This is a genomic window from Nocardia yamanashiensis NBRC 100130, from assembly GCF_001613325.1.
GTDB lineage: Bacteria > Actinomycetota > Actinomycetes > Mycobacteriales > Mycobacteriaceae > Nocardia > Nocardia yamanashiensis.
In genome coordinates, this window is the sequence record NZ_BDCD01000007.1 from 283,941 (window position 1) to 336,809 (window position 52,869).

Sequence of the window (52,869 nt, forward strand, 5' to 3'; positions counted from 1 at the left end):
GGCCACCGGCTACGAGGTGTTCTCCGATCCGGAGAGCTACAAACCCGGAACCGTGGTGGGCCGCAACGGTTTCGACCTCGGCGTCTTCTACAACACCGAGGAGCTCAAGGCGTACTACAGCACCTCGGTGGCCGGAATCCCGAACCGCTTCATCATGATCGGCCCCTACTCCTGGACCGGCACGGCCTTCCACTATTTCGTCGAGAACGCTATGCGGCACATCGCCGCCGTCATCGACGAGACCCGCCGCCGCGGGGCGACCGTGGTGGAGGTCCGCCCGCAAGCCCAGGAACGGTTCCACCGCGAGATGCTGCGCAGCGGCCGGAATCTGGCGTACTACCTGGAAACCCGCTGCGAGGGCTCCAACAGCTACTTCGTCAATTCGCAGGGCAAGTCGCCCTACATCCGCCCCTGGTCGCTGCTGAAGACCTATCGCAAGGCGGTCCGCTTCGATCGCGACGACTACGCCTACCGCTATCCCGTCGAGATCCGCGCCGATTCAGACGAGTCCGTGTTCGAGCAGGCTGCGGCCACAGTCGATGATCGTGCGGCGGGCGGGGCGCGCCTGCCAGTCCAATAGTTCGTGGGCTTTGGCGGTGCTGTGCCGGTTCTTCCGGCCCAGCGCCGGGGCCAGTTCGCGCAGGGCGGGAATGCGGCGGGCGGCCAGGCGGATCAGGAAGTCCGGGGCGGGGCGGGTGGATACGCTGTCGGCGGCCGGGCCGAGTTCGGCGCGCAGGGTCTGGGCGATATCGCGCATCCAGAGGAATTCGCCGGTGCCCAGGAAGCGCTCTCCGGCCGCCGCCGGGGATTCCAGGGCGCGAATGTGCAGGTCGGCCAGGTCGCGGACGTCCACGACCTCCAGGCCGATGCGCGGCACCCAGGGCATGGTGCCGTCGAGCATGCGGGCGATGATCGAGACCGAGCCGACGGCGTCGCCGGAGAGCACCGGGCCGAAGACCGCGCCGGGCAGCACGGTGGTGAGTTCCGGTGCGCCGGGGGTGGTTTCGGCGAATCGCCAGGCGGCTCGTTCGGCGAGGGTCTTGGCACGGCGGTAGGGAATCAGGTTCGGATCGTCCGGATCGGTCCACAGGGTCTCGTCGCTGACGTCCTCGACGGAGTAGGAGGAATGGCTGGCGGCGTTGGCGGCGGAGGTCATCACCACACGGCGGACGCCGGCGCGGGTCGCGGCGGACAGCACCCGGCCGGAGCCGCCGCGGGCGACCTCGAGCAGGCGTCGCGGGTCCTGGTCGTCGGCCAGACTCATCTGCGCCGCGACATGCATCACCTGGTCGACGCCGGCCATGGCAGAGTCCCAGCCGTCATCGGAAAGCAGGTCGGCACGGGCGAATTCGAGGCGGTCGGTATCTCCGGCGATGGGCTGGACGGCGGCGCGCACCCGGTCCGCCTTCGCCGGGTCGCGGACCACGGCGCGGACCTGATAGCCGCGGGCCAGCAGCTGAGCCACGCACCAGCCGCCGACGAACCCGGTGGCGCCGGTGACGAGTACCCGGTCGGGCATGAGCGCGTCCTTTCCGTACGGCCGAGTTCGCCTGCTAGTCGGGTTCTTTCACCTGGTCGGGGGTCTTGTCGGTGCGCAGGCCCTTCCAGCTCGGCATGCGCAGCCGGGCGCCGGAGTATTCGCGGTACTCGACATCGCCGACCAGGATGGGCTCCACCCAGTGCCAGCCGCCCGCCCGCGCTTCGGGCGGGGGTTGCGCGAAAGGGCAGGCGGGGATGGCGATCTCGTCGAGGGCGGCGCGGATCACGCGCCGGGCGGCGTGGGTGAACCCGGTGCCCGCCAAACCGATGAAGACGAACCGGCCGCTCGCGTCGTGGGCGCCGAGGACCAGCGAGCCGAAGGTGGTGGCGAAGCCGCCCGCGCCCGGGGTCCAGCCCGCCACCACCACTTCGGTGCGATGGCGCAGCGGGGTTTTCACCCACCAGCCCGAGCGGCGGCCGGGCAGGTACACCGAATCCAATCGCTTGGAGACGATCCCTTCCAGACGATGCTCCCCCGCCACTTTCAGCAACTCCCCGGCATCCACTCCGACCCAGTGCGGCGGGGCGGACAGCGGGGTTTCGAAGGGCAGTTCGGCCAGTACCGCACGGCGCTCGGCGTACGGTTCGCCGACCAGCTCCCGCGTCCCGATCGCGAGCACGTCGAAGGCGAACATCCGCACCGGCACCTCGGCGATCAACTGCTCACCGGGCCGCGCCACGTGCATCCGCCGCTGCAACCGCCCGAAGGACGGCGCGCCATCCGGATCCTGCGCGACGATCTCGCCGTCGAGTATCAGGGTTTCCTTGCCCGCCAAGGCTTTCAGGCCAGCGACCAGCTCGGGATAGTTGGCGCTGACGTCATTGGCGTTGCGGCTGTAGAGCGAGCACTCCCCGTCCTCGCACGCCGCGATCACCCGCACCCCGTCCCATTTCATCTCCACCGCCCACTCCGGCCCGCCCGGCGGCGCACCGCCGACGGCCAGCATGGGCGCGGGCACCGGGCGGCGCGGCGCTGCCACGGTGAGCTACTTCCCCCGCCGACATCCGGGCAATAGGGACATGCCCGAGAGTTTGCCAGTTGGTAGCCATTAATCCGTTCGCGCCACGCCGCCCGGCGGCTATCGCGTCTACTTGGCCGAAATACCCTGCTGTCGAATCGCGTCCAGGACCTCGCCGTAGGTCAGCGAGGAATTGACCGTAATGGTCTCGGAAGCGTTGTCGCGGTTGACATTGGTCACCGAGTCCATCCCGTACAGCGCCCGCTCGGCCAGGTCGGCCTCGCTCGCGTAGTTCGGGAGTTCGTAGGTGTAGGTGCCCATGACGGGTGCCTCCTCGTATAGAGATGCCGATACCTTTCCGCCATAGACCGGAAGCGGCGAGCCCAAACCCGACGCGCCGTCCCGGGGTTTGACGTCACGAGCAGCGGGAATCGCCTCGATATGTTCATCATCATCGGGCTCATCGCTCTCATCGGCGCCGTAGCCGTGGGGGTGGCCGGCATTCAGGCCAATGCCGGGGACAGCCATACGCTCACCAATGGGTTCACGGTCTTCGACCACACCTATTCCGGTTCGGCGGGACTGTTGTTCGCCTACGGGATCCTGGTCGGTGCGGTGGGGACCTGCGGGCTCATCATGCTGCTCGCCGGCACCTGGACCTCGTCCCGGCGCGGCGTCGCGGCCCGGCGCGAACTGCGGCAGTCCAAGAAGGAGATGGCCGCGGCGCGTAAGGAACTCGCCAAACCGCTCCCCGAACCGCCGGCCGCGGGGAAGCAAGCGCCGAAACCCGCTGCGCCGGCCCAGAAACCGACCTGGTCGTTCAACAGATTCATGCATCGACCGGGCGGGTCGGCACCCAAGGCCGAAACCGTCGCCAAGTAGCCGAACAGCTCCACACGCAAGGAATTAGAAATGATCATTCTTGGTCTGATCCTGATAGTCGCCGGGTGGCTGCTCGGCATCCCGCTGCTGACCACCCTCGGCATCATCGCACTGGTGGTCGGTCTGATCCTCATGCTGCTCGGGCAGGTAGGCCGTCCGGTCGGTGGCCGGCGCTGGTATTACTAGCGCCCCCGGCGGCATGACGCGCACGACCGCCGCGGAGCCCATCCGCTAGCGTCGAAGCCATGACGGTGACGGTGCTGGTTCCGGATGACCACGGCTACGCGGCGGTCGAGCGCCTCGAAGGCGCGCGAGCGGTGCGTTTCAAACTGGGAGACCCGCTGCCCGCAGGGGCCGACGAGGCCGAGGTACTCGTACCCGGTTTCCTCGTCGGCCCCGAAGCTGTCCGCATGACCTGGGAGCTGCCGAAACTGCGCCTGGTACAGCTGCTCACCGCCGGCGCCGAAGCCTGGGTGGGCAAGCTGCCCGAGGGGGTGCAGCTGGCGATCGCGCGCGGCGCGCACGGGGCCAGCACCGCCGAATGGGCGATCACCGGACTGCTGTCGATGTACCGGGAGTTCCCCGGCTTCGCGGACGCGCAGCGCGAGCACCGCTGGACCCAGCATCAGACGGATACGTTGCACGGCAAGCGGATTCTGATCGTGGGTGCGGGCAATCTGGCCGACGAACTGCGCCGCATGCTCGCCCCGTTCGACACCACGGTGGCCCTGGTCGGCAGTCACGCCCGCGACGGCGTGCACGGGGTGGACGAATTGCCGCGATTGCTACCGGATTTCGATGCCGTGGTGCTCATGGTGCCGGTGACTTCCAAGACGATCGGCATGGTGGACGCCGAGTTCCTGTCCCGGATGGCCGATGGCGCGATCCTGGTCAATGCCGCGCGCGGGCCCGTGGTCCGCACCGATGATCTGCTGGCGGAACTGCGAAACCGCCGCCTGCGCGCCGTTCTCGACGTCACCGACCCCGAACCGCTGCCCGCCGGGCATCCGCTCTGGGACGCTCCCGGGCTGTTGCTGACGCCCCATGTGGGCGGTAGCAGTCGCGGCAGTATGCAACGCGGCTGGGCCATCGCCGTCGAAGGCATCGAGGATTATCTGGCCGGAAAACCGCCCCGCAATCTCGTCCACGACGAGTACTGACCGCCGCTACAGCGTGTCCTTACCGATCGGCCGGTTGAGCAATTTCCACTCCCGCTCCCACCGCGCATTGCGCCGCGCGTCGAGCACCGTCCCGGTCAGCCACACCGAAGCCGCAGCGGCACACCAGCTCTCGACGAGTATGGCCAGGCCCGTCCCGACTCCCTCGGCCGCCGCCGACCCGGGCCGTGACGGTGCGGCGGCGGGCTTCCCGTCCCGCCCGATCCACAGCGAAACCGTGCTGCCCACCGCCTGTGGCCCCGGTACGTCGACGGTGCCCGATCCGGTCTTGCCCGCCGAATCCCATTGCACCGCAGCGGTATAGCGCTCTTGATGCGCCCCGTACCGATCCGATTCGTGCAACCGCTGCGCATCGGCGGTCAGCGTCGCCGATACCCAGGTCTTCCCCGCGTCCTCCGCCGCGATCCGATCGGCGGCCCCCGTATAACTCACCGTCCCGATAGCCCCGGCCATCGGCACCGCGGCGACCACCACGAGCACGGCGAACGCTCGAACCAGAATCTCGAGCCGATCCGACAATCGCATCAGCGGATTCGTATTCCAAGGCCGCACCTGCCACAGGCGCGACGGCAATGAAGGTGGCATCGACACCTGGACCACCTCTCTCCGCGGCGTCCGCCTTACCGATTACATCGGTAGCAGTACCCAGGTTGATACGCCTTGAACCCGCCGAACGTCAAGGTCAGAGCACGGTCAGTCCGGATCGCAGCTGCTTTCGGCGGGTGGCAGGGCGCCCTCGGCGAGGTAGGCGTTGACCCAGGCGTCGATGCACCGGTTCGCGATGTTGCCGAACAATCCGTGTACGACCGTATCGCGGAGAGTGAGTAGCCGGGATGCGGTGAGGGCCTGGTGCATGCTCACGGCGCCGGCATAGGTCGTGCGCGTATCGCCGTCGGCCTGGATGATCAACGCGGGCACCGCATTGGCCACCGCGGTGGCGGGCTCGCGGGGGGAAGGCCAGAAGGCACAGGGATTGATGTTGCCGAACAACGGCCCGAATATCGGTTGGGCAGCCCGGCTTTGCTCGATGCCGCGCCAGTATTCGGCCGGATCGCGCGGAGCCGGCGCGTCGCCGCAGGTGATGGCCGTCAGAGCGGAGAGGTCGTGTGGCTGGGCGGTGAGGATGAGTGCCAGTTGCTGCCTCACCCGCGGGTCCGGTTCCACTGATGCCCCGTTCGCGCCGTCGACGAGTTGACGGACCTGCGTGGCGAGGTCCGGATAGCGGCGATAGTCGCCGAGGGCCATGAACAGCATGACGGGCAGGGTGTGGTCGTCGATCAGGAACGGGCCGAAGGGAATCGGCGTCCGCGCGGCACGCTGGAGCAGCCCCTCGACGAGAGCGCGAACCGCCTCGCGGGTGGTCCCGAGTCCGTATTCGGCGTCGTGGGCGGCGGCCCATTCGGCCCAGCGGCCGAACGCCGCTTCATTCGGTTCGCCGCGGTCGGCTTGCAGCGCGATCGCGCCGTAGGCCCGGGGGTCGAGCGCGCTGTCGAGGACCATCCGGTCGATGTGCCCGGGGAAGAGCTGGGCGTATACCGCGCCGAGATAGGTGCCGTAGGACAGGCCGAGATAGCTGATGTCGGGCTCGCCCAGCGCCGCGCGCACGATATCCATATCGCGCGCCGTATTCCGGGTCGAGATATGCGGCAACAGATCTCGGTGCCGCGTCCAGCAGCGGGCGGCGAGTTCGGCCTGCCGCGCAACGGATCTCGCGTAGCTGACCACGTCGGCACCGGCCGCTTCCACGCCGAACCCCACGGGCCATCCGCAGTCGATTCCCGAGGATCGGCCGACGCCGCGTGGATCCATGCCGATCAGGTCGTAACCGGCACGCACCGGTGCGGTCATGGCGCTGCGCAGCGCCCGGGGGAACTCGAGTCCGGGTTCACCGGGCCCACCGGGATTCGTCAGCAGCACGCCCCGCCGCCGCTCCAGCGAGGTGGCGGGCACTCGCGAGATCGCTACCGTAATCGTGCGACCACCGGGATCGCCGTAGTCGAGCGGCACCGTGACATCGGCACACTCGGCGAGATCTGGTGCGCCGCAATCCTTCCAGTCCAGCCGCTGACTGTAGAACCGTTCGAGTCCGACCGGTAGGTCGGCGAGAGCCGGGGTCGAGGTGATGGTCACCCCAACGAGCAGCGCTGTGACGGCGACCAGTACGGCTCCGCGGACATGCCGCCGTCTCATGGGAATACTCCTCCGCCTGTAGTTCTTCGGCTCAGCCGACCGTATTCCGACCGTTCATTCCGGGGCATCCAGGACGTCCCCGAAATCCGCGGACTGCGGTCGATCGTGAGAATGACGCTCCATCCGGGTTCGCCCCGAGCCGATGGCCTGGTGCACGGTGACGAAGAACAGCACGAAACCGATGGTCAGCAGAATGTGACCGCCGCCGGCCAGGTGCGACAACAGCTTGTACTCGCCGTATCCAAGGACGGTCCGGGCGCCGATGACGGTCATGCAGGCGACGACCCAGAGCACGCCGATGTTGTAGACGGAAAAGAACCAGCGGTAGGCGCGGGTGTTCGACAGCGCGAGTTGATGTTCGAGCGTCAGGACGATCAGGAAGAACAGTGTCCCCAACGCCAGCAGGTGAGTGTGGACCACGGCGAGTTCGGTCTTACCGGTGAACTGGTGCGCCTTGGTGAGCTCCCGGTAGAGCAGGCCCGAAGGCAGTCCCAGCGCGGTGTAGCCGACAGCGGCCCAGTAGAGCTGTTTCATCGAGTCCTCGTTCTGAAATATGTTGCGGACGTGTGGATATCAGGCGAGTTGCGCGGCAGGCGCCGTTGCCGCGACCGCCGAACTGCCGGTCTCGCGGAGAATGAGCAGACCCGTGACCGCGATCAGCGCGGAGGTCAGGCCGTGGACGCCGAACGCGGTAGCCGCGGAGCCGTGGTGAGCCAGGACGTTGATCATGTCGCCGAGCGGGGCGACGGCAGTCATCAGCAGCACCCAGCCCAGGGCGCGGCGCTGACCGGTCACCAGCAGGATGCCCGAGCCCAGGCCCATCGCGAGTTCCCGGCAGCCCTTCACGACGAGGAAGCCGCCGCCGTCGCCGGCCGGCCATGTCGGCAGGCCGAAGCCCGGAGCGGCTGTCGCGGGGGCCAGGATGAAGGACACCGCGAGGTAGAAGGTGAACAGGACGGTGGCGGCGGCCAGGACTGTATTGAGCTTCGGGTGCGACATGATCGATCTCTCGTGAGGGTCGGGCGGTGAACTGTTGTCCGGCAAGGCATCCGGCCCTGCCGCGGGGTGATGCCCGGCCGATCGCGCTCTGACGCGAGCCGGCCGGGCAGTGAATCTTGTTGTCAGCGATCGGTGTTCACAGCGACAGCGTGTCGCCGGGTCCCAGTTCCAAGGTGGGATGGAAGATCATCGGTCGCGCGGTGAGGTCGAGTTCTTCCTGCATTCGCCCGGCCAGCTCCCGCCATTCCGGAGTGCCGAGGGCGGCGCCCAGGGCGGCGCCGCTGTCCCAGTCCCCCACGTTGACGAAAACCGCCTCGGCCGCCTGCCCGGCCGCCTGGAACATCCGGGTGCGGCGAAATCCGGGTGCGGCCGCCATGTATTCGGCACTGTCGCGCCAGCGCCGCAGGAACACGTCGCGTTGCGCGGCGGGTACCGACATCGTGTTGATCACCGTGACCGGAGCGTCGGAGTCGGGGACGACCGGGTTGCTGAAAGCTGTCATATTGTCACGTTAAGTGACAATCTATTTCTATGTCAATCCTGTTATGTGACAGTCTTCTTCGGTTGCTAAAGTGAGGTCATGGTGAACCGTCCGCTGAACTCACGTGGGGTATTCCTGTTGTCGCAGTTGGGCCATCACGTGGCATACCGCTTCACAGAGCGGCTGGCACGGCTGGATTTGGAGCCGTCGCATTTCGCGGTCCTGAGCCACCTGGCCGACACCGACGGCCGCAGTCAGCAGGAGCTCGCGGATCTACTGCGCGTCCACCGCAACGCGATGGTCGGCCTGGTCGACGAACTCGAGCAGCGCGCACTGGTGACTCGGCGCCCGCATCCCGTCGACCGGCGCGCGCATGCGGTCCACCTAACCGATCACGCGCGCGAGGCGCTCGAAACGATCCAATCCGAGGCCGACGCACTGGAATCGGAGATCCTCGGACCGCTCGACGAGGCCGAGCGATCGGCGCTCATTCCGCTCCTGCACCGCATCGCCGCACACGCCGATCTCCCCGCCGGAATCCATCCCGGCCTGCAACGCCGACGCCGTGCACGCCGAGAACCGCAGTGAGCCAGGCTTACCGAAGGGATCTCGGCCTGCGCTGCGGGTGATCCCTCGCTCGCCAGGGCGGCCCGGACGCGCGGGATGCGTCCGGGCCGCGGTCGGCTCGCGGCAGGAGAACGCGGGGCGGGTGCGACGCCGGCGGGTCGTGCCGATCGCGACCGGAGGGTGTGGCTCGGGTCGGGCGATCGTGGGGGTGCAGGAACTCCCGCCGGCGTGCCCCGGAGCGCACCGCGTGGTGGCCGGGCCGATACCGGCATCTGCGGGTATGCCGGTATCGGGAGTTTGCCGGGCCGGTCCGGGGCGCGTCTACCGGCTGCGCGGGTCCGGCATGGGTTGTCCAGGTCCCGGCACAACTTGTCGGTCGGTCCGGCGTGGAAGTGCGTCGATCGCCGCCGGTGCGCGGCGATAATCGGCGGATGGGCGCACCGGCTGACACACCACAGGAATTCCCGTCCGCGGCGGCGACCAACGAACCGGCGCCGCGGACGGGTAGCTTCCGGTTCTGGTTCGCCACCCGCCGCTGGGAGTGGTCGCCGGAGGTGTACCGCATGCACGGTTACGCCCCCGGCGAGATCGAGCCGACCACCGAACTGCTGCTCGCGCACAAACATCCGGACGATCGTGAGCAGGTCGCCGAGGCGATCGCCCGCTCGGTCGAGCACGGGCAGCCGTTCTCGAGCCGGCACCGGTTCATCGATGTCACCGGCGGCGAGCATCAGGTGATGGTGGTCGCCGACGCCATCGTCGACGACGACGGCCGCACGGTCGGCACCTCGGGGTTCTATATCGACCTTTCCGACACCCTCGCCGCCGCCGAACAGGACACGCTCAACGAACTGCTGCCCGGCATGATCGAAGCGCGCGCGGTGATCGAACAGGCCAAAGGCGTGCTGATGCGCTTGTACCGCATCAACGACGAGCAGGCCTTCCGGGTGCTGCGGTGGCGTTCGCAGGAAACCAACGTCAAACTCCGTGCCCTGGCGGAACAACTCGTCGCCGAGTTGCCGATGGTGCCCCCGCCGCCGCCGGAGATCGTGGCCAACTTCGACCACATCCTGCTGACCCTGCACGAACGCGTCCCGGGCGATCAGGGTTCGAGCACGTAGCGGCCGCGCGTCCCGCCTTTGGCCATGGCCCGGTGCGCGTCGGCGGCCTCGCTCAACGGCAGCACCGCGTGCACGCGGGTGGGCAGCCGTCCGGCTGCGGCCTGGGTAAGCAGCTGTCCCAGGCGCGGACCGTCGGACTGGACCATCAGGATGTTCACGGTGATGCCGCGCTCGGGTTCGGGCGTCAGGTTCGGCCGGACGCCGACGAACGAGCCGCCGTCACGGACCGGGGACAAGCTCCACGCCTGCTGAGACGTGGTGTCCACGACCGCATCCCAGCCCGCTTCGGCTGCGGTGCGGAAGTCGGCGCCGAGCGAGCGGACGAACTGCTCGTCCTCGGCGCGGGCCAGTCCGGTCACCTGCCAGCCGCGGCCGGGGGCGAGCGCGATCACGTTCGCGCCGATCGCGCCGGCCGCGCCCGTCACCAGCAATCGATTGCCCTCGGCGGGCGCGTCGCCGAGCAGGTCGAGGATCTGCGCGGCACTCAATCCGCTGAGCGGCACCGTCGATGCCGCGGCGAGGCCGAGTTCATCGGGCACCACGGCCAATTCGGCGGCGGGCACCACGAGTTGTTCCGCGTAGGTGCCGAAGTCGCGGTCGAAGCCGAGGACGACACCGGCGACCCGGGTTCCGACGGCCAGGTCCACGCCCGGCCCGGCGGCGGCGACGGTGCCGGCGAAATCCCAGCCCAGCCCGGTGTGGGAGGGCTGGTTGATCATGCCCATCTGGTGGAAGAAGCCGCTCGCGACGCCGAGGTCGGTGGGGTTGACCGGTGCGGCCGCGACCGCGACCCGGACCTCACCGGGTCCGGGCTCGACCACCGGCACCTCGATGATCTCGATGGAATCGGGTCCGCTCGCGTTCCGGACCACCGCGGCCCGGAAGGTGCTGGGGTTGTTCATGTTTCGTGCCTCCATCAGTTCGTTTCCGATGGGTTGAACACTGCGCCTCAGGCTTTGGAAGGAACTTGGAGCGAACTTGGAGCAGCGCCGGCGCGGGCTCGCGCGTCGGCGGACCAGGCGGGTGCGTTCCATATCCCGGCGATAGCGGCGGCCCGGGCGAAATGCCCGGCGGCCGCGTCGGCGCGGCCCAGGAAGAGCGCGAGTTCACCGAGCGTGTGGGCGACCGGGCGCAGGGCCAGCGATACGCTCTCCGCGCCCGCTGGTGGACCGTCCCGGTGCGGGAGCAGCTCCGAATAGCACTGCTCGGCGGCGCCGCGGTCGTTCGAGGCGAGCGCCGCCAGCGCGCGCAGGGTGGTCAGGAAGGTGAAGAAGAAGTCGCGACGGATGGGGGCCTGCGCGGTACCGCTCCGGTCCGCCTCCGCGCTGCGGCCCGCCGCATGCAGGGCGAGGGTGAGCAGATCCTCGGCCATCGGACCGAGTACCGCGTGCAGCGCGCGCACCTCGTCCAAGTGCTCCCCCAGCGTGCCGTCGTTGATCCAGATCGCCGCCAGCGCAAGCCGCAGGAAGCCCGCGGCGTGCACCGATCCGGCACGCTCCATGCGCTCGGTGGCATCGATGTACCGGCGCTCGGCCTCGGCGAACTCGCCTTCGATGAGTTGCAGTGTGGCCAGCGAGATCTCGGTGGCGCCGAGCGCTTCGGGCATCCGGTAGGCGCGGGCGAGCTCGTGCGCCTCCTCGGTGACGCGGCGCATGGTCGCCGGATCGTTGGCGGCGGCCGCCTGCGCGGCCTGTTCGAGCAACCCGGTCACGCGATAGACGGGCAGATCGTGCTCGACGCCGATCCGCACCAGTTCACGCGAGTACTCCGCCTGCCCGGATTCGCGCGCCAGGACCAGCAGCGCCGCGGCCCGCAGCCACGGCGACGCGGCGAGGTCCAGGGCTTCCCGCGCCGCCGCCATGACCGTCGGATCGTGCTCGCCCACCAGTTCGTGGGCGTAGGCGATGAGCAGATGGCAGCGGGTCTCGGCAGCGAGATCGGCTCGCCCGAGCAGACTTCGGAGCCGGTCGACGATGGGCCGGTCGACCGTGCCGTACGCGCGGGCCTGCCAGGGCGTGGGTTCGGTCCAGGCGGCGAACGCGGCGATCATCAGATCCGTGCGCCCGATCGACTCGGCGTATTCCACGGCCTGTTCGCGGGTGCGTCTGGCCGCGGCGAACGCCCCGGCTCTGACCTGGGCGCGCAGCAACCGGCCGAGCAGGCTCACCCGCTCGTCCGGATCGCTGGAGTTGGCGACGGCGTCGCCGAGCAGCGCGGCCGCGACATCGTGGGCGTAGCGCGCCTCGGCCAGTTCGGCGGCCCGCGCGCAATATCCCACGGCCAGTGGCGATCCCGCGCGCGCATAGTGGTGGGCCAGCGCCGCGATATCCCCGGAGCCCTCCAGCGCGGCGGCGATCCGGGCGTGCATCCTGGTGATCCGCATCCGGCTCACACCGGTCAGGAGTGTGTCGCGGACCAGCGCGTGCACGAACCGGACCCGCCCCGGACCGGGCTCCTCCAGCAATCCGGCGATGACACCGGCGTCCAGCGCGTCCAGTACGCCGTCCTCGTCGGTGTCGGCGGCCCGCACGAGCACATCGACCGAGCTTTCCCGGCCCGCCACGGCCGCCAGCCGCAGCACCGACACCCCGCTCTCGGGCAGCCGGGCGAACCTGCGCCGCAATACATCCCGGACGCCCTCGGGCACTTCGGACAGCGCGATCAGCGCGCCCTCGCCGTGCAGCAGCCGGGCGGTCTCGCGCACATAGAACGGATTGCCGCCGGTCCGTTCGGCGATGCCGGCCACCGTCGCGTCGTCGGCCTCGCATTCGGAGCGGACCAGCTCCGCGATGGCGTCGCGATCGAGTCCGGGCAGGTCCAGCCGCAGCGGCGCGGTGCGGGCGAGGGACGCGAGTGTCGTTGCCAGGCGCTCGCTTTCGTCCGCGCGGTAGGCGGCGACGATCAGGATCGGGTCCCGGGTGTCGACGCCGGCCAGCAGTTCCAGCGTGGCGGCGTCGGCCCGGTGCAGATCGTCCAGCAGCACCGCGACCGGACGGTCGGCCGCGAGAGCCGACAGCCAGGCCCACACGGCTTGCCGCAGCCGGAAACGACCGGCCGCCGCGTCGCCGTTCGCGGTCGCCGCGTCCGACAGCAGGGGCGCCAGGCCGTCGGCGAAATCGCCGGGCGGCACGCTCGCGGTAAGGCTCCGCAGTACTTCGACCCAGGCCCAGGCGGGCGGCGCGCTGTCCACGTCGGGGCAGCGTCCGGCGGCTACCAGCCACCCGTCCCGTTCGAGTTGCAGGCCGAGGCGCTCGAGCAGTTTCGATTTGCCCAGCCCGGCCTCGCCGGTGACGAGCGCGACGCGCACGTTCGCGTGCGCCGTTTCCCGAGCGGTCGCGAGCAGGGCGGCCAGCTCGTTCTCCCGGCCCACGAACGGTACGGTGCACAGCTTTTCGATGGGCGGCGGCGGAGTCGCCACGAAGCGGGGCGTGTCGGTTGCGGGCGCGGGCACTGCCGCGCGCAGGATATCCGTGCGCTGGGTGAGGATCGCCTCCTCCAGAGCCACCAGGTCCGGCCCCGGGTCCAGGCCCAGCTCGTTGGCGAGGGTGGCGCGGGCGCGGCGGAGCGCGGCGAGGGAGTCGGCTTGGCGGCCGCTGCTCCACAGCGCGAGCGCGTGCAGGCGCCAGCCTTCTTCACGCAAGGGATGATCGCGAGTGAAGGTCTCGGTATCGGGCACCACCGCCGCCGGGTCGCCGAGCCGCAGCCCGGCCGCGATGTGCAGTTCGCGTGCGACCAAGCGTAATTCGTCGAGCCGCGCGGTCTCGGCGGCGACCCACGGCTCGTCGGCGACCTCCGCGAACGCGGGCCCCCGCCACAGCGCCAGCGCCTCGCTCAGCCGGGCATGCGCCGCGCGTGGATCGGCGAGCGTGCGGGCCTCGTCGAGCAGTTCCTCGAAACGCCAGGCGTCCACCGCTTCTCGCGGCAGCCGCAAGGCGTAGCCGGGCGCGGCGCTCACCAGCACGCGGGCCGGGGCCCGGGGCGGGCGGCCGGGTTCGAGCAGGCGGCGCAGGTTGGACACGTACGCCTGCAAGGACGCCAGGGCCCGCGACGGCGGTTCGCCGCGCCACAGGTCCTCGATCATCCGGTCGACCGGAACCACCTGCCCGCGCGCGGCCACCAGCAGGGCCAATACGCCGCGCTGCCGGGGCCCGCCGAGCGGCAGGGATTCGCTGTCGACCTCGGCCGCGAACGAACCCAGCACACGCACAAAAACCATGACGCGTCACATCGTACGCGAGTCCCGCATCCGAGGGCTCCAAGCCGGTTCCCAGTCGCTTCCAAATCCCGGACCGCAGGCTCGAGGCCATCGAAACGACTTGAAGGACACGAACAATGAGCGTCGACACCCAGGATATGAAGATCGTCCACCGCGCCTTCCGCCGCGAGTCCAGGCTGCTGATCGAACTCGTCGCGGCGGTCACCCCGGGCGACACCGCGCGCGCCGCGATCCTCGCCGGCCATTACCGGGATTACCGGCTCGGGCTGCGGAACCATCACGAGGGCGAGGACGAATTGCTGTGGCCGCCACTGCTTTCCCGGGTCGATCCGGGCACGGACGTCATCCTGCGCATGCAGGCCCAGCACGAGCGCGTCGAAGCCAACCTGAACAGGCTGGACGGCGCGGTCCCGGCCTGGGAGGCCACGGCCGGCGGCGACGAACGCGACAACCTGGTGGGGCTTCTCGTCGATCACCGGGCCGTCCTGCTCGAACACCTCGACGACGAGGAGACAGCGCTGCTTCCCCTCGCCGCCGACTACATCAGCGAGCAGGAGTGGGCCGCCCTGGGCGAGCACATGGTGGCGAGCACCCCCAAGCCGACCCTGCTCACACTGCTCGGGCTCGTCCTCGAGGACGCCGACCGCAGCGAACGCGCCCGGCTCCTCGGCGCTCTGCCCGCACCGGTCCGGGCCGTCTGGCACCTGTTCGGCCGCCCCCGTTACACCCGCCATATCCGCCGCGTACGCGCCTCCTGACCGGAAACACCTCGGGTCCTGAGGAATAACCGGCAACGTTTCGGCGATTCCGGGTATGACAGCCCATGAGGAGATGACGAGATGACCGCACCCGTCGACCAGCTGCAGGTGATCCGTGCCGCGGATCGCGTCCACTGGCGTAACGAATGGCTCTGGTCCAAACAGTCCTTCAACGCCACCGGCAATTTCGACCTCGCCGCCAGCGCCCACGGCATCCTCATGGTCCACAACGAAGACTTCGTCGACCCCGGCGCCGGCTTCGACACCCACCAGCATCAGGACACCGAGATCGTCACCTGGGTGCTGGAAGGCAGTGTGGTGCACCAGGATTCGGCCGGTAATTCCGGAATCGTCCACCCCGGCCTGGCGCAGCGCATGAGCGCCGGCACCGGCATCCTGCACTCGGAACGCAACGGGGCCGCCTGGAACGAGAAGCCCACCCTGCATGTCGTCCAGATGTGGATCCCGCCGGATGAAACCGGCCTCGCACCCTCCTACCAGGAGATGGACATCGCCGACGCGCTCACCGACGATGCCCTGGTCACGGTCGCCTCCGGTATGCGCCGCCATCGCGACGAAACGGCCATCACCCTGCACAATCGCTATGCCGCGCTGCACGTCGCCCGTTTGCGCACCGGCGCGGCGGTGCAGATCCCGGACGCGCCGTACGGCCATCTGTTCGTCGCACGGGGCGCTGTCGAACTCGAATCCGCCGGACGCTTGGAGCAGGGCGACGCGGTTCGCCTGACCGCGACCGGCGGGCACACCGTCACGGCGCTCGAACCGAGCGAACTGCTGCTCTGGGAAATGCACGCTGGCTTCGCCTGATCCGCGCCGGAGTGTCCCGGCGGAGACTGGCGAGACGACCGTCTGCGGGATCTCGCCAGCCGTTCAACCGTTTTCGCGATGCCCGCTCAGGGGTTGGGGAGCGGGACCGCCGCGGCCGCCAAGGGCGGGGCGGCCGGAGACGTCGGATGCGGCTCGGTAGCGGTTGCGGGGCTTCCGGTTTGCTCGCATCCTTCATCCACCACCGAATCTAGTCGCGGGCGAGACAGATTCAGGTGTCAAGCCACAGTTTTGGCACGATAGGTGAGTTCCTGGCACGCCATGTCACGTGTTTTCCACAGAATTGCCACACGATCGCTGACACTCGTGCAGAATGCGGAGCGAATGGTCATGTGGCCCCAGGGGATCCGGACTTCACCTCCCCGGGGGTGTTAGGAGGCACTGATGTTCGTCCACTCCCCGGCGAAAGCACTCGCCGAAGAAATCCTGGCCCGCTACGGCAGTCTGGACGCGTTCTGCGCCCGCCTGCACACCGCGCTCGAGCCGGTCACCGAAGAACTGCCGATCTGGCGACCACCCGCCGACCCCGCGGGCCGGCATCGATGGCGCGCCGCCTGATCCACCGCACTTGGTCCGCACCGCCGCCGAGCTCGAATGCCTCGGTGGCGGTTCGCTGTTCACGAGCATCGGAATATGTCATGCTTGCGCCGTGATTTTCGGTGGGGGCACACGGCGCGATGCTGTGCGGGTTGGATCGGATTATCTTGGCGCAGAGGGGGATCCACGGTTTCCTTCACCGCGCCGGTTACGCAGCGTGGTGGCGACCATCGCGGATATCGTGCTGATTTTCGCCATCGACGTCGCTGTCATGTGGTGTCTGATGTTCACGCCCGGTCTCAACCGCGGCTTGCCGGTGCTGGGCGGATACCTTCTGCTGCTACTACTGTCGTTCGCCCAGTACTTCGTGCTACCCAGCCTTATCGGAGCCAGTCTCGGCCAACTGGTCTGCGGGCTCACTCTCATCCGCTGCGCCGACGGTTCCCGCCCGAACATTCGCGATATCGCTCGCGCCGTGCTGCGGCAGCGGGGCGTCCGCTTCCGCGGCATTCACACGCTCGCACCGCATCTCGTCGTGGTGCGCCGTCGAGACCTCATCGCCTTCCGCGCCGCCGGTGCATCGCATCCCGCCGTCGCACTGCGACCGGAACCGCCGGAATACCATGGCGCCGAGGGCGATCCGCGTTATCCCTCCCCGCGCGATCTCCGCAAGGCCACGTCCACCGTCATCGACATCCTGCTGATCGTGGTCGTCTCCCCCGCCCTCGGCGCGGCAGTCGCCCTGCTCACGCACACCAGCCTCGAACTGGCGATGACCGTCTGCTTCTGGGCCCTGGCCCCACTCCAACTGGTGGCGCTCCCGGCCTGGACCGGCGCCACGCTCGGCCAATCGCTCTGCGGACTGACCCAGATCCGCGGCAGCGACGGCCGGCCCCCGGCATTCCGCGACGCCCTCGGCATCGGCAAGACCCTCCCGGCCGATATCCGCGCCCGCCGCGACCTCTATGTCACCTTCGCCGGCCTGGTCGTGGTGCGCCGTCGCGATGTGCCGGACCCGGGACCCGGCGGTCATCCCCTCTCGGAGCGGGACGACCGCCTCGGCCCGGTGCACGGCCTCAGTTCCGGAAAGCGTCTTTGACCTTTTCTCCGGCGTCCTTCAGGTTCGACTTGATCTGGTCGGCTTTGCCCTCGGCCTCGCGGTCCTCGTCGCCGGTCGCCTGACCGAACTTCTCCTTGGCCTTGCCGGCCAGTTCCTCGGCCTTGTTGTTCGCCTTGTCGGTCGCGCTCATATCGATTCCTCCTGTGTAGTCGGTATCGGGGGTCGGTCGACCCAGAGTTCGTCTACCCGGATGGACGGGGGCAAAACAGCGCGGCGGCCGGAATGATCTTCGGTGCATGAAGGCGGTAGCGGGCGGGTATGGCCGAGGCAGGTAATCGATCATCAGGTCGAAGGTCGAAGGACATGGGCAGCGACAACCGCCGGCACGAAACGGAAACCGAACGGCTCGACCGCAACTGGTCCAGCCTGGCGCAGGAGCTGCGCGTGGTGCAGACCGGCGTGCAGTTGCTGACCGGGTTCTTGCTGACCTTGCCGTTCCAGAACCGTTTCGAAATGCTGTCGTACTCGATGCGGCAGCTGTATCTGCTGATCGTCGCGACGTCGATCGGCGCCACCGTCTGCCTGGTCGCCCCGGTCGCGGCGCATCGGGTGATGTTCCGGCAGCACCGGATCGCGAGCGTGGTCGTCACCGCGCACCGGTACGCGATCGCCGGTCTCGCGCTGCTGGGCATTTCGCTGACCGGCGTCGCGGTGCTGATCTTCGACACGGTGGACGGGGCGACCGCGGCGATCATCGCGGGATGTTTCTTCGGTTCGTTCTTCGCCGCGGTCTGGGTGCTGCACCCGTGGCACCAGCACCGAGGCGATCGACGGTAGTGGTCATGGCGAAAGGATTGAGCATGTCTGGTCACAAATGGACTCGCGGAACCACCTGGGCCGCTTCGGCACTGGTCGCGGCGGCGCTGGTGCTGACCGGCTGCGACAAGGCCGAGGAGGTCGTCAACAAGGGCGGCGATACGCCCTGCAATGAGTTCATCGCGCAGGATCACGACAAACAGCAGGTCACCGTGCGCAAATACCTGCAGAACGATACGCAGCTGGAGACGCCGTCCCCGGAGACGGTCGACGGCGCCATCACGGCGATCGACCTGATGTGCCGGGCGCAATCCAATGCGCAGACACCGATCCGCAATGCCGATCTGACGGGGATCCTGGTCCCCAAGAAGTAGCGGCGCCCGCCGCGGGGAGTTGGTTCCGGGCTGGCGCGATCGGCGGCAGCGTGGCGCAATCGTCGCTGTCGCCGAGTGCCCGGGGTTCACCAGGATGGTCAGCGAAGCCGCGGCGGCGATTTGCGGACAAGGTATCCGCCGCGCGGGAGGAAGCAATGGTGGAGCGCGGCAACGGAGAAGAGACACACGTCAGCGACGAGCAAGCGGAGGCTCTGACCATACTGTCGGAGCTCCAGACCCTGCTCGAACGGCTGCCCGAGCAGGACCCGGCCTATCGCGACCTGCTCGACCGCCGGTTGGTCGCGGCGGCGGAGGCGTTGAACCTCGGGCTGGAGGCCCGAACCATCCAGGCCATAGGCCAATTCACCGAGATCGGTATGAAGCAGGTGCGCGCGGTCGCCGAGGAGTTCCGGGCCGACGACGCCGACCTCTGACACCGCCGCCGAGCGATTGGGCACCCTTTACTCCTTGCACTCGCCTGTGCTGAGTGCTAGAAAATATCTATGTCGGATGACAGAGGTTATCTGGCAAGCCTCGTATAAACCTCATCCGCCAGAGCACGAGTGAAGGGTGAGCCCGTTCAGCACGGGGCTTGCGGGCTCACCCGCCCTTTCGATCCCAGCCCCGATGGTGAGAGAGAAAACCGTGATGACCACCGATCCGCACACCGACGTGGTGCACTGGCCCGAACCCAGCCCGCTACGACCGTGGTGGGAAGCCGTCATGGCCCCGGCCAAAACCGCCGCCCCAGCGATCCCGCGCTCACCGGACCCCCGCAATCGCCACGCCCGCAACCCTTTCCGCCACTCGGAACCGCCCACCCGCATCGCCTGCTGAGCCACCGGGCCCACTCGCCGCGTTCGGACGAGCACGCGCAGCCCCAGCGGTGTGCGATCAGCCGGCGGAGCGCTCGTGACGGAGCAGCACCACCTGGTTGCCGTACACCCGCGACTCGACCAGGCGCAGGGCCGCCCGTGACTTCACATCGGAGAAGACCGGTTTGCCGCCGCCGAGCAGCACCGGGTGCACGTAGCAGCGGTATTCGTCGATCAGGCCGCGGCGAGTGAGTTCGGAGGCGAGTTCGCTGCCGCCGAACAGCAGCAGGGTGCGGTCGCTCTTCCATTCGGCGAGAGCGCCCGGGTCGGCGACGACGGTGGCGTTCCAATCGGCGGCGGCGAGGGTGCGCGAGACCACGACCTTCGGCTTGGCGCGCCAGATGGGCGCGAAGGCGAGATCGTGCGGATGGGTGGACAGCTCTTCCGCGCGCGGCCAGAAGTAGGACATCATCTCCCACACGACCCGGCCGTAGAGGAAGGCGTCGGCGGCCTCGGCGAGCGCATTGGTGTCCTCGGACATCTCCGGATCCATGACGGGCCAGTCGAATTCGCCGTTCGGTCCTTCGATGTAGCCGTCCAGCGACTGATGCACGATGTGAACGATTTTGCCCATGGTTGTCTCCTTCGCAGGTCTGAACGTATTGCAGCGTGTCGTGCGGGAATCGCCGGAACAAGACGTGTTTGCTCGAAGGTGCGTGAAGCCTCGCTACACGCCGGGGTCGGCCGGGCGCGCGGCCTCGGCGATCATCGCGAGAAACGGTGCGAGCAAAGGGTTCTTGCGGTTCGCCGGCCACATCAGGCCGTAGTCGATCGGCGGTGCGTCGCGGAACGGCACGAAGACCAGGCCGGGGCGGGAGTGGAAGCGTTCGGCGCGAGCCGACACGGTGCTGACGCCTACGCCTTGGCTCACGTGTACCAGTACTTCTGGCCAGAAGTTGGTGGCGGGGCCCTGCGGAATCGGGCGGCCGGAGGGGGTGCGGCGGGGGAAGTAGTAGTCCATCCAGTAGCGCGGTATCCGGTCGTCGGCGATGGTGATCAGGGTGGCGTCGGCCAGGTCTTCCAGGGAGACCGAATCGAGGGCGGCGAAGCGGTGTCCCTCGGGAACCATCAGCGAGCGCGGTTCGGAGAACAGGATGGGGCCGGTGGTGATGTCGGGTTCGGCGATCGGGAACTCGGTGAGTTGCAGATCGACTGCGCCCGAACGCATTCGGCCCAGCGGGTCGGCCAGCTGGATCTCCTCCACGTGGACGACGCTGCCCGGGTGGCGAATCCGGAACAGATCCGCGGCCCGCACCATCAGGTTCCCGCACCACGGCGCCGAAAACCCCACCGTGATGGTGGGTTTCACCGCGTTGCCGAGGCTCGCCGCGGTCAGTCCCGCGGTGATCTGGTCGTAGGCCGGTTGCAGGTCCTCACGCAACTGTTTGCCGATCGCGGTCAGCGTCACCGACCGGCTGTTGCGTTCGAAAAGCGGTGCGCCGATGCGTCGTTCGATCTTGCGAATGATCTGGCTGACCCGGCTGGTCGTCAACCGCAGCCGCTGCGCGGTCCGCCCGAAGTGCAATTCCTCCGCGAGCGTGAGGAATGCCTCCAGCTCGAGTCGTTCCAACATCGATCCTCGTTTCGTGAAGTTCCGCTACACGCAGTGGACCGGATTCCGGTCTTGGTCCGCCCGCGCCGCTCACGAAGACTCGCCCCATGAGCAAAGTTGTTGTGGTGATGTACATGTCGATGGACGGCGTGGTCGAGAATCCGGCCTGGACCGGACCGTTCTGGAACGACGAGCACGCCAAGTACCAGCACGGTCAGCTCGTGGAGAGCCGGGCGCTGCTGCTGGGCCGCCGCACCTACGAGGAATTCGCCGCCACCTGGCCGCACCGCGACGAATCCGACGCCTTCACCGCCCGGATGAACCGCATCCCCAAGTACGTCGTGTCGCGCACCCTCGAAGCCCCCGCCTGGAATTCCATCGTCGTCGACGATGCGTTCGCCGACCGGATCGCCGAGCTCAAAGCCGAACCCGGCCGCGATCTCCTCGTCTACGGCAGCGTCGACCTGGTCGGATATCTGATCGAGCAGGCCCTGGTGGACGAGCTGAAACTGTTCATCCACCCGGTCGTCCTGGGTTCGGGACGCCGCCTGTTCGACGACGGCGCCGTGCCGTCCGCCTGGACGCTGGCCGGGACGCAGTCCTTCAGCTCCGGGGCAGCGGTCCTGGACTTCCGCCCGGCCGCGGTCTGATCGGTGGTATCCCTTCGGCGGCAAGACAAGCCGGTGCGCTGCGATTCATGCCGATCACCCTCGCCGCCGGCGCTGATACGGACCTGACGCCGGCCTGACATCGCGCTGACGCCCGCACCGGCGACGGCGGATCGCGGATGTCGGGTCACGCATCCCGCACCCCTCGCGCCCGAGGACTAGCGTTATCGGTTATGACGACCTGGGACATTGTGGTGACGGTCGGCGAGGAAGACCGACTCGTCTTGATGGAAGCGGCCGACGCGGCGGGCATGGGCCTGGAAGCGTATCTGTCCTGGTGCGTCCGGATCCTCGCCATGCAGGCCCGTCCCGGCTCCGGCAAGCAGCACAATCTCCCCGGCCAGGCCCGGCCGGGACGTCCCGCGCCCGAGGACGACGAATCCGAGGCCGCCGCCTGGGCGGAAACCTTCAGCCAGCGGCTGTCGCACCGGGCCGACCGCAAGCCCGAGATCTGATCCGGATCGCCGGGCAGCCGCCGTCGTTCCACGCCTGATTCCCCGGCGCGTCGTCGACGACTTGCCTTGCCGGGAACAAGATTTCGCGCGCGGTTCTTGACCGGGCGGGTGCGTCGCCGGACGATCGAAGCTCATCACAATCGGCACGGACGAAGCGAGAAGCCGATGAGCACCACCAGCTTGAACAGTGGAAATCTGCTGCCGCCGGGCGGCGCGAACAAGGGGTCCGCGCTGGGGGCGGGGAACTATCTCAGGGTGGGTGACTACTTCTTCAAACAGGGGCCGCGGTCGGGGTTCTACGCCGTATTGCAGGGCAATGGGGATCTGCGGTTCTACTTCGCGAAACCGGGGGCCACCGGGGGCGCTTACGCCGATATCGATCCGAGCCAGCCGTATTACTCGGTGGTGGGCGATGCCGGGTCGGCGCATATCGACAAGAGCTGGAAGTTCAATCCGGCGCAGACCAACGGGCAGTACTTCGCGATCATCCAGGCCGACGGCAACTTCGTCATCTATCGCGGGACCGGTCCGGCCGACAATCACGGGCCCTGCTGGGCCACGAATACCTGGCAGCAGGGGCCCGGGCCGAATTATTGGGCGGTGTTCGCGCCGGACGGGAACCTGCAGATCGGTTCGGCTCCGGCGGGGGTGGTGCCGGACAACGGGTTCAATCCGACGTATATCACCTGGAATTCGAGCCAGAGCTATGCGGCGAATCGGGTCACCGGCGGGAGCAGTCTGCAGGCGGGGCAGTGGATCGCGCGGAATACCGTATTGCCTTCCGCCAATGGCAGATACGGGATCAGCCTGGCCGATACCGGGGCGCTCACGCTGGTGTGCGGGACTCCGCCGGGCAGCGGCATTCAGACCGGGCGGCAGGCGTATTGGAGCAATCGCATCGCCAAACCGGCGTTCGCATGCTTCGCGATCATGCAGAGCGATGGCAATCTCTGCGTCTACAAGGGGACCGATCCGGGGCACAATCAGGGCTTGTACTGGGCTATCTCGACCAAGGCCCGGCCGCAGGGCAGCTATGTCGCCACGATCACCGACGAGGGCACCCTCGCCGTGTTCGCCGGGACCGATCCGAATACGGGCGCGGTCTCGTTGTGGAACAACGCCGCGCCCGCGAACCCGACCGCCAATGTGCTCACCATCGTCGCCGGCAACAATCAGACGGTGCACGGCGGCGGCATCGGGATGGACTGGGTTTCGGCCGCGCCGCTGTCGGTCAAATACGGCAAGGGCAATGGTGTTCCCTTCGCCGGCGTGCCGATCTACTTCTCCCCCTATGCTCCCGGCGGCGAGGCGATGCGGATCTCGTTCGACGGCAATTCCGAGCAGGCGTACGCCTCCTACACCACCGACAACAGCGGCATCGCCACCACACCGAAGGTCTGGGTGTTCATCCTCAGCACCGCCGGCACCACCTTCGATATACGGGCGGCGATCGGCGGGTACAACGGGAATCCGTTCACGGACTTCATCATTCACGGTCTCGATCCGTAGGTTCCAGTCCGGGATCGCCGTCAACGCCGCCGACAAATCCGAGCGATCGTTTCGAAACCGTCACAGGAACTAGATCACCCTGTTACCTTCCCTCACGAAAGCTATTGAGGGACAGGTGATTCAGTTTGTCACTGCATATTCGGCGTTTCGCCGCACTACTATTCGCGACGATCGCGACGGCCACGCTGGCCGGAACCGGAACCCCCGCCACCGCCGAGCCCGGTGGCGGCGACGTGGAAATCCAGGATGAGCAGGTGGCGGAACCGTCGGCGGCCTGCTCCACCGCCGACACCGCCGGCAAGCGCATCACCATGCAGACCGACGACGGCCGCCCCTACCTGGTGTACGTGCCCAAGGGATTGACCGGGGCCGCACCGCTGATCGTGGCGGTGCACGGCGGCATGAGCTCACCAGACAAGTTCGCCGGTGAGACCGGATTCGACGGATATGCCGAGAGCAAGAAGTTCATCGTCGCCTACCCGCGCGGCCCCAAGGCCGAAAGCGGCGGCTACGGCGGCTGGGACTGGGCCAAAGGCTCGGCCGATGTGACCTTCCTGCGCAAGGTGATCACCGGCGTGACGGGCAAGTACTGCGTGAACCCGCACCGCGTGCACATGGCCGGCCATTCCAACGGCGGCCAGATGACTTCCCGCATGGCCTGCGATTCCGCGGGCACCATCGCCTCCGCGGCCACCTTCGCCTCCTACTTCCCCGGCGGATTCGACTGCTCCCCCAGCCGCGACATCTCCTTCGGCGTCATGCTCGCCGCCAACGACGCCCTGACCTGGCAAGCCGGCGCCGAATCCAACCGCGACATGTGGCGCATGCACAACAACTGCGGCGCCAAGACCACCGAATCCGGCTACCAGGTCAAGAACGGTGAAAGCTACGCCTGCGCAACCGGTTCCGAAGTCGTCTACCGCCTCTACCAAGACCAGCCGACCCCGGAACAGGCCCACAACTGGCCGACCCCAACCGCAAACCAAAGCTGGAACGCCGACATCTTCAACCGCATGTGGAAACTGTTCGTAGACAACCAGCTTTGATGCGTCGCCGAAAGTGACATCTACATAGCAGGATTCGGGCGGGGTCTGGCGTGCGAGCGTCAGGCCCCTCCTATGTCAGGCGCCGAGGCGGTATCGATGCGAATGAGCTTGGTGCGCACGGATGCCGCCCTGATGTCATCGGGATCGGGAAGCCCGTCGGCGCCTCGGCGAACACCGTAGTAGCGCGAATCTCCAGGCACCGCATGGAGAAACGCGGACAGGCTCTCGGCGACGGCCGACGGCTCCGCGACGACGGTCGCGCTGCCCGCGACCTGCCGGCCGGCGACGAGCAGTTCCACGGCGGCGTTGTCGCGCAGGTTGATCCACCATTTGCTGTCGGTGTAGCAGCTGAGCTGATCGCCCTGCCGGACATATCGGACCACGGCGGTGTACCGATTGCCGGTCTTACGGCCGTTGAACATCAGCAGCATGGTGTTCTTGCTCATCAGCCGATGCGCACGCGACCGCAGAATCCGCTCGGCCATCCAGTTCACGTAGCCGGGCACGGTGGGCGGAGTAGTGGATGTGCTCATGGTTTTGTCCCCCAAGCTATTTCGCACATGTACAACAAGCGAGGCTACCGGCTGTTGTACACGTGTCAAGTAACTTGGTGTGATGGCCACACGACGAATGAGCCCCGAGCACAGGCGCAACCAGCTACTCGACGTCGGCGCCGAGCTCTTCGCCGAAAAGCCGTACGAGGACGTGCTGATGGAGGACGTCGCCGATCGCGCCGGCGTCACCCGCGGCCTGATGTACCACTACTTCCCGAACAAGCGCGACTTCTACACGGCCATCTTCCAACGCGCCAGCGACCGCCTGCTCGCCACCGCCGACATCGACGACGACCGCCCCTTCACCGAACTCCTGGAAGCCGCCGTCGACACCCACATCCAGTACTTCCTCGACAACGCACGCACCGCCGCAACCGTGAACCGCGGCGCGCTCTCCGGCGACCCAGCGATCCAAGCCATCATCGCCCGCGAACTCGACACCGTAGGCCAACGCCTCCTCGACAAACTCCAACTAACCGGCCACGCACGCCACCTAGGCGCCCTCGCCATCCAAGGCTGGCTGGTCTTCGGCCGCACCGTATGCGTCGAATGGTCACAGTCACAATCGATTTCCCGATCCGAACTAACCCAACTCTGCCTCGCCGCCTTCACCGGAGCAATCGAACCCGCCCTCACCCTCCGCGACCGGAGCGACCGTTCTCGAGCTCTTCCGGATATACCGGCGTACTAGCCTGCAGGGGCGCACAGTACGGCCATGTCAGTGAGGATGCTCGATGCCGGTGGAAACGATTCCCATGTGGACCGACGAGGGGACCATGGTGAGCCTGTGTGATGTGCTGGGGCGATTCGAGGCGAACGATTGGCGGTGGCGGGTCGAAGAATTCGAAGGGGTCGGGCGGTTTCCCTTCGGTGCCAGTTGGGCCGAATTCGATGCCGGTGTCAAGGCCGGGGGTGTGGTGTTCGATTGGCCGGGAATCCGGCGGTTCGCCGAGGGCTTGGAGCAGATGATCGACGGGCGGATTGTTGCCGTCGATGCCGATGGCGCGGTTGTGGTGCGGATCGAGGTGTTCGACAGTACCGAGTACGAGATCGTCTCCGGGCCTTGGTAGAGGACGCCGCGGTCGTTGCGGATGTCGTCGAGATCCAGTGGGTGCGAGTGGATTACGGAGACCTGGGCGGCCCAGGCGGCCTCGATCCGGTGCAGCGCGTCGCGTACGTCGGTCCATCCCGGCAGGCGCCAGATAGCCCACTCCCGGCACGCCAGACCGAGTGCCATTCTGGCCTTGTAACCGATCTTCGCAAGTGCGCGGCCCAGATCCGTTGGGAACACGTCGAAGTCGCCGAGGCGCGTGCCGATCTTGTTGCTCCATGGGAAGTCCAGCGGAGCATGGGTCAGGCGGCGGGGATGTGAGCCGGGCGCCGGCGGAATGGCGGGACTGCGCGCCTCGCAGCAGCCGGTATGCGAGACTGGCGCCGTGCAGGCCAAACGTAGGGTTCACTTTGTGGGCAGCTTGCCCGCACAGTTGGACAGTCCCGAGCAGGCTATGGCGTTCGCCGTCGATACGGCCGGTGAGTTCCTCGACGGCATGGTTCCGGGTTGTGAAGCCGACCCGTATCGCGCTCAGTGGTACATCAGACCGATCATCGACCGGCTCGGCGAGATTCCGGCGCTGGCGCCCGTACGCAGTGGTGACTGGTCTTCGCTGCGCTCCCGCGATACGTTTCGGCTGCGGCCGGGCCGATCGCTGGTCGAAGCCGATGTCGATAGCGCGCTCGGCTATGCGAAGGAGACCCGACGGGCCTTGGACGCGCTGGCCGAACAGCGGCGGACCGATCGCGGACTTCGCTTGCAGGTGGGGATCCCGACACCGTTCGTCGTCGGTTTCATCGCCTTCGAGGCGCGCATGCTCAGGTGGCGCGGCGGCTTCCCCTACTACCGCCCGATCCTCGACGCCACCGTCAGGGAGATCGTGCGCATCCAGGAAGCGTTGCAGGACAACGTCGTATTCCAACTCGAATTGGCCGCCGAGACCCTCCTCTGCGCGGCCGCACCCCCGGGGCTGCGGCAGGGCGCGGCCAGCGCGGCCGGCCGGGCGATCGCACGCCTGGTCACACGCGCGCCGCACGATTCCCGATTCGGTGTGCACCTGTGCTTCGGCAGCCTCGACGACAAACCGGCCATCCGGCCGAGGTCGACCGCCCCGGTTGTCGCACTGGCCAACGCGATAGCGCAGCACTGGCCCGCGGGCAGGCACCTCGATTTCATCCACATGCCCATGGGCGACGGCAAACAGGCGCCGGTCCGCCCGCGGTACTACGCACCGCTGGCGCGCCTGGAAGTGCCGGCCGGCACGCGCGTGGTCGCCGGGCTCGCCCACCCGGAACAACCGCTCGCGCAGGCCCGCCAGGCGCTGTCGATGGCGGAGTCGGCCTACGGCGGTCCCTTGGATGTCGCGGCCCCGTGCGGCCTGGGCCGATACGCGACCGTCGACCGCGCACGATCCGCGGTGGCACACGCGGTCGCGTTGGCTGAGACAGTTCCGAGCCCGACCCGCGACGGCGGCGGAGAATAGGTATTCGTCGGCCTGCCGGGGCGTGTCGAATCATGTTGCGCCGGAACGCGGTACACCCGAGACTCGACCGGGGCGGCAATTCGCGCACACCCGGCGTGGCGGTCGGCTACGGTTAGTCTGTGGCCGAAGGTGCAGATGGACCTGCCGCGTCGGAGCTTAGACGGAAACCGGACTCGCTCAACCCCGAAGAGGTGAGCTCCGCCCGGGTTTACGACTACTTGCTGGGCGGGAAGGACAATTACGAGACCGACCGGGCAATGGCCGGCCGGATGCTCTCTCAGGTGCCCGAAATCAAGACTTTGGTCTGGTTCACCCGGGGTTTCCTGCTGAAAGCGGTCGAGATGGCCGCAGATGCCGGTATCCGTCAGTTCCTCGATCTCGGTTCCGGGATCCCGGTCTCGCCCAGCGTGCACGAGGCGGCCCGCGAGATCCAGCCATCGGCGCAGGTGGTGTACGTCGACTACGACCCGGTCGTGGTCACCCATTGCGACGCGCTGCTAGCCGGGCCGCCCGGAGTCACCGCACTGCTGGGCGATATTCGTTGTCCCGGTGAAATTCTCGATCAACTGCGCGAGCGTGCTCTGATCGATTTCAACGAGCCGGTCGCCGTCATCCTCTCCGGCGTGCTGCATTACGTGCTGGACGACGAACGCCCCGCCGACATCGTCGCCGCCTTCCGTGATCAACTGGCACCGGGCAGCTACCTGGCGATGAGTCATGGCTCCTCCGACTCGGACCCGGAGATACTGCGGGTCCTCACCGGCACCAACAACACTCCGGCCCAGGTCAAATTCCGGTCCACGCCGGAGACACAGGCATTCATGGACGGCTTCGAGCTGTTCGAACCCGGCGTGGTGCCGGTACAGCAGTGGCTCCGCCCCGGCCTGCCGACCACCAGAATGGTCATGCTCGGCGCTATCGGGCGCAAACCCTGAGGAAGCGGCCCCGAGCGCGAGTATCCTTTGATGCGCCAATTTCGTTGCTGGCTCCCTTCACATTCGAGCGTGCATCATGCACTGTCCCAGTTGATCAGAGGATGAAGAGATGAAGTCCTTCAATATCGTCGCTGGTGTCGTGTCGTCGATCATGACGGTCGCCGTGGCCTCGACCGGCGCCTCGATTGTCAATGCCCCGGCCGCCTCCGCCGCCCCCGGCGGGTTCCTCATCACCAAAGACGTTCCCACCGTGGACGATCTCCACGACCAGGTCGTGTTCCTGATCGAAACGCCCGGCGTCTCCGACGAAGCCAAAGCGGCCAATATGGAAGGCGGCATGGGCGCGGTCGCGGTCGCGAACGCCCTCTACAACACCGGTCTGTTCCGCGCACCGTACGGTTCGAACGAGATCTCCGGTCCGGAAACCCACGACGGCAACGTGCACACCGCAATGCTGCGCACCAAGTCGGTCGGACGACCGGATATCACCGCGCGTGTGGTCTGGAAACGAATCGACGGCGTCTGGAAACTCTCCAACAGCTCTGTGTGCGAGGGCATTCAGGCCGTAGGACTGTCGATGTCCTGCGACTTCTGACCGGCTCCGGGCACCGTGATCGATATTCGTGACCTCACCCTGAGCTACCCGGGCGTGACCGTCCTCGAAGTCCCGGAACTCACCGTGGCGGACGGGGCGGTCACCTACCTGATCGGTCTCAACGGCACCGGCAAGACCACGCTGCTGCGGTGCATCTGCGGCCTCGTCACGCCTGCCGCCGGGACCGTGCGAGTCGACGACACCCCGGTGCGAGCTCATCACACCACCCCCGCCACACTCGGAATGCACCTGGACTACCGGGCTTTCGACCCACGCCACACCGCACGCCGGCATCTGCGCTGGATCGCTCGTGCCCGTGGGCTGTCCACCGGCCGCGTCGGCGAGGTGCTCGAACTCGTCGACCTGGTCCGGGTCGCCGATCGCAGGCTCGGGCACTATTCGCTGGGCATGCTCCAGCGCGTCGGCATCGCCGCCGCACTGCTCGGCGAGCCACGGACCCTGCTCCTCGACGAACCGCTCAACGGCCTCGACGTCGCGGGCATCCGCTGGATCCGCGAACTGCTGCGCGATCTGGCCGCGGCCGGGACCTGCGTCCTGGTCGCCACGCACCTGCTCGACGAGGTCGAACGCAATGCCGACCACATCGTCATCCTCGGCAACGGGGGCGTGCTGACCGACCAGCCCTTCACCCAGCTGATGAGCACACTGGAGCCCGGCGAGACCAGCCTGGAAGACGCCTACGTGCGCATCGCCGGCCTGCCCACCCGTGTCGTGTCCGGCGCGGCCTCATGAACGGTCCCGGTCCGGCCACTCTCATCGGCCGCGGCGTCGCCGCCGAATGGACCCGCACCACCGGGCGCAGTTTCCTGTGGACGGTCGCCGTTCCGCTCACCTTCGTCCTGCCGCTGGCCGTCACCTTCGGAATCGCCGCTGTGGCAGAACGACTCGCCACCCTCCCGGGACAGCGTTTCGTGTCCCCGGTGTCCACCGTCAACTCCGTGTACTGGGTGATGACCTTCTCCGTATCGATCATGATGGTCACCGCCGCCTACGCTCACGGCACCCAACGACGCGGCCCGACCAACGATCTCAATACTTTCCTGTTCCCCCGGCTGTGGACGGCAGCGCTGGCCCGCTGGATCTACTACGGCGCCATCGCGGCCATATCGACGGTGGTGCTGCTCGTCGTCGTCATGGTCACGCTCCCCCACCAGTTCCCGGAACTGTATGGGGCCGTGGACATCACCGATTCGGCCGGAATCCGCTTCCTCTGGACCGTTCCGGTCTACGCGTTCGCCGCGTGCGGAGTGGGCATCGCGGTCGGGTCGCTGATCCGCGCGCCATCCGCCGCCGTCGCCGTGCTCCTGTTCTGGGTGTATGTGGCCGAGGCCGCCATGAACCTACTGCCGCACGGATTCACCCTGCAGGCCTACGCCCCGTTCCTCAACGCCGTCGCCGCGACCGGCCAGCAGGTCGCGTTCGTGCCCCGCTTCGGGCGCACCGGGTCGTTGTTCTACTTCATCCTGGTCGCCGTCGCCCTGTTCGCCGCCGCGGCCGTGCTGCCCGTCCTCCTGCGCCGGATGTCCGGATATCGCAGGGCGACGCTCACCAGATCACGCAAGACCTAGCCGAGGTTCACCGGCTCGGTGGTCGCGATCGCTCTCGCCACGGCGGGGCGGACCTCGAGCGGAAGTTCTCGCATGCCGGGGATCGGCCCGAAGGCCCGCCCGTGATTCTTGGTTGCGACCGGGTGGAACTCCCACTTCGACAGCAGGCTGTGGAGCGTGGCCTGCAGTACCACCCAAGCGAGGTTGCGACCGACGCACATTTGATTGCCGATGCTGAACGGGACGAAGCCCCTGACCTTCGACCCGGACTTCGACCACCGATCCGGGTCGAAGGTGTTGGGCTCGGCGAAGATTCGCGGGTCGCGGTGGACGGCCGCGATGCTGTATCCGATGTCGGTTCCGGCGGGGAAGGTGAATCCGTCGAGTTCGACGGTGGTGACGCTGCGCCTGGTCTGCAGGATCGGCGAATGGAAACGCGTGACCTCGTTCAGGAAACAGTTCAGGTAGTCGAGCTGATCGAGTTTCCGGGGGTCGAGCCCTTGCGTATCGGCGACCTCCTGCCGCAGTTTCGCAGCCACCTCCGGACGCTGCGACAGCTCGTACAGCGACCAGGTCAGGGTGGCGGTCAAGGCGTCCATCCCGCCGAACAGGATCGTCACGGCCTGCTCCGACAAGAACTTGTCGCTCCGGTGTTCGGCGCCAGGGGAATTCAGCAGGACGTCGATCAGGTCGCTCCGGCGCTCACCGCTGCGCCGGCGCGCCACGAGCAGGTCCTGGCAGAAGTCCCGCAGTCGCGTACCGGCCGACAGGAAATTGCGATTCACCGGCAGGGGCAGGCTCGCCACGCGCTTCGGCAGCACACTGCCGACGATGGCGCCCGCGCCGATGCTGTCGATCAGGCCCGAGATGAGTTGCAGTTCACCGGCTTCGGGTGCGTGCGAGAACATGGACTCGAGCAAGACGGTGATCACCAAGTCCAACAGCACGGAACGGGCCTCGATGAGCTGGCCCGGCTGCCAGGAGTCCGCCAGCGCATCCGCGTAGCGTTTCGAGATCGGCGCGTAGCCTTCCAGCTCCGTGCGATGGAACGCCGGTTGCACCAGGCGGCGAATCTCCTTGTGCTGCTGGCCATCCGCGACGATCAGCGATTCCTCGAAAATGAGGCGGATGCGTTCGAAGAGGAGACCGCGCTCGTAGGAGTCGGCGTTATCCACCAAGACCTGGTGGAGCAGTCCGAAATCGGTGATGACGTAGACGACGCGGGTGCCGATATCGACACGCACGATCTTCCCGATGCCGGCCAGCTCCACCATGAACTGGACCGGATCGCGCCGCAGCCGCCAGCCGTGGCCGACAACCGGCATCCGCCCGGGTCCGCGGGGGACGTCACGAAGGCACCGACCGGTCGGGTCGTTCATGGCCAACTCCTGGATCAGCGTGTCGGAAACGAGCTCCTGGCAACTCTCGCCAGACCTGCCTGACAGCCGAGCGGGGGGGCACCGAGGCCTGTCATCCATCAACGCATCACGTTAGTCGGAATGATGGACCGGCCACCACCTTTTGCCGAAACACTTACGACCCGACTGCCATTCACCGCGTTGGCCGATACCCGCTGGATAGCGCGAGAGGCTGCGCGGACGTCACCCCGGGCAGACGGGTCGCGAGCCGGTGGTTACCCCGTGTTAGACGCCCAGGTTTGGGTAGGCGGTTGACAGAGGCGTTCGGGGCTGACCGGACGTGACCATGGAGCGACAGCGAATCCGGAGGTGATCGCCGTGTCGAGTGTGCAATCGCAGCACATCGGAGCCGGGCCGGCTACCCACAATCCTGACCAGGAGACGGTGGGTGAGCTGGTGCAGCGGGCTTCGCAGCAGCTGACCGAGCTGGTGCGCGGGGAGTTGAGGCTGGCACAGGCCGAGATGAAGGAGAAGGGGAAGCGGTACGGGGTCAGCGGCGGGCTGTTCGGCGGTGCGGGCGTGGTCGGGTTCCTGACCTTGCAGGCCTTGGTTTTCACCGCGATCGCGGCGCTGGCCGTGGAATTGCCGGTGTGGGCGTCGGCGCTCATCGTCACCGCGGCGCTCGCGGTGATCACCGCGGTGCTGGCGCTGGCCGGTCGCAAACAGGTCGGTCAGGCCACACCGCCGGCGCCCGAGCAAACGATCGAAACCGTCAAAGCCGATATCGCGCAGATCAAGGAGAGCGCACAGCGATGAATCAGCCGGACCCGGAACAGCAGACCGCGGCCACCGTCGACGAACTGCGTGAGCAGGTCGAGCACACCCGCGAAGAACTCGCGCAGACCGTCGAAGCGCTGTCGGCCAAGACCGATGTCAAAGCCCGCGCGCACGACAAGGCCGAGGCGGCCAAGCAGCAGGCCGCCGCCAAGGTCGATCAGCTGAAGGACAAGACCGCCGACGCCGCCGAACAGGCTCGTGCCCGGACCGCGCAGGTCGGCCGTACCGTGCGGGACAAGACACCGGAACCGGTGCGGCACAGGACATCCCAGCTCGCCGACCAGGCCCGCAACCACCGCGGACTGGTACTCGCGGGGGCCGGTGCGGCCGGCCTGGTGACGACGGTGTGGGTGGTGCGCCGCCGCCGGAACGGATGAACCCATGAAAGCCACCAAAATCGCCTACAAACCGGTCGGCCTGATCCTGGGCATGATCAGCGGACTGCTCGCCGGCGCGGCATTCAAGCAGGCCTGGAAGCTGCTCGGCCACGACGAAACCGCACCCGAAGCCACCGACGAGGAGCGCAGCTGGCAAGAAGTCCTCCTCGCCGCCGTCATCCAGGGCGCGATCTTCGCCGGCGTCAAAGCCGCCGTCGACCGCGCCGGCGCCACCGCCACCCGCCGCCTCACCGGCACCTGGCCCAACTGAATCGCACTGATGGGTATCAGCCCGCCGCCCGGCTGACCGGCGGCACCCCAACCGGCTAGGCTGCGAGGAAATTCGGCCTAGGGGAACCACAGTGACGAACTTGATCCTGGTGCTGGCGGTCCTGGATATCGTGGCGATGACGGTACTGGTGATCGTCTATCGCATCCCGCCCTTGTCCCGACGACTGCAGACAGCGCTTGTCGCACAAGGGTATTGGCGATCGACGTGGCCCTCGACCCGGACGATGATCCCGCCGCTGCTGCTCGCCCTGGTGGGCGTACTGTGGGCACTCGTACTCCTGTTGTGACGAAGATGGAGGATCGCTTGTACCGTCAAATGCTGAATGTCATTGCCGGCGGCGCGTTTACCGTCACGCTCGCCCTGCAACCCGGAATCGCCGGTGCGGCAACCGACGAACTGCCGGCCGCACCGTCGACCACTACCGCGACTCCGATCACCGCACCGTTCGACCCGATCTGCCCGCTGTGCTTCATCCGCGAATTCCTCGAAAGCGGTTCCGGGCGCTGACAAACGATTCGAATCGAGCGTGGCTTACTCACTCCGCATGTGGTCAGGGCGGGTGCCGAGGAGGCTGGGAGGACGGTTGTGGGTGGCTTAGGGTCGAGGAGTGGATAAGCCGCCGTTGTATCGGAAGGACAACACCACTGCGCGGGGGGCGCGACCGCGCGGGGGTGAGTACCGGCATCGGCGCAATACGAAGCGGGTGGCGAATTCCGATGTGACGCAGGAGGGTATGGGGCGGGTGGAGCGGCGGGGGCGTGATTACACGCCGCTCTTTCGGTTTCTGTTGTCGAAGGTGGGCTCGGATTGGGAGGGCACGTATGCCGAAGCTCAGTCTCGGCTTGATCAGAGCGAACCTATTTTCTGGCTGGTGGCGGTGCGGGAAGCTGACCGCCGGGACTATGTGCGGGTCAGTGAGTCGACCTACTACAGCGGGCTCTATGTCGCCGACGACGGAACGCTGCAGGTTGTGAACCCCGGTATCGATGCATCGAGCTTGGAGCCTCGGTGTGGGTGCTGCACCCACACTTTCAACGGCGTGCGGTTCACCAGGCCGGCTCCGTCGGGTTCGTCACCGAGCTAGCAACCAGCCCGGGGTATCGGAACCTGCGTTGGGGCGCTTGTGTTTTCAGACCGCGACGACGGCGGGCGCGTCCTCCCCGCGCCGGTATTGGCCGGGCGCGAGCCCGTATTCGCGTTTGAATGCCTTCGCGAAGGCGAACTCGCTCTGGTAGCCGACTTTGCGGGCGACGCCGGACAGTGGGGTGTCGGTGTCGCGGAGCAGGCGCGCGGCGGTGAGCATGCGCCAGCGGGTGAGGTAGGACAGGGGTGGTTCGCCGACCGTGGCGGTGAAACGGCGGGTCAGGGTGGCTCGGCTCACGCCGGCGACGGCGCTGAGGTCGGGTACCGTCCAGGCTCGTTCGGGGGCGTCGTGGATGGCGCGCAGGACGGCCAGGACGTCGGGATCGGTGAATGCTCCGGCCCAGCCGGTCGGGGTGGCCTGGTTTTCGAACCAAGTGCGCAGGGCGAAGAGCAGCAGGGTTTCCAGCAGGGCCGGGACTGCGGCATCGGTGCCGGCGCGTGGTTGCGTGAGTTCGGCGGCAAGGATGTCCAGGAGGCCGCGCAGGCGCGGATCGGTGTCGGGGCGGATGTGCACGAATTCGGGCAGCTCGTCGAGCAGTGGGTGGCTGCGCTGACGGCCGAGTGCGTATGCGCCGCACATCAATTCGCTGCGCGGGCCGGGGCCGGTGAGCTCGCGGGGTTCGCCGATGTGCGCCTGTTCGGTCACGGGGCTGTCGAGGCTGTCGACGAGTACGTGGTCGGAACCGCGCGGCATGAGGATCACGTCCCCGGCGCCGAGTGCGATCGGTGCGCCGGTGGGCGGCACCAGCCAGCACGAACCGGCGAGCACGACATGGAATCCGGTGCCCGGCACCACGGGGTAGCCACGACCCCACGGGGCATGGCGAATGAACATTCCGCAGGTAGGGGCACCTGTGCGAATGGCGGTGATGGTTTCACTGAGCACGTCCACGCCGCCAATCTAGTGACCGGCCGGCCGGTGAGTCATTCGGGCATCGAGCTGAGCCGTTGAGCCATTCAATCGCGGCGAGCAGCGCCATAACTTCGTTCTCATGACGAACACCGCGAAGCACTCGAACCCCCAGCACCCCACCATCGCCGTCTACGGAGCCACCGGCCACACCGGCGGTTACGCCCTGCACGAGCTCCGCCGCCGCGGCATCACCCCGATTCTGGTGGGCCGCAACGACACCCGGCTGCGCGCCGCCGCGACCGCCGCGGGCATGCCGGACGCCGAGATCCGGATCGCCGATCTGGACGACCCGGCCGCCCTGACCGCCGCGTTCGCCGATGCCGACGTGGTCATCAGCACCCTGCCCGCCTACGTCACCTTCGGCGAACCGGTGCTGGCCGCCGCCATCGCGGCCGGCGCGCACTACACCGACACCTCCGGCGAGCAGTTGTTCCTGAAGAAGGCGTTCTACGAGTACGGCCCGCGAGCCGCGGCCGCGGGGGTGACCATTCTGGCGGGCATCACCAACAGCAACCTGCCCGGCGATCTGCTCGCCCATTCGGCCGCGCGGCGGGTGCCCGCACCGGCCGAGATCGTGATGAGCCTGGTGACCCGCGGCACCGGGTCGGGGTCGCGGGGCAGCGCGGAAACCGTGCTGGCCGGGCTGGATTGGTTCCGGGCGGGCGGCTGGCACTACGAGAGCGGCGAGCTGCGCACCGGCCCGATCGATCGGCACACCCTGATGACCTTCCCGGGCGACGCGGAGCCGACCGCGGTCGCCAAATTCCAGCAGCCGCCGGTGCTCACCATCCCGCGCCACACCGACGTGTCCTTCGTGGCGGGCGTCGTCGAAGCCGAAATGCTCACGCAGCTGGCCGGTTTCACGCCCGAGCTGCTCGAATCGCTGCCCGAGCCGAGCACCGATCTGCGGTACGAGCTGGTGCTCGACGCCATCGGAACCGACGGCACCACGGTCCGCGGCGTGCTGACCGGGCCGGACGCGTACCGGGACACCGCGATCATGGCGGTGGAGGCGGCGGTTCGCCTCGCGGGCGGCGGGACCGAACCCGGCGCCCTCGCGCCCGCCGAGGCCTTCGAGCCCGCCGATTTCCTGAATTCCCTTGCACCGCTGGGCATCACCTGGACGATCGAGCGTGTGCGGTGATCAGTCCTTGCGAATCCAGGCGGGCACGACCTGTACCTCGCTGAGCCGCCAGCCCGATGCCGTCCGGGTCGCCGTGCAGACCTGCCGGAGACCGGCGGCCTGGTGCGGCGGCTGACCGTCCCGGTAGTAGAACACCAGCGAGTTGCCTTGGGCGGCAGCGTGATCGCCGTCGACGGTTACCAGCAGGTCGGTGGTCGTGTGCTGGCTGCGTTCCCCTTCTACTTCGCCCTGGCGCATGAAAGCGACGACCTTGTCGATGCCCTGGACTTGCACCCGGGGCGAGTTGACCCGCACGTCTGCGGCGAAGACGGTGTGGGCGTCGTCCCAGCGCCGCTCGTCCAGGAGGAGCGCGAAGCGGGCGAACAGGTCGCTGATCTCGATGCGGTCGGCGGTCAGGGTGGACATGGCTTCCTCTTTCGTTGGGGTGGTGGATGTTCCGGCTTCAGGCGCGGGCCAGTTCCTCGGACATGCGGGCGGTGATGGTGGTCAGGACGCGCGCCGCGACGGCCAGGTCCTCGGGGTCGATCGCACCGTAGGCGGCCTGAACGATCGCGCCGGATGTGGCACGGACCTGGGCGGTCAGGGCGGCGCCCGCGGCGGTCACCCCCAGCTGCTCTCCGGATGCGACATCCAGCAGGCCTGCCGCCAGTAGCGCCGTCACGGCGAGGTCGACGTCCGCCGGATTCCATTGCGTCATACCGGCGATGCGAGCGACGTGCGCGGTCCGTTCGATCGGCCCATCCGCGGCGACCGCCTGGTTGAGGGTGATCCACTGCTTCTCGTCGAGCGTGGTGCCAGCCAGGGCGCGGGCCAGGACCGCGGTGTGATGCTTCTCGGCCTGGCCGATGATCGACGGGTTCAGGGTGGTCGAGGCGGTGGTGCTCATGGCGATCTCCTGCATCAGGGGTGTTCGTTGACGACTCAAATTCTGACACCCAGTTCCACTCGTGCGCAAGTCTCAATTGAAACTTAGTTTCTTTAGATCCCAAGGTTCATGAGGCGTTAGGATCACGGCATGCCCACCACCGACGCCCTGCCGCTACGCGAACGCAAACGAATCCGCACCCGCCGCGCACTCGCCGACACGGCACTGCGGCTGTTCACCGAAAAGGGTTTCGCCGCAACGACAGTGCAGGAGGTAGTGGACGCCGCCGAGGTCTCGCGCAGCACCTTCTTCCGTGCCTTCCCCACCAAGGAGGATGTGGCGATCGAGGCCGAAACCGAGCTCTGGACAGGCTTTCTCGACGCCCTCACCGGACGGAAACTCGACGGCCCGGTCCTGGCCGCGCTGCACGACGTACTCGCCGATGCCGTCCACGCACTCCCGGAAGACTGGGACCGGCGCTACATCGCCACCCGGCGACTGATCCTCACCGCCCCCAGCCTGCTCGGCCACGTCGGCTACACCCGAACCGGCGTGCAGAAACAAATCGCGGACCAACTCACCGCAACCCTCACCCTCCCCGCCGGGGATCTACGCCCCCGCATCCTCGCCGAAACGACCACCACGGCCTGGAGCATCGCCGGCCGAGACTGGGTCGCCACCGACGGAACCGGCGGCCGGACCGCCCTTCTCGACCGATTGCGCGCAACATTCGACGCCGTCCCCACCGCCCTGAACCTCTCGGCCTAGGGCCGAGCCTGCCAAGATCGATCGGGTGAGTAACGTTCGCTCGATTCGTGAGCTCGTGGAAGTCGATGATCCGGCCTGGCCGTCCTTGCGAAAGTCCTTCGCGGGCGCGAAAGTTCCGGTCGAGGTGCTGGCGGTGGATCCGGAACAGGCGCGCCGGACGCTGTTCCGGTTGCAGGTGACCGCGTACTCCACGCTCGGAGCTTTGGCTCTGCACACCGGCGGGCTGGTGGTCGACCATGGATGGCTGCGGATTCTCGGGGGTGGGTACGGCGGTTTGCCGAACCTGGCCGAGGTCAACGGAATCGGCGAGCCCGGGAGCGAGGATCCCGGGGTGGGCTGGCTGACAGTGGGTTTCGATGTGCTGGGTGGACGCTTCGCCGTGAACGGAGGCGGGTTGCCGGGGAAGGCCGGGGAGGTCTGTTATCTCGGGCCGGAGACCTTGCGATGGGAGCCGATCGGAGGTGGGCATTCCGCGTTCGTCGCGTGGGCGGTGCAGGGCGGGGCCGACCGGTTCTATGGCGAGCTGCGGTGGCCGGGTTGGATCGAGGAGGTCGCAGCGCTTGCTCCCGAGGACGGGTTGTCGGTGTATCCACCGTTGTGGAGCGCGGAGGGGCGCGACATCGGGCAGAGCAGCCGGCGGAGTTGTCCGCTGATCGAACTGGCGGCGTTGCACCTCGATCTTGCTGGGCGCGAGGAGGGATGAGGTAAGGGCGATTAGTTTCGGAGCGTTGGTTCGTCATCCAGATATCGGGATCGTTCGAGTCGGAGGTGGCGTATGACGGGGCGGCTGTTGGAGTCGGCGGTGCTGGTGGAGGGGTTGGCGCTGGGTGAGTCGCCGCGATGGCATGGGGGCGGTTGTGGTTGTCGGATTGGATGACGGGGGAAGTGCTCAGCGTGGATTCGGCGGGGCGGGTTGCGGTGGAGTTTCGGATGGAGGGGTTGCCCTTCTGTTTCGATTGGCTGCCCGATGGGCGAATGCTGATCGTGGACAACAGTTCGGGGCGGAAGGTGTTGTGCCGGGAGGGCCGGGGTGGGCTGGTGGCGTATGCGGATCTGGCTGGGGTCGACGAACATCCGTGGAACGAGATCGTGGTCGATGGGCGAGGGAACGCTTACGTCAACGGAATCGGGTTCGACATGATGGCCGGGGAGGAACCGTCGACGGGGGTCATCGCGCTGGTGACGCCGGAGGGGACGGTTCGGCAGGTGGCCGATGAACTGTATTTCCCCAACGGGATGGTGATCACCGCGGACGGGTCGACCTTGATCGTGTCCGAGTCGCACGCGAAACGATTGACCGCCTTCGATATCCGGCCGGACGGCAGCCTCGACCGGCGCCGGGTCTGGGCCGAGGTCGATGGCCATCCGGACGGAATCTGCCTGGATGCGTCCGGGTCGGTGTGGTGCGCGGCGATGACCGGGTGCCTGCTGATCGCGGAGGGCGGGGCGGTGCTCGCCGAGGTTCCGCTCGATCGCAGCCCGTTCGCCTGCGCGCTCGGTGGGCCCGACGGCTCGACGCTGTACGTCGTCGCGGCTCGATGGGAAGGAACCGAGGGCATGGACGTGCGGCGGCGGACCGGGCAGGTGCTCACCGCGCGGGCGCCGGCGCCGCGACCCTGACGGCGCCGCCGCGGGGTTACACCAGTTCGGGGACCCGCAGGTGCGCGAGTGCCAGTTCGAATTCGCAGACTTCGACCACGCTGACACCGGTCTGGCGGGTGGTCTGGTCGCGGAGGGCGGTGGCCTGGGCGCGGTTCTGTTTCAAGGCGTCGGCGGAATCGTAGGTGGCGCACGAGACGGCATAACCGGATTCGCGATCGACCAGCAGGCTTGCGCTGCAGAATCCTTCGAGCGCTTCCATGCCCGGCAGGGACATGACTTTGTAGCCTTCGATGGCGGCGTCGAGGCGATCCGGCTCGGTCTTGACCCAGACCGCGCGGACGCAGGCCCCGGGCGGCGTGTGATGGTTGCGGTGCAGGACCGCGATCTCCCATTCCTCGACCTGGGGACTGCCGCCGAACATGGTGGCGGCCTGGTCACGCATGGAACGGACGCGGGCCGCGCTGGCGCGCATCAGCTCCTCCGATTCCCACGCGGTCGTCACGATGCAGCGGCCGGTCTGCTGCCGATCGATCAGCAGGGACAGCCCCACGAAACCTTCGAAGGATTCCAGGGCGGGCAGGATTTCGTCGCGGACGTGCGCGGTACCGGCGTCGATAGCGGACAGCCGCGCGTGAATGGTGGTAGAGCGTGCGAACACGACCCACCTCCTCGGTGCTCAGGGCAGCACCCCGGCGGCGCCACCGGTGCACCTCACACTGCTCCTTCGCGATGCCGGTGACAAGGGACTCAGAGCGCCGAATAATTCCGGACCGCGTCGAGGACGAGCAGTGCGCCGCAGAGCAGGAAGACGATGCGAACCGACAGCGGACCGTAGCGGTTCAGGCCTCGCACGAGAGCGCGGTAGCCGCGCTGGGCCCGGGGTGAGCGACTGGTCGCGGTGATCAGCACGAGCAATGGCGGCAGCAGTGCGATCAGGCAGTAGGCGACGACGATCAGCGGCCACAGCGCGGGCCGCGGCTCACGGACGGTGAGCATGGCCAGCGCCGCGAGGTAGGGCACCGCGGTCGGCGCCTGCCCGAGCCCGATGCCCGCGCCGAGCAGGCCGAGCCACAGCGGACGGCGGCGCGCTTCGATGGCCCAGGACGGCATCGACCCCATCGAACCGCCCGACAGACGGACCCCGCCGAGCAGCAGCAGGATCGCGCCGACCACCAATTCCGCCCAGTATCGGACGGTCGGGGTGATGTCGAACTGGATCAGGTCCGTCAGGAAGCTCAGACCCAGCACCGTGACGATGCCGAATGTGGTTGTGACCGCGAATATCCCGGTGATGAAACTCAAAGCCCCGGGCACGGGCGAGCGCCGGCCCAGGCGCGAGTCGACCACTACCGCGGCGGTGATCCCGATGTTCAGGACGTGCAGTGAGTCCAGGAGGGCGAACCCCGCGAGCGCTAGTAAGAAGGTCAACATGGCCCTACCGACCATACGGTAGGGAACGCGGTCAGCCGCCCTGCAGGCGGACCTCGGAGTCGAGCAGGGCCGCGTATTCGACGAGGGCGGATTCCTCCGGGTCCGGTCCGAGCCGGGCCTCCACCTGGGCGCGGTCGATCAGGATCATGCCGGGCGCGTCGCCGGCGGGGACGACTTGCGTGCGGCCTTCGGCCAGCACCAGACAGGCATCAGGGTTCGCTGCGGCCAACAGTCTCCGCAGATCCGAGGCGGTGACGGTATCCATGGTCATATTCTGCGCGCCGCCGGACCGTGCCGCGGCGGCGCCCCGCCGAACGTCAATGTCGGGACCGCGGGGCGGCATCGTTTGCATAACGCTTCGCACTCCGGCCGTTTCGTGCTTCAGCAAACTCGGGCGAATGTCCTGTTCAGCGTGATCGATCGGCGTTCGCGCACGCGGCCGAGGTCATCGAGCGCCGCGAAGTGGACCTCGGACCGACTTCGGGTGATCTCTGAAGTCGTTATGCCGCAGGACAGTTCGGCACATTTGGTCAGGAGATACCCACCGGTTGCTCCCCATCGGCCGGTATCTCCGGATATGATCGACAGTAGGGCAGCTGTCACCTCCGGGTTCGCGAACTCCTCGCAACCCATTGAGTCCCAAGGGATTCGGCGAATTCGGAGCAACGGTATCCGCGAGAGATCCGCCCCTGGTCGTTACGCCTTCGATAGCCCGTTACCGCCCCTGACGAACGTAGCTGGGAAACAATGGATTTCTCGGCGGACGATCAGGGACGGACGGTCCGGCGACTCAGGACCGCGCGGCGCCGGCTGCTTCTTCTGATAGCTGCCACGCATGCGGAGGAAGTCTGATGAAATCACAGCGCCAGATGAAGGAAATCATGGCGGCGGTCGAGCGCCTGCCCCATGAGGAAGTATTCCCGAGCCCCCACGTCGATCATGTCCGGAAACAAGTGCTGCGCTGGGCCCGGCGGCACGGCCTCGACGGCGGCGGGCATTTCGAGCGAACCTGTTGCTGGAGTTGCGCCGCGTACGCACTCCCCGACGCGCCGGTCCAGGTGATCGAGCTGGCGGCCAAGCTGATCGGCTGGATGTTCCTGTTCGACGACGTCTACGGCGAAGGCACGGATCCGACCGCGGCCATCGAGATCTTCGATGCCTGCGAGCGGGTGCTGCGCGGCGAGCAGCCGCGATCCGACAATCGATACCTGGTGGCGCTCAGCGATTTCCGCGAGCAGTGCGCCCGCTTCGCCGGGGAGGCGTGGCTGGACCAGTTCGCCACCGATATGCGGATGTTCTTCCACGGTTGCCTGTTCGAGATGCCGTACCGGCAGATGGATCTGATGCCCTCACCCGGCGCGTACCGATACCTACGTACTTTCAGTATCGGCCTGTTCCCGCCCTTCGACCTGATCGAGCTGGCCTACGGCGAGATCGCCCCCGCGCACCTGCGCCTGTTCCGCGATGTCCGCCAGACCAGCGCCGTGCTGTGCGCCATCGTCAACGACCTGTACTCCACCGTCAAGGAAGACGACTCGCTCAACTACGTGACCGTGCTGCGCGCCGGTACGAATCTGACTGTCGCGCTGGAGGACATCGTCGAGCTGTACACCGAACTGCTCGACGAGCAGGCCGCCCAGATCGCCGCCCTGACGGCGCTGCCGGAATTGAGTCCGGCGGAACGAAGAGTCGCGCGCAGCCTGCGGGCCTGGGTGCACGGCAACTACGCGTGGACCAAACTCTGCAGCCGCTATCACCCGCCGGCGATCGCCGTTTGAATCACCCGATTGCTTCTCGGCCGCGCTCATCGACTCGAGCGCGGCCGAAAAAGTGTTCCGGGCACTAGGTTTCGATCCGTGTCGCGGGCGTAGCCGCGGCCGTGTAGCGGCGGGCCAGGCGGGCGCACGCGGCCGCGAGTTCCGGCGGGGAGAGGATGTCGAACTCGGCGTCGAACCTGCCGATCATGGTGGCCAGGCTGATCCACGACCAGGAGCCGAGGAGCAGGCGGGTGCGGTCCGGGGCGAGTTCCTCGGCGACTTCGTCTCCCAGGTACGGCGCGATCTCGGCGATGGGCAGGTGCAGGATCACTTCGCCGCGGCAGGGCCAGCCGGCGCCCGCCTCCGCGCCTCGGAAGCGGCCGGTGAGGAAATTGTTCAGGTCGCCGCCGGCGAGCTCGCGGGGGACGAAGCGCGGACCGGCGGGGGTGCGCGGGGTGATGCGGTCGGCACGGAAGACGCGCCAGTCGGCGCGCTCGAGATCCCAGGCCACCAGATACCAGCGCCCGGCGCGGACGACGAGATGGTGCGGCTCCACGCGGCGCGGCGGACCCGGTGCACGGTCTGCCGTGCCGGACGGGGAGGCGTAGTCGAACCGCAGGACCTCGCACGCATGCACGGCGGCGCCGATCGCCTCGAGGACTTTGCCGCTCACTGGCGAATCCCGCTGCGTCGTAGGTCTTTCGACGGCGGTGACGGTCAGGCTGTCGACGCGGTTGCGCAGGCGCGCGGGCATGACCTGGCGCACGGTGGCCAGCGCCCGCGCCGCATCCTCGGCGATGCCCGCGCCGGAACCGCCCGCCGTCCGCAGCGCCACGACGAGCGCGACCGCCTGTTCGTCGTCGAAAAGCAGTGGCGGCAGGCGGGTTCCGGCCTCGAGCCGGTAGCCGCCGTCCGGGCCCTTGAAAGCCGCTATGGGATACCCGAGTTCGCGCAACCGGTCCACATCGCGGCGCACGGTGCGCGGGCTGACCTCCAGGCGTTCGGCCAGCAACAGGCCCGGCCAGTCGCGGCGCGCCTGCAACAGCGACAGCAACGCCAGCAGTCTCGCGGAGGTCTTGGGCACGAACTCGAGTCTGCCAGTAGTAGCGGACACATCCTGTCCGCTACCGCTGCGAGAGTCGTCTCGGGCCCGGGATACGGGACGATCCGGCGGCGACGAGCCGCGCATCCGAAAGGTGAACCGCATGTCGATCCAGACCACCACCCACCTGAACTTCCGGGGCGAGGCGCGTGCGGCGCTGGAGTTCTACCGGAAGGTCTTCGGCGGCGACTTGGTCGCCGTCACCTACGCCGATACCGGGAACGTCCCGGACGGGACCACGCCCGAGCATGTGATGTGGGGACAGGTGCTCGCGCCCAACGGTTTCCATGTCATGGCCTACGACGTGCCGGGGCCGCTCCCCCATCGGCCGGGCGAGAATTCCTTCTTCGTCTCCGTGCGCGGGGAAACGGCGGAGGAGATCGCGGGCTACTGGGACGCCCTGTCCGAGAGAGCGGCCGTCCGCATCCCGCTGGGTCCGTCGGGCTGGGCGCCGGCCTACGGGATGCTGCGGGACCGTTTCGGCGTGATCTGGGTATTGGACGTCGCCGCCGGGTAGTCGCGTCCGTCGATATCGCCGGAATCGCCGGAATCGAGGCAAGATCGATAACGGCGGCCGGCGGCTCGCCCGGGCCGCAACCCGAAGCCTTCGAAGGAGATCGTGATGACGGAAGCGTATGTGCTCGGCGGGGTCCGGACCCCGTTCGCCCGCTACGGTGGCTCGCTGTCGCATATTCGGACCGACGATCTGCTGGGCATGACCATGAAGGGCGCGTGCGAGCGGGTCGGGGTCGGGCTGGATCAGATCGAGGACATCGTCGCGGGGTGTGTGAATCCGGCGCACGAGGGCATGGGCGATGTGGCGCGGTGGGGCGCGCTGGCGGCGGGGTTCCCGGACAGCGTGGCCGGGGTGACGATCAACCGGTTCTGCGGATCGTCGCTGAGCGCCACCATCAATGTCGCGCATGCCATCAAGGCCGGGGATCTGGGCGTCGGGATCGCCTGCGGCGTCGAGTCCATGTCGCGGTCGGGGTGGGCGTACATGAAGGGCGATTCCCCGTTCGGGCCGCGCGGTCCGGTCATCCTGCTCGACACCATGTGGGCGGGTGCGGGCGGTCCGGCCAATCCGGCGCTGCTGGCCCGCAACGCGTACATCGGCATGATCGAGACGGCGCAGAACGTGGCCGACCGGTACGGGCTGACCCGGGAGGAGATCGACGCGTTCGCGCTGCGCACGCAGCGGAATGCCAAGGCGGCCAGGGATTCCGGGCGACTGGCCAAGGAGATCATGCCGGTCGAGATCGCCGGGAACCGCAAGACGCCCGCGCGGCTGTTCGAGCACGACGAGTTCATCCGGGACGACACCACGGCCGAACGGCTGGCGGCGCTGCCCCCGCAGCCGGGGACCACGCAGATGACCGCCGGCAATTCGACGCCGCTGACCGATGGGGCCGCCGCCCTGGTGCTGGCCTCGGGTGAGCGGGCCGCCGAACTCGGGGTCGAACCTCTCGCGCGGGTGGTGTCGTCGGCGGTGTACGGCATCGATCCGCTCTTCATGGGCCTGGCTCCGGCGTGGGCGCTCCCGCTCGCCATCCAGCGCGCCGGGCTCACGCCCGAGCAGATCGACGTGTGGGAGGTGCACGAGGCCTTCAGCGCCCAGGCGCTCGGCGTGCTGCGCGAATTGCCCAATCAGCTGGGCGGATTCACCATCCCCGACGAGAAGCTGACCCCGAACGGCGGCGCGGTGGCGATCGGCCACCCCTTCGGCGCCACCGGGGCCCGCTACGTCCTCACCCTGGCCACCGAACTGCGCGAACGCAATGCCCGCTACGGCGCGATCGGCGTGTGCATCGGCTCCGGCCAGGGCGTGGCCATCGTCCTGGAGAATCCCGCCGCCGCCTGAACGCGGTATTGACTGTCCCGTTGCTGGAGGGTTCAGAATCGCTCCCATGGACACGCTGAACCTCCGGACCGAGTACCGGCAGCTCTACGCCCCACGACCGGAGCCCCTCCTGCTCACGGTCCCCGAGCTGCCGTTCCTCATGATCGACGGCAAAGGCGATCCCGACGGCCCGGAATACGCCGCGGCCGTCAGCGCCCTGTACGCGGTCGCCTACGGCATCCGCGCCCTGCTGAAATCAGCTGGCACAGTGCTCTATTCGGTCCCCCCGCTACAAGGCCAATGGGACGGTGGCCCCAGCGCCGACCGCAGCGACTGGACCTGGACCATGATGATTCAGCAACCGCCCCAAGCGGATCCGGCCACCGTGACCGAAGCCTTCGCGATAACCCGCAAGAAGAAACCGAACCTACCCGTCGACCAGGTCCGCTGGGACCTGTTCGACGAGGGCGAATGCGCCCAGATCCTCCACATCGGCCCCTACGCCACCGAACCCCCGACCCGAGACCGCCTGCTGGCCTTCCTCACCGACCAAGGCCGCACCCTCCGAGGCCGCCACCACGAGATCTATCTATCCGCCCCGGGCCGGGTCGCACCGGAGGCAATGAAGACCCTCATCCGCTACCCGGTCACCGCGTCGCAGCACTGATCCCGATGCGGTGGTCGTTCACAGCATCGGCCGCTAATCTGCGGCGGTGAACACCGCAGAGTTCGTGGAACGGGGCAGTTCGATCTGGGAGCGGGTGACGGGGACGCAGACTCCGCCGCCGTGGCAGTTGGTGGTGGGGACGGGGGTGGTGGCGCTGGTGCTGGTGGCGTTCCGGCCTACCTGGCGGCTATTGCGGAATATCGTGACCATCGCGCACGAGGGTGGGCATGCGTTCACGGCGTTGCTGACGGGGCGGCGGTTGAACAGCATTCGGCTGCATTCGGATACCAGCGGGCTGACGGTGTCTAGCGGGAAACCGTATGGGCCGGGGATGATTCTGACCACGGCGGCGGGGTATCCGGCGCCGGCGTTGGTGGGGCTGGGGTATGCGGCGCTGCTGGGGGCGCATCGGATCACGTTGATGCTGTGGCTGACGATCGTGCTGCTGCTGATCATCCTGCTCAAGGTGCGCAATGTGTACGGGGCGCTGTCGGTGCTGATCACGGGTGGGATCGTGTTCGCGGTGTCGTGGTTCGGGACCGATACGGCGCAGGCGGCGCTGGCGTATCTGGCGGCCTGGTTCCTGCTGCTGGCGGCGGCGCGGCCGGTGGTGGAGCTGCAGCGCAACCGGGCGCACGAACCGAATTCCGATGCCGACCAGCTGGCCCGGCTGACCCGCATCCCGGGCATCCTGTGGGTGCTGGTGTTCGGGGCGATCGCGGTGGGTTCGCTGCTGCTGGGCGGACGGCTGCTGCTGGCCGATGTTCGGGACCTCCCCTGGAACGAGAACGGTATCGCTGCAAGCGTTCTGGAGAACGGCGGCTAACATCTGGACTGCACCGTCCGGATGATCGGGAACGCGGGATCGGCCGGATCGATTGCGGGCCCGCCTCCCGAGACAGTCGGCCGGGTTCGATTCGTTGTCGCAGGAGGGTTTCGGATGGAAAGACCGGCGTGGGCCCCGGAGGGCGTGGACATGACTCAGGCGAGTCCGGCGCGGATGTACGACGCGCTGCTGGGGGGCTCGCACAATTTCGAGGTCGATCGCCAGGCCGCGGAAATGGCCAAGAAACTGGTGCCGGATCTGCCGCGGGTGGCGCTGAGCAATCGCGCGTTCCTGCGCCGGGCGGTGCGGTTCCTGGTGGATTCGGGGGTGCGGCAGTTCCTGGACATCGGCTCCGGGATCCCGACCGCGGGCAATGTGCACGAGATCGCGCAGGAGCTGGATCCGCAGTGCCGGGTGCTCTACGCCGATATCGATCCGGTGGCGGTGACACACGCGCGCACCATCCTGAGCGGTAACGACCGCGCCGACGCCTTCGAGGCCGATCTGCGCAAGCCCGCTGATCTGCTGGAGCGCGCCAAGGCCACCGGGCTCATCGACGTCGACCAACCGGTCGGTGTTCTGCTGGTGGCGGTCCTGCACCTGGTGGCCGACGAGGAACGCCCCGGCGAACTCGTCTCCGCCCTGCACGACGCCGTCCCGCCCGGCAGCTTCGTCGCCATCTCCCATCTCACCTCCGCCACCCGCCCGGAGGACGCGGCCAAACTGGGCAACAATGCCGCCCAGCAGAACAAGATCGGTATTCACTTCCGCTCCCGCCCCGACATCACCGCCTTCTTCGACGCCTGGACCCTGGTCGAACCCGGCGTGGTGGAATTGCCGCAATGGCGTCCCGAATCCGACCGGGACCAGCACGAGACACCGGGCCGCTCGCTCGGTTTGGCGGGCGTCGGCCGGAAAGACTGAGCAGGCGAATCGAGTTCGCGGCAAGGGGGTGAGACCGGTGGGAGCACACGAGCTGGCGGTGCGCTGGGCCGACATGCTGGACGGCGCGGTCGCGCCGACCTTGACCCGGGACCAGGTCGAGGAGCTGCTCACCGGTTTCGCCCCGCGCCTGCTGGCGGCGGTGCGCGGCGCCGCGGACATGTCCGCCGCCCGTGAAGTCGCCGCCGCCCTGGTGGCCGCCAACTATCGCGATCCGCTCGCCGTGCACCGCTCGGTGCTGGTGCTGTGCAAGGACCTGGTCACCGCCGCCTGCCCGGACCAGGACCGCGCCGACTACTGGCCGGTGCGCGAGCGGGCCATCGAACTGGCCGCCGAATTCGCCGCCGAGTTCAGCGCGGGCCTGCGCAGCGCGGCGCTGGCCGAGCACGAGACCACCCTGACCGCCGCGCTCACCGCGGTCCGCGAGGCCGAGGCGCGAAGGCAGTTGTCCGAGGCCCGATTCCAGGCCATCTTCGAGGGCGCCTCGGTCGGCATCGGCACCATCGATGTCACCACCGGGCTGGTGGTGGACGTCAATCAGGCGATGGCGGACGCGCTGGGCCGCCCGGCCGCGGATATGCCGGGCCGCTCGGTCGCCGACATTCTCGGCCCGGAGAACCTCACCGCCGCCTTCGAGCAATTCCAGCGCCTGCTGGCCGGTTCCATCGACCGCTTCCGGATCGAGACCGAGCACGCCCGCCCCGACGGCGCCAAGACCGTGGTGGACCTGTCCATGACCGTGGTCCGCGACAGCGCCGGCGCACCCCGCTTCCTGATCGGCGTCACCGTCGATGTCACCGAGCGCAAACAGCTGGCCGATCAGCTCTGGCACGACGCCCACCACGATTCGCTGACCGGCCTGCCCAACCGCCTGCTCTTCTTCGATCGGCTGCACGCCGCCAGCGGTCAGGTCGGCGTCTGCTACCTGGATCTGGACGGCTTCAAGGAGATCAACGACCAGCGCGGCCACACCGCGGGCGATCAGGTGCTCTGCGATGTGGCGGCCCGGCTGCGCGCCACCCTCCCGGACAAGGCGGTGGTGGCCCGCCTCGGCGGTGACGAGTTCATCGTGCTGGTCGAGAACTGCTCCGGCCCAGCCGAACTGGACGATGTGGTGGAGCGCCTGCTGAGCGCGCTGCGACACCCGTTCGATGTGGCCGGGCTGGCGGTGACGGTCGGCGCAAGCATCGGCACCGCCCTGGTCGATACCGATGCCACCGCCATCGACGAGCTCATGCACGCCGTGGACAGCGCCATGTACCGGGACAAGGCGCTGCGGCACGGTCGTTAGATCACGAACGGCACCAGGGCTTTTCGATCGGCCGGGTAGTCGGGGAACTTCTCCTGATACCACTTGTGGGTGGCGAAGGCGCGCGGCACCAGATTGCCGAAGGTGATCAGGAAGATGATCACGCCCGGCAAGGCCCAGGTCAGCAGCGCGAACCCGGCCCAGGCCAGCAGCTCGCCGAGATAGGTGGGGCTGGTGACGAACTTGTACCCGAGCCCGAACGGGATCCGGTATTCCGTTGCGCCCGGGTTGTTCTTGTCGCGCAGGTTCCGCACGATCGCCTCGGAACTGGTGAGCAGGGCGAATCCACCGAGGTAGACGACCAGGCCGACCAGGAATCGCGGATCGGTCAGCCACTCGGTTCCATACTGTCCGAAGTAGTCGTGGCTGAAGAGCGCACCGTTCAGATATCCGTGCAGCGAGGTGACGAGCATGCCCATGCCGAGTACGGATACATTGAAACTGCTTCGTTTTCCGGGTACTTGGCGAATGGAGAGGGGGAAGAACCATCCGCGATTGGCGTAGTGCAGAATCCAGATGGCCGCCAGCACCAGCGATGTCGGCTCGAACCGGTTGGGCCCGGTCAGGTACGCGACGGCGAACACCACGGTGGCCGGAATCTCCATGAGCCACCAGCCGAGCTTCGGATTGAGGTTCAACCCGAGCTTGGCGGTGGCGAAGCGGCCGTACGGGCTTTGCGCGAACAGTCCGCCCACCAGCACGAACGCGGTGAACGCGAGCGCGATCGTGAGCACGGTGTCGTAGACGGTATTGCCGGTGTACCAGTGCATTCGTGGTCCTTCGTCGTAAAAACTAGAACAGGTTCTACCATGGCGGCGGCCTCGTCCGATACCCGTGGCCGGGCATGGGCCAGAACCGACGGGTAGGTTGGCTAGAACCCGGAGGGAGGCGTTAGTGGGTGCAGAGGGTTGGGAACTGCTGCTGAAGTCGATGCCGAATTTCCTGGAGGAGGACGTCGAGACCCGTGAGCCCGGACTCGAATGGAACCCCCGATTCATCCAGGTCCGCGACGAACACAGCGGGCGGCACGTGCATTTCGCGCAGCAGGGCAATGACATCGACGTCATCATCGCGGTGCCCGACGACGCCGCGGACGCCGAGCAGCTGCTGGCGATCCTGCAATCGGAACCGGACGGGGTGTGGGATCCGGTACCGCTGCCATTGGAATCCGATTCCACCGCACCGGATCCGCAATGGCGGGCCGTGCAACGGGTCCGGCAGCAGCCGCGGCTGGCGCGCGAATGGGGCACCGGCTGGCGGCGCGGCGCGCCCCTGGAACACCGGCGGCGGATCGCCGATTCGGTGGTGACGGTGCTGCGCGAGGGCATGAGCGTGGGCGCGGACTCGCTGCGGCTGTGCGCCTGGAACCTGGACGCCCCCGAACCCGGCGGGCACGGCCTGGCCTCGGACCGGCCGAGCGAACGCGGCGCGCCCGTATCCTGCACGGACTGGGCCGATTTCGAGGCGCGGCTGAGCTGGGCGCTGACCACGCTGCCCTGGGACGGCGTGATCAATCTGAGCACCCCGCATCCCGGACCGGATCCGTGCTTCATCCAATTCCTGCACGGGCGGCAGCTGTTCAACGAGGCCAGCGGCTGGGATGTGGCCGGATTGGGCGCGGGCGAATTCGACCGGCGCATGCGGGATCTGGGCTGGAGCTTCGCCCCGCACAGCGTGCCCGGCGGCGCGGCGCTGATCTGGGAGGGACCGCTGGCCCAGGCGGGCTACAACCCGCAGTTGCGCGGCGCGCCCCGGCGCACGGTCACCACGTTCCGGGAGGTGTTCGCGGTGGGGCATCCGCAGGATCTGGTGTTCCGGGCCTTCCGCAACGGCCGCCGCCGCGATCCCGATCTGCGCTATCTGGATGTGGAGCTGGGCATTCCGCGCGATGTGCGGTGATCAGATCCGTTCCAGCCGGATGGGCAGGCCGTCACCGGGTTTCGGCCCGGTGCCGGCCACCAGCGGCACCCGGTATCCGTCGGGAACGCTCCAGCGATAGCCCAGCAGCATGCGGTGCAGCACCGCCTTGACGGTCATGCCGCCGAAGTAGCGCCCGATGCACTTGTGCGCGCCGCCGCCGAACGCCGGCCAGGCGAACCGATGCGATTTGTCCTCGGCACGAGCGGGTTCGAAGCGGCCCGGGTCGAAAACGTCCGGGTCGTGCCAATACTCGGCGGAGCGCATCAGGGTGTGCGGCCCGGCCATGAGCAGCGTGCCCTTCGGAATGTAGTGTCCCTGGATCTCGGTGTCCGCGATGGCCTGCCGCACCAGCTGTCCCACCGGTGCGTGCATGCGCAGGATCTCCCGGAAGGCCAGGTCCAGACCGGGCAGCCGATCCAGGTCGGCATAGTCGAGCACGGGTTTCCCGAGGGCGCGCGACTCCGCGCGCAGGCGGTCCTGCCATTCCGGCGCGCGGGCGAGTTCGTAGCCGAGCATCGAGATGGCGATGGTGCTGGTGTCGTGCGCGGCCATCATCACGAAGATCATGTGATCGATGATGTCCGCGTCGCCGAACGATTCCCCGTCGTCGGTCTCCGCCCGGCAGAGCACGCTGAACAGATCGTCGCCGTCCCCGGCGCGCTTGTTGCCGATCTCGCGCCGGAAGTACTCCTCGAGCACCCGCCGCCCGCGCAGCCCCCGATGCCACACTCCCCCGGGCAGATTGGTGCGCACGATGGCCTGGCCGCCGTGCACCGCGGCTTCGAACGCGTCGGAGAGCCGGGTACCCTCCGGCCCCAGTTCCGCTCCCGCGAACACCACGGTGGCCTGTTCCAGCAGCAATTCCTTGACCCGGTCGTAGAGCAGGAACCCGGAACCCGGCTCCCACGCGTCGATCCCGCGCACGATGCGCGGCGTGGTCAGGTCGAGATAGCCGATGAGCC

67 protein-coding genes (2 of these 67 running past the window's edge) are annotated in these 52,869 nt (G+C 67.9%); 43 read left to right on the forward strand and 24 right to left on the reverse strand.

Going from position 1 to position 52,869, the window contains the following annotated elements:
* Positions 1-580 carry the final stretch of a flavin-containing monooxygenase gene (locus NY1_RS08005; protein WP_067709949.1) on the forward strand. 1,049 nt of this gene lie to the left of the window's left edge, so the window shows 580 of its 1,629 coding nt (coding positions 1,050-1,629); its start codon lies off the left edge, out of view; its stop codon occupies positions 578-580.
* Here NY1_RS08005 and NY1_RS08010 read toward each other — a convergent pair.
* From NY1_RS08010 to NY1_RS08020, 3 genes are all read right to left on the reverse strand, one after another.
* Positions 500-1,519: an NAD-dependent epimerase/dehydratase family protein gene (locus tag NY1_RS08010; protein ID WP_067709951.1), complete on the reverse strand. Its 1,020-nt coding sequence runs from the start codon at positions 1,517-1,519 to the stop codon at positions 500-502. The genes NY1_RS08005 and NY1_RS08010 overlap by 81 nt on opposite strands.
* Before the next feature lie 34 nt (positions 1,520-1,553).
* Positions 1,554-2,519, reverse strand: a complete 966-nt coding sequence (ligD, locus tag NY1_RS08015; RefSeq protein ID WP_067709953.1) for a non-homologous end-joining DNA ligase — start codon at positions 2,517-2,519, stop codon at positions 1,554-1,556.
* Between the two features lie 108 nt (positions 2,520-2,627).
* Entirely contained in the window at positions 2,628-2,819 is a 192-nt protein-coding gene (locus tag NY1_RS08020) for a hypothetical protein (RefSeq protein ID WP_067709954.1), read from the reverse strand.
* A gap of 120 nt (positions 2,820-2,939) precedes the next feature.
* Here NY1_RS08020 and NY1_RS08025 point away from each other — a divergent pair, with 120 nt between their 5' ends.
* From NY1_RS08025 to NY1_RS08030, 3 genes are read left to right on the forward strand one after another with little or no spacing between them, the layout of a single operon-like run.
* A complete protein-coding gene (locus NY1_RS08025; protein ID WP_067709955.1) occupies positions 2,940-3,380 on the forward strand; it encodes a LapA family protein in 441 nt (146 codons plus the stop codon).
* Between the two features lie 30 nt (positions 3,381-3,410).
* Positions 3,411-3,566, forward strand: a complete 156-nt coding sequence (locus NY1_RS43600) for a DUF6131 family protein (protein ID WP_169815316.1) — start codon at positions 3,411-3,413, stop codon at positions 3,564-3,566.
* A gap of 59 nt (positions 3,567-3,625) precedes the next feature.
* Positions 3,626-4,540 carry a 2-hydroxyacid dehydrogenase gene (locus tag NY1_RS08030; protein WP_067709957.1) on the forward strand — a complete coding sequence of 305 codons (915 nt, stop codon included), beginning with the start codon at positions 3,626-3,628 and terminating at the stop codon, positions 4,538-4,540.
* A 6-nt stretch (positions 4,541-4,546) separates the two neighbouring features.
* Here the strand turns inward: NY1_RS08030 and NY1_RS08035 are convergent, their stop codons facing one another.
* The 5 genes from NY1_RS08035 to NY1_RS08055 all read right to left on the reverse strand — a co-directional run bounded on the left by NY1_RS08035 (position 4,547) and on the right by NY1_RS08055 (position 8,249).
* Positions 4,547-5,143: an Rv1733c family protein gene (locus NY1_RS08035; protein ID WP_157762106.1), complete on the reverse strand. Its 597-nt coding sequence runs from the start codon at positions 5,141-5,143 to the stop codon at positions 4,547-4,549.
* 108 nt (positions 5,144-5,251) lie between these two features.
* Positions 5,252-6,748, reverse strand: coding sequence for an alpha/beta fold hydrolase (locus NY1_RS08040; protein WP_067709961.1), 1,497 nt, complete (start codon positions 6,746-6,748; stop codon positions 5,252-5,254).
* A gap of 54 nt (positions 6,749-6,802) precedes the next feature.
* A complete protein-coding gene (locus tag NY1_RS08045) occupies positions 6,803-7,282 on the reverse strand; it encodes a DUF2871 domain-containing protein (RefSeq protein WP_067709964.1) in 480 nt (159 codons plus the stop codon).
* 39 nt (positions 7,283-7,321) lie between these two features.
* Positions 7,322-7,747 carry a DUF4267 domain-containing protein gene (locus NY1_RS08050; protein WP_067709965.1) on the reverse strand — a complete coding sequence of 142 codons (426 nt, stop codon included), beginning with the start codon at positions 7,745-7,747 and terminating at the stop codon, positions 7,322-7,324.
* A 136-nt stretch (positions 7,748-7,883) separates the two neighbouring features.
* Complete coding sequence (locus NY1_RS08055; RefSeq protein WP_067709967.1) at positions 7,884-8,249, reverse strand: antibiotic biosynthesis monooxygenase family protein; 366 nt, start codon at positions 8,247-8,249, stop codon at positions 7,884-7,886.
* Positions 8,250-8,327: 78 nt separating this feature from the next.
* On the opposite strand from NY1_RS08055, the gene NY1_RS08060 reads away from it, so the two are divergent.
* The gene (locus tag NY1_RS08060) at positions 8,328-8,816 is read left to right on the forward strand and encodes a MarR family winged helix-turn-helix transcriptional regulator (RefSeq protein ID WP_067709969.1); all 489 of its coding nucleotides are present in this window, start codon (positions 8,328-8,330) and stop codon (positions 8,814-8,816) included.
* Positions 8,817-9,226: 410 nt separating this feature from the next.
* A complete protein-coding gene (locus tag NY1_RS08065) occupies positions 9,227-9,916 on the forward strand; it encodes a PAS and ANTAR domain-containing protein (protein WP_067709971.1) in 690 nt (229 codons plus the stop codon).
* On the opposite strand, the gene NY1_RS08070 is transcribed toward NY1_RS08065, so the two are convergent.
* Both NY1_RS08070 and NY1_RS08075 read right to left on the reverse strand, forming a co-directional pair.
* Positions 9,898-10,818, reverse strand: a complete 921-nt coding sequence (locus NY1_RS08070) for an NADP-dependent oxidoreductase (RefSeq protein WP_067709973.1) — start codon at positions 10,816-10,818, stop codon at positions 9,898-9,900. The genes NY1_RS08065 and NY1_RS08070 overlap by 19 nt on opposite strands.
* A gap of 47 nt (positions 10,819-10,865) precedes the next feature.
* Positions 10,866-14,132: an ATP-binding protein gene (locus tag NY1_RS08075; protein ID WP_067709975.1), complete on the reverse strand. Its 3,267-nt coding sequence runs from the start codon at positions 14,130-14,132 to the stop codon at positions 10,866-10,868.
* Positions 14,133-14,248: 116 nt separating this feature from the next.
* Between NY1_RS08075 and NY1_RS08080 the strand changes: the two genes are divergently transcribed.
* The 4 genes from NY1_RS08080 to NY1_RS08090 all read left to right on the forward strand — a co-directional run bounded on the left by NY1_RS08080 (position 14,249) and on the right by NY1_RS08090 (position 17,372).
* Positions 14,249-14,890, forward strand: a complete 642-nt coding sequence (locus NY1_RS08080; protein ID WP_067709977.1) for a hemerythrin domain-containing protein — start codon at positions 14,249-14,251, stop codon at positions 14,888-14,890.
* Between the two features lie 81 nt (positions 14,891-14,971).
* Complete coding sequence (locus tag NY1_RS08085; RefSeq protein WP_067709979.1) at positions 14,972-15,718, forward strand: pirin family protein; 747 nt, start codon at positions 14,972-14,974, stop codon at positions 15,716-15,718.
* Positions 15,719-16,120: 402 nt separating this feature from the next.
* Entirely contained in the window at positions 16,121-16,294 is a 174-nt protein-coding gene (locus NY1_RS42690) for a hypothetical protein (RefSeq protein WP_157762107.1), read from the forward strand.
* A gap of 196 nt (positions 16,295-16,490) precedes the next feature.
* Positions 16,491-17,372 carry an RDD family protein gene (locus NY1_RS08090; RefSeq protein ID WP_157762108.1) on the forward strand — a complete coding sequence of 294 codons (882 nt, stop codon included), beginning with the start codon at positions 16,491-16,493 and terminating at the stop codon, positions 17,370-17,372.
* Here the strand turns inward: NY1_RS08090 and NY1_RS08095 are convergent.
* Positions 17,350-17,523, reverse strand: a complete 174-nt coding sequence (locus tag NY1_RS08095) for a CsbD family protein (RefSeq protein ID WP_067709983.1) — start codon at positions 17,521-17,523, stop codon at positions 17,350-17,352. The genes NY1_RS08090 and NY1_RS08095 overlap by 23 nt on opposite strands.
* A 173-nt stretch (positions 17,524-17,696) precedes the next feature.
* Here NY1_RS08095 and NY1_RS08100 point away from each other — a divergent pair, with 173 nt between their 5' ends.
* From NY1_RS08100 to NY1_RS08115, 4 genes are all read left to right on the forward strand, one after another.
* Positions 17,697-18,170 (forward strand): DUF6328 family protein, encoded by a 474-nt coding sequence (locus NY1_RS08100; protein WP_067709985.1) that lies wholly within the window; start codon positions 17,697-17,699, stop codon positions 18,168-18,170.
* Positions 18,171-18,193: 23 nt separating this feature from the next.
* Complete coding sequence (locus NY1_RS08105) at positions 18,194-18,523, forward strand: hypothetical protein (protein WP_067710174.1); 330 nt, start codon at positions 18,194-18,196, stop codon at positions 18,521-18,523.
* Positions 18,524-18,678: 155 nt separating this feature from the next.
* On the forward strand, positions 18,679-18,957 hold the full coding sequence (locus tag NY1_RS08110; protein ID WP_067709987.1) for a hypothetical protein: 279 nt from the start codon (positions 18,679-18,681) through the stop codon (positions 18,955-18,957).
* 214 nt (positions 18,958-19,171) lie between these two features.
* The gene (locus NY1_RS08115; protein WP_067709989.1) at positions 19,172-19,360 is read left to right on the forward strand and encodes a hypothetical protein; all 189 of its coding nucleotides are present in this window, start codon (positions 19,172-19,174) and stop codon (positions 19,358-19,360) included.
* Positions 19,361-19,417: 57 nt separating this feature from the next.
* On the opposite strand, the gene NY1_RS08120 is transcribed toward NY1_RS08115, so the two are convergent.
* Both NY1_RS08120 and NY1_RS08125 read right to left on the reverse strand, forming a co-directional pair.
* A complete protein-coding gene (locus NY1_RS08120) occupies positions 19,418-19,972 on the reverse strand; it encodes a dihydrofolate reductase family protein (protein WP_067709990.1) in 555 nt (184 codons plus the stop codon).
* A gap of 93 nt (positions 19,973-20,065) precedes the next feature.
* Positions 20,066-20,971 (reverse strand): LysR family transcriptional regulator, encoded by a 906-nt coding sequence (locus NY1_RS08125; protein ID WP_067709991.1) that lies wholly within the window; start codon positions 20,969-20,971, stop codon positions 20,066-20,068.
* An 86-nt stretch (positions 20,972-21,057) separates the two neighbouring features.
* Between NY1_RS08125 and NY1_RS08130 the strand changes: the two genes are divergently transcribed.
* From NY1_RS08130 to NY1_RS08145, 4 genes are all read left to right on the forward strand, one after another.
* On the forward strand, positions 21,058-21,600 hold the full coding sequence (locus tag NY1_RS08130; RefSeq protein ID WP_067709992.1) for a dihydrofolate reductase family protein: 543 nt from the start codon (positions 21,058-21,060) through the stop codon (positions 21,598-21,600).
* Positions 21,601-21,791: 191 nt separating this feature from the next.
* Complete coding sequence (locus NY1_RS08135) at positions 21,792-22,073, forward strand: hypothetical protein (RefSeq protein WP_067709994.1); 282 nt, start codon at positions 21,792-21,794, stop codon at positions 22,071-22,073.
* Between the two features lie 165 nt (positions 22,074-22,238).
* Positions 22,239-23,582 carry a hypothetical protein gene (locus NY1_RS08140; protein ID WP_067709995.1) on the forward strand — a complete coding sequence of 448 codons (1,344 nt, stop codon included), beginning with the start codon at positions 22,239-22,241 and terminating at the stop codon, positions 23,580-23,582.
* Positions 23,583-23,707: 125 nt separating this feature from the next.
* A complete protein-coding gene (locus NY1_RS08145; protein ID WP_067709997.1) occupies positions 23,708-24,628 on the forward strand; it encodes a CE1 family esterase in 921 nt (306 codons plus the stop codon).
* Between the two features lie 59 nt (positions 24,629-24,687).
* Here NY1_RS08145 and NY1_RS08150 read toward each other — a convergent pair whose 3' ends face one another.
* Positions 24,688-25,161, reverse strand: a complete 474-nt coding sequence (locus NY1_RS08150) for a nitroreductase/quinone reductase family protein (protein WP_067709999.1) — start codon at positions 25,159-25,161, stop codon at positions 24,688-24,690.
* Positions 25,162-25,243: 82 nt separating this feature from the next.
* Here NY1_RS08150 and NY1_RS08155 point away from each other — a divergent pair, with 82 nt between their 5' ends.
* From NY1_RS08155 to NY1_RS08190, 7 genes are all read left to right on the forward strand, one after another.
* Positions 25,244-25,873 (forward strand): TetR/AcrR family transcriptional regulator, encoded by a 630-nt coding sequence (locus tag NY1_RS08155; protein WP_067710000.1) that lies wholly within the window; start codon positions 25,244-25,246, stop codon positions 25,871-25,873.
* Positions 25,874-25,916: 43 nt separating this feature from the next.
* The gene (locus NY1_RS08160) at positions 25,917-26,252 is read left to right on the forward strand and encodes a hypothetical protein (protein ID WP_067710001.1); all 336 of its coding nucleotides are present in this window, start codon (positions 25,917-25,919) and stop codon (positions 26,250-26,252) included.
* Between the two features lie 318 nt (positions 26,253-26,570).
* Positions 26,571-27,716, forward strand: a complete 1,146-nt coding sequence (locus NY1_RS08170; protein ID WP_157762109.1) for a hypothetical protein — start codon at positions 26,571-26,573, stop codon at positions 27,714-27,716.
* A 119-nt stretch (positions 27,717-27,835) separates the two neighbouring features.
* Complete coding sequence (locus tag NY1_RS08175; RefSeq protein WP_067710006.1) at positions 27,836-28,651, forward strand: SAM-dependent methyltransferase; 816 nt, start codon at positions 27,836-27,838, stop codon at positions 28,649-28,651.
* Positions 28,652-28,760: 109 nt separating this feature from the next.
* The gene (locus NY1_RS08180) at positions 28,761-29,246 is read left to right on the forward strand and encodes an MTB12 C-terminal domain-containing protein (RefSeq protein ID WP_067710008.1); all 486 of its coding nucleotides are present in this window, start codon (positions 28,761-28,763) and stop codon (positions 29,244-29,246) included.
* 15 nt (positions 29,247-29,261) lie between these two features.
* Entirely contained in the window at positions 29,262-29,999 is a 738-nt protein-coding gene (locus NY1_RS08185) for an ABC transporter ATP-binding protein (protein WP_067710010.1), read from the forward strand.
* Positions 29,996-30,835 carry a hypothetical protein gene (locus NY1_RS08190; protein WP_067710012.1) on the forward strand — a complete coding sequence of 280 codons (840 nt, stop codon included), beginning with the start codon at positions 29,996-29,998 and terminating at the stop codon, positions 30,833-30,835. The genes NY1_RS08185 and NY1_RS08190 overlap by 4 nt, the downstream gene beginning before the upstream one ends.
* Here the strand turns inward: NY1_RS08190 and NY1_RS08195 are convergent.
* Complete coding sequence (locus NY1_RS08195; protein ID WP_169815317.1) at positions 30,832-32,193, reverse strand: cytochrome P450; 1,362 nt, start codon at positions 32,191-32,193, stop codon at positions 30,832-30,834. The two genes, NY1_RS08190 and NY1_RS08195, sit on opposite strands and share 4 nt — an antisense overlap.
* A 357-nt stretch (positions 32,194-32,550) precedes the next feature.
* Between NY1_RS08195 and NY1_RS08200 the strand changes: the two genes are divergently transcribed.
* From NY1_RS08200 to NY1_RS08225, 6 genes are all read left to right on the forward strand, one after another.
* Positions 32,551-32,988, forward strand: coding sequence for a phage holin family protein (locus tag NY1_RS08200; RefSeq protein WP_233434248.1), 438 nt, complete (start codon positions 32,551-32,553; stop codon positions 32,986-32,988).
* Positions 32,985-33,386, forward strand: coding sequence for a DUF3618 domain-containing protein (locus NY1_RS08205; RefSeq protein ID WP_067710016.1), 402 nt, complete (start codon positions 32,985-32,987; stop codon positions 33,384-33,386). The genes NY1_RS08200 and NY1_RS08205 overlap by 4 nt, the downstream gene beginning before the upstream one ends.
* A 4-nt stretch (positions 33,387-33,390) precedes the next feature.
* Positions 33,391-33,657 carry a DUF4235 domain-containing protein gene (locus NY1_RS08210; protein WP_067710017.1) on the forward strand — a complete coding sequence of 89 codons (267 nt, stop codon included), beginning with the start codon at positions 33,391-33,393 and terminating at the stop codon, positions 33,655-33,657.
* A 91-nt stretch (positions 33,658-33,748) separates the two neighbouring features.
* Positions 33,749-33,964, forward strand: a complete 216-nt coding sequence (locus NY1_RS08215) for a hypothetical protein (protein ID WP_067710018.1) — start codon at positions 33,749-33,751, stop codon at positions 33,962-33,964.
* 29 nt (positions 33,965-33,993) lie between these two features.
* Entirely contained in the window at positions 33,994-34,185 is a 192-nt protein-coding gene (locus tag NY1_RS08220) for a hypothetical protein (protein ID WP_067710019.1), read from the forward strand.
* Positions 34,186-34,285: 100 nt separating this feature from the next.
* Complete coding sequence (locus tag NY1_RS08225; protein ID WP_067710020.1) at positions 34,286-34,762, forward strand: hypothetical protein; 477 nt, start codon at positions 34,286-34,288, stop codon at positions 34,760-34,762.
* A 45-nt stretch (positions 34,763-34,807) separates the two neighbouring features.
* On the opposite strand, the gene NY1_RS08230 is transcribed toward NY1_RS08225, so the two are convergent.
* Positions 34,808-35,713 carry an AraC family transcriptional regulator gene (locus NY1_RS08230; RefSeq protein WP_067710022.1) on the reverse strand — a complete coding sequence of 302 codons (906 nt, stop codon included), beginning with the start codon at positions 35,711-35,713 and terminating at the stop codon, positions 34,808-34,810.
* Between the two features lie 100 nt (positions 35,714-35,813).
* Between NY1_RS08230 and NY1_RS08235 the strand changes: the two genes are divergently transcribed.
* Positions 35,814-36,878, forward strand: a complete 1,065-nt coding sequence (locus NY1_RS08235) for a saccharopine dehydrogenase NADP-binding domain-containing protein (protein ID WP_067710024.1) — start codon at positions 35,814-35,816, stop codon at positions 36,876-36,878.
* Here the strand turns inward: NY1_RS08235 and NY1_RS08240 are convergent, their stop codons facing one another.
* Together NY1_RS08240 and NY1_RS08245 are read right to left on the reverse strand one after the other, a co-directional pair.
* Positions 36,879-37,283, reverse strand: coding sequence for a nuclear transport factor 2 family protein (locus tag NY1_RS08240; protein WP_067710026.1), 405 nt, complete (start codon positions 37,281-37,283; stop codon positions 36,879-36,881).
* 37 nt (positions 37,284-37,320) lie between these two features.
* Complete coding sequence (locus NY1_RS08245; RefSeq protein WP_067710178.1) at positions 37,321-37,764, reverse strand: winged helix DNA-binding protein; 444 nt, start codon at positions 37,762-37,764, stop codon at positions 37,321-37,323.
* Between the two features lie 129 nt (positions 37,765-37,893).
* On the opposite strand from NY1_RS08245, the gene NY1_RS08250 reads away from it, so the two are divergent.
* The 3 genes from NY1_RS08250 (at position 37,894) to NY1_RS08260 (ending at position 40,131) form a co-directional block, all read left to right on the forward strand.
* On the forward strand, positions 37,894-38,511 hold the full coding sequence (locus NY1_RS08250) for a TetR/AcrR family transcriptional regulator (RefSeq protein WP_067710028.1): 618 nt from the start codon (positions 37,894-37,896) through the stop codon (positions 38,509-38,511).
* 25 nt (positions 38,512-38,536) lie between these two features.
* Positions 38,537-39,214, forward strand: coding sequence for a DUF2625 family protein (locus NY1_RS08255; RefSeq protein WP_067710030.1), 678 nt, complete (start codon positions 38,537-38,539; stop codon positions 39,212-39,214).
* Between the two features lie 170 nt (positions 39,215-39,384).
* Positions 39,385-40,131 (forward strand): SMP-30/gluconolactonase/LRE family protein, encoded by a 747-nt coding sequence (locus tag NY1_RS08260; protein ID WP_218028326.1) that lies wholly within the window; start codon positions 39,385-39,387, stop codon positions 40,129-40,131.
* A gap of 16 nt (positions 40,132-40,147) precedes the next feature.
* Here the strand turns inward: NY1_RS08260 and NY1_RS08265 are convergent, their stop codons facing one another.
* The 3 genes from NY1_RS08265 to NY1_RS08275 form a co-directional block, all read right to left on the reverse strand.
* The gene (locus NY1_RS08265) at positions 40,148-40,771 is read right to left on the reverse strand and encodes an antibiotic biosynthesis monooxygenase family protein (RefSeq protein ID WP_067710032.1); all 624 of its coding nucleotides are present in this window, start codon (positions 40,769-40,771) and stop codon (positions 40,148-40,150) included.
* Between the two features lie 89 nt (positions 40,772-40,860).
* Positions 40,861-41,544 (reverse strand): GAP family protein, encoded by a 684-nt coding sequence (locus tag NY1_RS08270; protein WP_067710034.1) that lies wholly within the window; start codon positions 41,542-41,544, stop codon positions 40,861-40,863.
* A 31-nt stretch (positions 41,545-41,575) separates the two neighbouring features.
* Positions 41,576-41,809 (reverse strand): hypothetical protein, encoded by a 234-nt coding sequence (locus tag NY1_RS08275; protein ID WP_157762110.1) that lies wholly within the window; start codon positions 41,807-41,809, stop codon positions 41,576-41,578.
* Between the two features lie 586 nt (positions 41,810-42,395).
* Between NY1_RS08275 and NY1_RS08280 the strand changes: the two genes are divergently transcribed.
* Complete coding sequence (locus NY1_RS08280) at positions 42,396-43,322, forward strand: terpene synthase family protein (protein ID WP_067710038.1); 927 nt, start codon at positions 42,396-42,398, stop codon at positions 43,320-43,322.
* Between the two features lie 64 nt (positions 43,323-43,386).
* On the opposite strand, the gene NY1_RS08285 is transcribed toward NY1_RS08280, so the two are convergent.
* The gene (locus NY1_RS08285) at positions 43,387-44,385 is read right to left on the reverse strand and encodes a helix-turn-helix transcriptional regulator (RefSeq protein WP_067710040.1); all 999 of its coding nucleotides are present in this window, start codon (positions 44,383-44,385) and stop codon (positions 43,387-43,389) included.
* A gap of 121 nt (positions 44,386-44,506) precedes the next feature.
* On the opposite strand from NY1_RS08285, the gene NY1_RS08290 reads away from it, so the two are divergent.
* The 6 genes from NY1_RS08290 (at position 44,507) to NY1_RS08315 (ending at position 49,969) form a co-directional block, all read left to right on the forward strand.
* Positions 44,507-44,920 (forward strand): VOC family protein, encoded by a 414-nt coding sequence (locus tag NY1_RS08290; RefSeq protein ID WP_067710042.1) that lies wholly within the window; start codon positions 44,507-44,509, stop codon positions 44,918-44,920.
* A 105-nt stretch (positions 44,921-45,025) separates the two neighbouring features.
* Entirely contained in the window at positions 45,026-46,264 is a 1,239-nt protein-coding gene (locus tag NY1_RS08295; protein WP_067710044.1) for a thiolase family protein, read from the forward strand.
* A 46-nt stretch (positions 46,265-46,310) separates the two neighbouring features.
* Positions 46,311-46,910, forward strand: coding sequence for a GyrI-like domain-containing protein (locus tag NY1_RS08300; protein ID WP_067710046.1), 600 nt, complete (start codon positions 46,311-46,313; stop codon positions 46,908-46,910).
* Positions 46,911-46,956: 46 nt separating this feature from the next.
* The gene (locus NY1_RS08305; protein ID WP_084534755.1) at positions 46,957-47,736 is read left to right on the forward strand and encodes a M50 family metallopeptidase; all 780 of its coding nucleotides are present in this window, start codon (positions 46,957-46,959) and stop codon (positions 47,734-47,736) included.
* Positions 47,737-47,850: 114 nt separating this feature from the next.
* Positions 47,851-48,660 carry an SAM-dependent methyltransferase gene (locus NY1_RS08310; protein ID WP_067710048.1) on the forward strand — a complete coding sequence of 270 codons (810 nt, stop codon included), beginning with the start codon at positions 47,851-47,853 and terminating at the stop codon, positions 48,658-48,660.
* Positions 48,661-48,697: 37 nt separating this feature from the next.
* Positions 48,698-49,969, forward strand: coding sequence for a sensor domain-containing diguanylate cyclase (locus NY1_RS08315; RefSeq protein WP_067710050.1), 1,272 nt, complete (start codon positions 48,698-48,700; stop codon positions 49,967-49,969).
* On the opposite strand, the gene NY1_RS08320 is transcribed toward NY1_RS08315, so the two are convergent.
* Positions 49,966-50,757: a phosphatidylethanolamine N-methyltransferase family domain-containing protein gene (locus NY1_RS08320; protein WP_067710052.1), complete on the reverse strand. Its 792-nt coding sequence runs from the start codon at positions 50,755-50,757 to the stop codon at positions 49,966-49,968. The two genes, NY1_RS08315 and NY1_RS08320, sit on opposite strands and share 4 nt — an antisense overlap.
* A 124-nt stretch (positions 50,758-50,881) precedes the next feature.
* On the opposite strand from NY1_RS08320, the gene NY1_RS08325 reads away from it, so the two are divergent.
* Positions 50,882-51,886 carry a TY-Chap domain-containing protein gene (locus NY1_RS08325; RefSeq protein WP_067710054.1) on the forward strand — a complete coding sequence of 335 codons (1,005 nt, stop codon included), beginning with the start codon at positions 50,882-50,884 and terminating at the stop codon, positions 51,884-51,886.
* On the opposite strand, the gene NY1_RS08330 is transcribed toward NY1_RS08325, so the two are convergent.
* A protein-coding gene (locus NY1_RS08330; protein WP_084534756.1) for a cytochrome P450 crosses the window boundary here: on the reverse strand, positions 51,887-52,869 show its 3' portion. It continues 484 nt past the right edge of the window; 983 of the gene's 1,467 nt are visible here — the last part of the coding sequence; the start codon falls outside the window, past its right edge — the gene reads right to left on this strand; it ends in the stop codon at positions 51,887-51,889. It abuts the gene before it with no gap.

What these genes read in the sequence shown, in the direction of transcription:
- NY1_RS08095 (WP_067709983.1), bottom strand. Translation starts at nt 17,523, where the DNA reads ATGAGCGCGACCGACAAGGCGAACAACAAGGCCGAGGAACTGGCCGGC.
- NY1_RS08135 (WP_067709994.1), top strand. Translation starts at nt 21,792, where the DNA reads ATGACGACCTGGGACATTGTGGTGACGGTCGGCGAGGAAGACCGACTC.
- NY1_RS08080 (WP_067709977.1), top strand. Translation starts at nt 14,249, where the DNA reads ATGAGCGTCGACACCCAGGATATGAAGATCGTCCACCGCGCCTTCCGC.
- NY1_RS08150 (WP_067709999.1), bottom strand. Translation starts at nt 25,161, where the DNA reads ATGAGCACATCCACTACTCCGCCCACCGTGCCCGGCTACGTGAACTGG.
- NY1_RS08020 (WP_067709954.1), bottom strand. Translation starts at nt 2,819, where the DNA reads ATGGGCACCTACACCTACGAACTCCCGAACTACGCGAGCGAGGCCGAC.
- NY1_RS08120 (WP_067709990.1), bottom strand. Translation starts at nt 19,972, where the DNA reads ATGGGCAAAATCGTTCACATCGTGCATCAGTCGCTGGACGGCTACATC.
- NY1_RS08210 (WP_067710017.1), top strand. Translation starts at nt 33,391, where the DNA reads ATGAAAGCCACCAAAATCGCCTACAAACCGGTCGGCCTGATCCTGGGC.
- NY1_RS08220 (WP_067710019.1), top strand. Translation starts at nt 33,994, where the DNA reads ATGCTGAATGTCATTGCCGGCGGCGCGTTTACCGTCACGCTCGCCCTG.
- NY1_RS08280 (WP_067710038.1), top strand. Translation starts at nt 42,396, where the DNA reads ATGAAATCACAGCGCCAGATGAAGGAAATCATGGCGGCGGTCGAGCGC.
- NY1_RS08155 (WP_067710000.1), top strand. Translation starts at nt 25,244, where the DNA reads ATGGCCACACGACGAATGAGCCCCGAGCACAGGCGCAACCAGCTACTC.
- NY1_RS08290 (WP_067710042.1), top strand. Translation starts at nt 44,507, where the DNA reads ATGTCGATCCAGACCACCACCCACCTGAACTTCCGGGGCGAGGCGCGT.
- NY1_RS08205 (WP_067710016.1), top strand. Translation starts at nt 32,985, where the DNA reads ATGAATCAGCCGGACCCGGAACAGCAGACCGCGGCCACCGTCGACGAA.
- NY1_RS08065 (WP_067709971.1), top strand. Translation starts at nt 9,227, where the DNA reads ATGGGCGCACCGGCTGACACACCACAGGAATTCCCGTCCGCGGCGGCG.
- NY1_RS08270 (WP_067710034.1), bottom strand. Translation starts at nt 41,544, where the DNA reads ATGTTGACCTTCTTACTAGCGCTCGCGGGGTTCGCCCTCCTGGACTCA.
- NY1_RS08100 (WP_067709985.1), top strand. Translation starts at nt 17,697, where the DNA reads ATGGGCAGCGACAACCGCCGGCACGAAACGGAAACCGAACGGCTCGAC.
- NY1_RS08075 (WP_067709975.1), bottom strand. Translation starts at nt 14,132, where the DNA reads ATGGTTTTTGTGCGTGTGCTGGGTTCGTTCGCGGCCGAGGTCGACAGC.
- NY1_RS08295 (WP_067710044.1), top strand. Translation starts at nt 45,026, where the DNA reads ATGACGGAAGCGTATGTGCTCGGCGGGGTCCGGACCCCGTTCGCCCGC.
- NY1_RS08125 (WP_067709991.1), bottom strand. Translation starts at nt 20,971, where the DNA reads ATGTTGGAACGACTCGAGCTGGAGGCATTCCTCACGCTCGCGGAGGAA.
- NY1_RS08160 (WP_067710001.1), top strand. Translation starts at nt 25,917, where the DNA reads ATGCCGGTGGAAACGATTCCCATGTGGACCGACGAGGGGACCATGGTG.
- NY1_RS08055 (WP_067709967.1), bottom strand. Translation starts at nt 8,249, where the DNA reads ATGACAGCTTTCAGCAACCCGGTCGTCCCCGACTCCGACGCTCCGGTC.
- NY1_RS08170 (WP_157762109.1), top strand. Translation starts at nt 26,571, where the DNA reads ATGGCGGGACTGCGCGCCTCGCAGCAGCCGGTATGCGAGACTGGCGCC.
- NY1_RS08235 (WP_067710024.1), top strand. Translation starts at nt 35,814, where the DNA reads ATGACGAACACCGCGAAGCACTCGAACCCCCAGCACCCCACCATCGCC.
- NY1_RS08085 (WP_067709979.1), top strand. Translation starts at nt 14,972, where the DNA reads ATGACCGCACCCGTCGACCAGCTGCAGGTGATCCGTGCCGCGGATCGC.
- NY1_RS08310 (WP_067710048.1), top strand. Translation starts at nt 47,851, where the DNA reads ATGGAAAGACCGGCGTGGGCCCCGGAGGGCGTGGACATGACTCAGGCG.
- NY1_RS08260 (WP_218028326.1), top strand. Translation starts at nt 39,385, where the DNA reads ATGACGGGGGAAGTGCTCAGCGTGGATTCGGCGGGGCGGGTTGCGGTG.
- NY1_RS08250 (WP_067710028.1), top strand. Translation starts at nt 37,894, where the DNA reads ATGCCCACCACCGACGCCCTGCCGCTACGCGAACGCAAACGAATCCGC.
- NY1_RS08190 (WP_067710012.1), top strand. Translation starts at nt 29,996, where the DNA reads ATGAACGGTCCCGGTCCGGCCACTCTCATCGGCCGCGGCGTCGCCGCC.
- NY1_RS08300 (WP_067710046.1), top strand. Translation starts at nt 46,311, where the DNA reads ATGGACACGCTGAACCTCCGGACCGAGTACCGGCAGCTCTACGCCCCA.
- NY1_RS08045 (WP_067709964.1), bottom strand. Translation starts at nt 7,282, where the DNA reads ATGAAACAGCTCTACTGGGCCGCTGTCGGCTACACCGCGCTGGGACTG.
- NY1_RS08050 (WP_067709965.1), bottom strand. Translation starts at nt 7,747, where the DNA reads ATGTCGCACCCGAAGCTCAATACAGTCCTGGCCGCCGCCACCGTCCTG.
- NY1_RS08140 (WP_067709995.1), top strand. Translation starts at nt 22,239, where the DNA reads ATGAGCACCACCAGCTTGAACAGTGGAAATCTGCTGCCGCCGGGCGGC.
- NY1_RS08010 (WP_067709951.1), bottom strand. Translation starts at nt 1,519, where the DNA reads ATGCCCGACCGGGTACTCGTCACCGGCGCCACCGGGTTCGTCGGCGGC.
- NY1_RS43600 (WP_169815316.1), top strand. Translation starts at nt 3,411, where the DNA reads ATGATCATTCTTGGTCTGATCCTGATAGTCGCCGGGTGGCTGCTCGGC.
- NY1_RS08035 (WP_157762106.1), bottom strand. Translation starts at nt 5,143, where the DNA reads ATGCCACCTTCATTGCCGTCGCGCCTGTGGCAGGTGCGGCCTTGGAAT.
- NY1_RS08195 (WP_169815317.1), bottom strand. Translation starts at nt 32,193, where the DNA reads ATGAACGACCCGACCGGTCGGTGCCTTCGTGACGTCCCCCGCGGACCC.
- NY1_RS08130 (WP_067709992.1), top strand. Translation starts at nt 21,058, where the DNA reads ATGAGCAAAGTTGTTGTGGTGATGTACATGTCGATGGACGGCGTGGTC.
- NY1_RS08070 (WP_067709973.1), bottom strand. Translation starts at nt 10,818, where the DNA reads ATGAACAACCCCAGCACCTTCCGGGCCGCGGTGGTCCGGAACGCGAGC.
- NY1_RS08240 (WP_067710026.1), bottom strand. Translation starts at nt 37,283, where the DNA reads ATGTCCACCCTGACCGCCGACCGCATCGAGATCAGCGACCTGTTCGCC.
- NY1_RS42690 (WP_157762107.1), top strand. Translation starts at nt 16,121, where the DNA reads ATGTTCGTCCACTCCCCGGCGAAAGCACTCGCCGAAGAAATCCTGGCC.
- NY1_RS08105 (WP_067710174.1), top strand. Translation starts at nt 18,194, where the DNA reads ATGTCTGGTCACAAATGGACTCGCGGAACCACCTGGGCCGCTTCGGCA.
- NY1_RS08030 (WP_067709957.1), top strand. Translation starts at nt 3,626, where the DNA reads ATGACGGTGACGGTGCTGGTTCCGGATGACCACGGCTACGCGGCGGTC.
- NY1_RS08320 (WP_067710052.1), bottom strand. Translation starts at nt 50,757, where the DNA reads ATGCACTGGTACACCGGCAATACCGTCTACGACACCGTGCTCACGATC.
- NY1_RS08275 (WP_157762110.1), bottom strand. Translation starts at nt 41,809, where the DNA reads ATGGATACCGTCACCGCCTCGGATCTGCGGAGACTGTTGGCCGCAGCG.
- NY1_RS08180 (WP_067710008.1), top strand. Translation starts at nt 28,761, where the DNA reads ATGAAGTCCTTCAATATCGTCGCTGGTGTCGTGTCGTCGATCATGACG.
- NY1_RS08115 (WP_067709989.1), top strand. Translation starts at nt 19,172, where the DNA reads ATGACCACCGATCCGCACACCGACGTGGTGCACTGGCCCGAACCCAGC.
- NY1_RS08110 (WP_067709987.1), top strand. Translation starts at nt 18,679, where the DNA reads ATGGTGGAGCGCGGCAACGGAGAAGAGACACACGTCAGCGACGAGCAA.
- NY1_RS08040 (WP_067709961.1), bottom strand. Translation starts at nt 6,748, where the DNA reads ATGAGACGGCGGCATGTCCGCGGAGCCGTACTGGTCGCCGTCACAGCG.
- NY1_RS08060 (WP_067709969.1), top strand. Translation starts at nt 8,328, where the DNA reads ATGGTGAACCGTCCGCTGAACTCACGTGGGGTATTCCTGTTGTCGCAG.
- NY1_RS08025 (WP_067709955.1), top strand. Translation starts at nt 2,940, where the DNA reads ATGTTCATCATCATCGGGCTCATCGCTCTCATCGGCGCCGTAGCCGTG.
- NY1_RS08245 (WP_067710178.1), bottom strand. Translation starts at nt 37,764, where the DNA reads ATGAGCACCACCGCCTCGACCACCCTGAACCCGTCGATCATCGGCCAG.